The organism is Pectobacterium carotovorum, assembly GCF_900129615.1.
Lineage (GTDB): Bacteria > Pseudomonadota > Gammaproteobacteria > Enterobacterales > Enterobacteriaceae > Pectobacterium > Pectobacterium carotovorum.
In genome coordinates this window covers 1-54002 of sequence record NZ_FQWI01000015.1, presented here as the reverse complement: position 1 = coordinate 54002, position 54002 = coordinate 1, and the positions used below count along the sequence as shown (strand labels likewise).

Annotated in this window: 62 protein-coding genes, 4 tRNA genes and 2 pseudogenes (1 of these 68 running past the window's edge); 39 read left to right on the top strand and 29 right to left on the bottom strand. The window is 52.4% G+C overall.

Annotated features, from left to right (window positions below; genetic code table 11):
- The 8 genes from BUB06_RS20770 to BUB06_RS20735 form a co-directional block, all read left to right on the top strand.
- On the top strand, nt 1-19 hold the final stretch of the coding sequence (locus tag BUB06_RS20770; RefSeq protein WP_039276819.1) for a DUF2732 family protein. Its footprint begins 230 nt before the window's first position; only the last 19 of its 249 coding nucleotides appear in the window; the start codon falls outside the window, past its left edge; it ends in the stop codon at nt 17-19.
- Nucleotides 19-327, top strand: a complete 309-nt coding sequence (locus tag BUB06_RS20765) for a DUF5405 family protein (RefSeq protein ID WP_039475947.1) — start codon at nt 19-21, stop codon at nt 325-327. Before BUB06_RS20770 ends, BUB06_RS20765 begins: the two co-directional genes overlap by 1 nt.
- A complete protein-coding gene (locus BUB06_RS20760) occupies nt 327-551 on the top strand; it encodes a TraR/DksA family transcriptional regulator (protein ID WP_005967851.1) in 225 nt (74 codons plus the stop codon). The genes BUB06_RS20765 and BUB06_RS20760 overlap by 1 nt, the downstream gene beginning before the upstream one ends.
- Entirely contained in the window at nt 548-1561 is a 1014-nt protein-coding gene (locus BUB06_RS20755) for a phosphoadenosine phosphosulfate reductase domain-containing protein (protein WP_039475945.1), read from the top strand. The genes BUB06_RS20760 and BUB06_RS20755 overlap by 4 nt, the downstream gene beginning before the upstream one ends.
- Nucleotides 1558-3855, top strand: coding sequence for a replication endonuclease (locus tag BUB06_RS20750; RefSeq protein ID WP_039475942.1), 2298 nt, complete (start codon nt 1558-1560; stop codon nt 3853-3855). Before BUB06_RS20755 ends, BUB06_RS20750 begins: the two co-directional genes overlap by 4 nt.
- 2 nt (nt 3856-3857) lie before the next feature.
- Nucleotides 3858-4253, top strand: coding sequence for a hypothetical protein (locus tag BUB06_RS20745; protein WP_039475938.1), 396 nt, complete (start codon nt 3858-3860; stop codon nt 4251-4253).
- Nucleotides 4253-4591, top strand: coding sequence for a hypothetical protein (locus BUB06_RS20740; protein ID WP_039475936.1), 339 nt, complete (start codon nt 4253-4255; stop codon nt 4589-4591). Before BUB06_RS20745 ends, BUB06_RS20740 begins: the two co-directional genes overlap by 1 nt.
- Nucleotides 4592-4749: 158 nt before the next feature.
- Complete coding sequence (locus tag BUB06_RS20735; RefSeq protein WP_005967841.1) at nt 4750-4971, top strand: 3-isopropylmalate dehydratase small subunit; 222 nt, start codon at nt 4750-4752, stop codon at nt 4969-4971.
- A 321-nt stretch (nt 4972-5292) separates the two neighbouring features.
- Here the strand turns inward: BUB06_RS20735 and BUB06_RS20730 are convergent, their stop codons facing one another.
- Genes BUB06_RS20730 through BUB06_RS20720 form a run of 3 tightly spaced genes read right to left on the bottom strand, consistent with a single transcriptional unit; the run spans nt 5293 to nt 8824 of the window.
- Nucleotides 5293-6312, bottom strand: a complete 1020-nt coding sequence (locus BUB06_RS20730; protein ID WP_039475934.1) for a phage portal protein — start codon at nt 6310-6312, stop codon at nt 5293-5295.
- Complete coding sequence (locus BUB06_RS20725) at nt 6309-7052, bottom strand: terminase large subunit domain-containing protein (RefSeq protein ID WP_236689879.1); 744 nt, start codon at nt 7050-7052, stop codon at nt 6309-6311. The genes BUB06_RS20730 and BUB06_RS20725 overlap by 4 nt, the downstream gene beginning before the upstream one ends.
- Nucleotides 7053-7054: 2 nt before the next feature.
- Complete coding sequence (locus tag BUB06_RS20720; RefSeq protein ID WP_039475930.1) at nt 7055-8824, bottom strand: terminase ATPase subunit family protein; 1770 nt, start codon at nt 8822-8824, stop codon at nt 7055-7057.
- Nucleotides 8825-8963: 139 nt separating this feature from the next.
- On the opposite strand from BUB06_RS20720, the gene BUB06_RS20715 reads away from it, so the two are divergent.
- From BUB06_RS20715 to BUB06_RS20665, 12 genes are all read left to right on the top strand, one after another.
- Nucleotides 8964-9818, top strand: a complete 855-nt coding sequence (locus tag BUB06_RS20715) for a GPO family capsid scaffolding protein (protein ID WP_039475927.1) — start codon at nt 8964-8966, stop codon at nt 9816-9818.
- Nucleotides 9819-9865: 47 nt separating this feature from the next.
- A complete protein-coding gene (locus tag BUB06_RS20710; protein WP_039475924.1) occupies nt 9866-10978 on the top strand; it encodes a phage major capsid protein, P2 family in 1113 nt (370 codons plus the stop codon).
- 3 nt (nt 10979-10981) lie between these two features.
- Nucleotides 10982-11641, top strand: a complete 660-nt coding sequence (locus BUB06_RS20705; protein WP_039475921.1) for a phage terminase small subunit — start codon at nt 10982-10984, stop codon at nt 11639-11641.
- A 91-nt stretch (nt 11642-11732) separates the two neighbouring features.
- A complete protein-coding gene (locus BUB06_RS20700; protein WP_039475919.1) occupies nt 11733-12236 on the top strand; it encodes a head completion/stabilization protein in 504 nt (167 codons plus the stop codon).
- A complete protein-coding gene (locus BUB06_RS20695) occupies nt 12236-12439 on the top strand; it encodes a tail protein X (protein WP_039475917.1) in 204 nt (67 codons plus the stop codon). The genes BUB06_RS20700 and BUB06_RS20695 overlap by 1 nt, the downstream gene beginning before the upstream one ends.
- Nucleotides 12430-12651, top strand: coding sequence for an HP1 family phage holin (locus BUB06_RS20690; RefSeq protein ID WP_039475914.1), 222 nt, complete (start codon nt 12430-12432; stop codon nt 12649-12651). Before BUB06_RS20695 ends, BUB06_RS20690 begins: the two co-directional genes overlap by 10 nt.
- Nucleotides 12635-13144, top strand: coding sequence for a lysozyme (locus BUB06_RS20685; RefSeq protein ID WP_039475911.1), 510 nt, complete (start codon nt 12635-12637; stop codon nt 13142-13144). Before BUB06_RS20690 ends, BUB06_RS20685 begins: the two co-directional genes overlap by 17 nt.
- Nucleotides 13141-13584, top strand: coding sequence for an Rz-like lysis system protein LysB (gene lysB, locus BUB06_RS22345; protein WP_039475909.1), 444 nt, complete (start codon nt 13141-13143; stop codon nt 13582-13584). The genes BUB06_RS20685 and lysB overlap by 4 nt, the downstream gene beginning before the upstream one ends.
- Entirely contained in the window at nt 13469-13711 is a 243-nt protein-coding gene (gene lysC / locus BUB06_RS22215) for an Rz1-like lysis system protein LysC (RefSeq protein ID WP_236689880.1), read from the top strand. The genes lysB and lysC overlap by 116 nt, the downstream gene beginning before the upstream one ends.
- The gene (locus BUB06_RS20675; RefSeq protein WP_039475906.1) at nt 13674-14129 is read left to right on the top strand and encodes a phage tail protein; all 456 of its coding nucleotides are present in this window, start codon (nt 13674-13676) and stop codon (nt 14127-14129) included. Before lysC ends, BUB06_RS20675 begins: the two co-directional genes overlap by 38 nt.
- The gene (locus tag BUB06_RS20670) at nt 14122-14574 is read left to right on the top strand and encodes a phage virion morphogenesis protein (protein WP_039475903.1); all 453 of its coding nucleotides are present in this window, start codon (nt 14122-14124) and stop codon (nt 14572-14574) included. The genes BUB06_RS20675 and BUB06_RS20670 overlap by 8 nt, the downstream gene beginning before the upstream one ends.
- A 99-nt stretch (nt 14575-14673) precedes the next feature.
- Nucleotides 14674-15306 (top strand): hypothetical protein, encoded by a 633-nt coding sequence (locus BUB06_RS20665; protein WP_039475900.1) that lies wholly within the window; start codon nt 14674-14676, stop codon nt 15304-15306.
- 207 nt (nt 15307-15513) lie between these two features.
- On the opposite strand, the gene BUB06_RS20655 is transcribed toward BUB06_RS20665, so the two are convergent.
- A complete protein-coding gene (locus tag BUB06_RS20655) occupies nt 15514-15999 on the bottom strand; it encodes an Hcp family type VI secretion system effector (protein WP_039475895.1) in 486 nt (161 codons plus the stop codon).
- Nucleotides 16000-16115: 116 nt separating this feature from the next.
- Between BUB06_RS20655 and BUB06_RS20650 the strand changes: the two genes are divergently transcribed.
- From BUB06_RS20650 to BUB06_RS20585, 14 genes and pseudogenes are all read left to right on the top strand, one after another.
- Nucleotides 16116-16751, top strand: a complete 636-nt coding sequence (locus BUB06_RS20650; RefSeq protein WP_039475892.1) for a phage baseplate assembly protein V — start codon at nt 16116-16118, stop codon at nt 16749-16751.
- Entirely contained in the window at nt 16748-17092 is a 345-nt protein-coding gene (locus tag BUB06_RS20645; protein WP_039475889.1) for a GPW/gp25 family protein, read from the top strand. The genes BUB06_RS20650 and BUB06_RS20645 overlap by 4 nt, the downstream gene beginning before the upstream one ends.
- 4 nt (nt 17093-17096) lie before the next feature.
- A complete protein-coding gene (locus tag BUB06_RS20640; protein WP_039475887.1) occupies nt 17097-18005 on the top strand; it encodes a baseplate assembly protein in 909 nt (302 codons plus the stop codon).
- Entirely contained in the window at nt 17998-18609 is a 612-nt protein-coding gene (locus BUB06_RS20635; protein WP_039475885.1) for a phage tail protein I, read from the top strand. Before BUB06_RS20640 ends, BUB06_RS20635 begins: the two co-directional genes overlap by 8 nt.
- Nucleotides 18606-19502, top strand: a pseudogene (locus BUB06_RS22340) (phage tail protein); the annotation flags it as partial. The gene BUB06_RS20635 and the pseudogene BUB06_RS22340, both read left to right, overlap by 4 nt.
- A 498-nt stretch (nt 19503-20000) precedes the next feature.
- Nucleotides 20001-21089 (top strand): hypothetical protein, encoded by a 1089-nt coding sequence (locus BUB06_RS22385; RefSeq protein WP_269083058.1) that lies wholly within the window; start codon nt 20001-20003, stop codon nt 21087-21089.
- A gap of 287 nt (nt 21090-21376) precedes the next feature.
- Nucleotides 21377-22546, top strand: coding sequence for a phage tail sheath protein (locus BUB06_RS20620; protein WP_039475883.1), 1170 nt, complete (start codon nt 21377-21379; stop codon nt 22544-22546).
- Between the two features lie 14 nt (nt 22547-22560).
- On the top strand, nt 22561-23082 hold the full coding sequence (locus BUB06_RS20615) for a phage major tail tube protein (RefSeq protein ID WP_039475880.1): 522 nt from the start codon (nt 22561-22563) through the stop codon (nt 23080-23082).
- A 66-nt stretch (nt 23083-23148) separates the two neighbouring features.
- Nucleotides 23149-23445 (top strand): phage tail assembly protein, encoded by a 297-nt coding sequence (locus BUB06_RS20610; protein ID WP_039475878.1) that lies wholly within the window; start codon nt 23149-23151, stop codon nt 23443-23445.
- 14 nt (nt 23446-23459) lie between these two features.
- A complete protein-coding gene (locus BUB06_RS20605; protein WP_051982126.1) occupies nt 23460-23579 on the top strand; it encodes a GpE family phage tail protein in 120 nt (39 codons plus the stop codon).
- Nucleotides 23572-26400, top strand: a complete 2829-nt coding sequence (locus tag BUB06_RS20600; RefSeq protein WP_039475876.1) for a phage tail tape measure protein — start codon at nt 23572-23574, stop codon at nt 26398-26400. Before BUB06_RS20605 ends, BUB06_RS20600 begins: the two co-directional genes overlap by 8 nt.
- 1 nt (nt 26401) lies before the next feature.
- Nucleotides 26402-26887 (top strand): phage tail protein, encoded by a 486-nt coding sequence (locus BUB06_RS20595; protein WP_039475874.1) that lies wholly within the window; start codon nt 26402-26404, stop codon nt 26885-26887.
- Nucleotides 26884-28044, top strand: a complete 1161-nt coding sequence (locus BUB06_RS20590) for a phage late control D family protein (protein WP_039475872.1) — start codon at nt 26884-26886, stop codon at nt 28042-28044. The genes BUB06_RS20595 and BUB06_RS20590 overlap by 4 nt, the downstream gene beginning before the upstream one ends.
- Before the next feature lie 87 nt (nt 28045-28131).
- Nucleotides 28132-28350 carry a DNA-binding transcriptional regulator gene (locus BUB06_RS20585; RefSeq protein ID WP_015841360.1) on the top strand — a complete coding sequence of 73 codons (219 nt, stop codon included), beginning with the start codon at nt 28132-28134 and terminating at the stop codon, nt 28348-28350.
- Nucleotides 28351-28511: 161 nt separating this feature from the next.
- On the opposite strand, the gene rplS is transcribed toward BUB06_RS20585, so the two are convergent.
- From rplS to ffh, 5 genes are all read right to left on the bottom strand, one after another.
- Entirely contained in the window at nt 28512-28859 is a 348-nt protein-coding gene (gene rplS / locus BUB06_RS20580; protein ID WP_010285987.1) for a 50S ribosomal protein L19, read from the bottom strand.
- Nucleotides 28860-28922: 63 nt separating this feature from the next.
- Nucleotides 28923-29678 carry a tRNA (guanosine(37)-N1)-methyltransferase TrmD gene (gene trmD, locus BUB06_RS20575; protein WP_039360953.1) on the bottom strand — a complete coding sequence of 252 codons (756 nt, stop codon included), beginning with the start codon at nt 29676-29678 and terminating at the stop codon, nt 28923-28925.
- Nucleotides 29679-29716: 38 nt separating this feature from the next.
- Nucleotides 29717-30265 (bottom strand): ribosome maturation factor RimM, encoded by a 549-nt coding sequence (gene rimM, locus BUB06_RS20570; RefSeq protein WP_010308358.1) that lies wholly within the window; start codon nt 30263-30265, stop codon nt 29717-29719.
- An 18-nt stretch (nt 30266-30283) separates the two neighbouring features.
- Nucleotides 30284-30532 carry a 30S ribosomal protein S16 gene (gene rpsP / locus BUB06_RS20565; RefSeq protein ID WP_010285998.1) on the bottom strand — a complete coding sequence of 83 codons (249 nt, stop codon included), beginning with the start codon at nt 30530-30532 and terminating at the stop codon, nt 30284-30286.
- 157 nt (nt 30533-30689) lie between these two features.
- Nucleotides 30690-32051 carry a signal recognition particle protein gene (gene ffh / locus BUB06_RS20560; RefSeq protein WP_010308359.1) on the bottom strand — a complete coding sequence of 454 codons (1362 nt, stop codon included), beginning with the start codon at nt 32049-32051 and terminating at the stop codon, nt 30690-30692.
- A 169-nt stretch (nt 32052-32220) separates the two neighbouring features.
- Here ffh and BUB06_RS20555 point away from each other — a divergent pair, with 169 nt between their 5' ends.
- Nucleotides 32221-33015, top strand: a complete 795-nt coding sequence (locus tag BUB06_RS20555) for a cytochrome C assembly family protein (RefSeq protein ID WP_010286006.1) — start codon at nt 32221-32223, stop codon at nt 33013-33015.
- 69 nt (nt 33016-33084) lie between these two features.
- On the opposite strand, the gene luxS is transcribed toward BUB06_RS20555, so the two are convergent.
- From luxS to BUB06_RS20485, 14 genes are all read right to left on the bottom strand, one after another.
- The gene (gene luxS / locus BUB06_RS20550; RefSeq protein WP_010286009.1) at nt 33085-33600 is read right to left on the bottom strand and encodes an S-ribosylhomocysteine lyase; all 516 of its coding nucleotides are present in this window, start codon (nt 33598-33600) and stop codon (nt 33085-33087) included.
- Between the two features lie 152 nt (nt 33601-33752).
- Nucleotides 33753-35306, bottom strand: a complete 1554-nt coding sequence (gene gshA / locus BUB06_RS20545) for a glutamate--cysteine ligase (RefSeq protein WP_039475869.1) — start codon at nt 35304-35306, stop codon at nt 33753-33755.
- Between the two features lie 82 nt (nt 35307-35388).
- A complete protein-coding gene (locus BUB06_RS20540) occupies nt 35389-35817 on the bottom strand; it encodes a YqaA family protein (RefSeq protein WP_039317986.1) in 429 nt (142 codons plus the stop codon).
- Entirely contained in the window at nt 35814-36380 is a 567-nt protein-coding gene (gene yqaB / locus BUB06_RS20535; protein WP_039317983.1) for a fructose-1-phosphate/6-phosphogluconate phosphatase, read from the bottom strand. The genes BUB06_RS20540 and yqaB overlap by 4 nt, the downstream gene beginning before the upstream one ends.
- A 386-nt stretch (nt 36381-36766) precedes the next feature.
- Nucleotides 36767-36843 (bottom strand) — tRNA-Arg (locus BUB06_RS20530).
- A 52-nt stretch (nt 36844-36895) separates the two neighbouring features.
- Nucleotides 36896-36972, bottom strand: a tRNA-Arg gene (locus BUB06_RS20525).
- 71 nt (nt 36973-37043) lie between these two features.
- Nucleotides 37044-37120 (bottom strand) — tRNA-Arg (locus BUB06_RS20520).
- 8 nt (nt 37121-37128) lie between these two features.
- Nucleotides 37129-37221, bottom strand: a tRNA-Ser gene (locus tag BUB06_RS20515).
- 293 nt (nt 37222-37514) lie between these two features.
- Nucleotides 37515-37700, bottom strand: coding sequence for a carbon storage regulator CsrA (csrA, locus tag BUB06_RS20510; protein WP_005972168.1), 186 nt, complete (start codon nt 37698-37700; stop codon nt 37515-37517).
- Between the two features lie 324 nt (nt 37701-38024).
- Nucleotides 38025-40652, bottom strand: a complete 2628-nt coding sequence (gene alaS, locus BUB06_RS20505) for an alanine--tRNA ligase (RefSeq protein WP_039475863.1) — start codon at nt 40650-40652, stop codon at nt 38025-38027.
- A 138-nt stretch (nt 40653-40790) separates the two neighbouring features.
- Nucleotides 40791-41285, bottom strand: a complete 495-nt coding sequence (recX, locus tag BUB06_RS20500; RefSeq protein WP_010307191.1) for a recombination regulator RecX — start codon at nt 41283-41285, stop codon at nt 40791-40793.
- A 45-nt stretch (nt 41286-41330) separates the two neighbouring features.
- Nucleotides 41331-42404 carry a recombinase RecA gene (recA, locus tag BUB06_RS20495; RefSeq protein WP_010285348.1) on the bottom strand — a complete coding sequence of 358 codons (1074 nt, stop codon included), beginning with the start codon at nt 42402-42404 and terminating at the stop codon, nt 41331-41333.
- Nucleotides 42405-42511: 107 nt separating this feature from the next.
- On the bottom strand, nt 42512-43006 hold the full coding sequence (gene pncC / locus BUB06_RS20490; RefSeq protein ID WP_039475861.1) for a nicotinamide-nucleotide amidase: 495 nt from the start codon (nt 43004-43006) through the stop codon (nt 42512-42514).
- 236 nt (nt 43007-43242) lie between these two features.
- Nucleotides 43243-43578, bottom strand: coding sequence for a hypothetical protein (locus BUB06_RS20485; RefSeq protein ID WP_039475858.1), 336 nt, complete (start codon nt 43576-43578; stop codon nt 43243-43245).
- A 481-nt stretch (nt 43579-44059) separates the two neighbouring features.
- Here BUB06_RS20485 and BUB06_RS20480 point away from each other — a divergent pair, with 481 nt between their 5' ends.
- The 3 genes from BUB06_RS20480 (at nt 44060) to BUB06_RS20470 (ending at nt 47083) form a co-directional block, all read left to right on the top strand.
- A complete protein-coding gene (locus BUB06_RS20480) occupies nt 44060-44548 on the top strand; it encodes an SRPBCC family protein (protein WP_039475855.1) in 489 nt (162 codons plus the stop codon).
- A gap of 82 nt (nt 44549-44630) precedes the next feature.
- Nucleotides 44631-45305 carry a MarC family NAAT transporter gene (locus BUB06_RS20475; RefSeq protein WP_010307203.1) on the top strand — a complete coding sequence of 225 codons (675 nt, stop codon included), beginning with the start codon at nt 44631-44633 and terminating at the stop codon, nt 45303-45305.
- Between the two features lie 179 nt (nt 45306-45484).
- The gene (locus BUB06_RS20470; RefSeq protein ID WP_039475851.1) at nt 45485-47083 is read left to right on the top strand and encodes a sensor domain-containing diguanylate cyclase; all 1599 of its coding nucleotides are present in this window, start codon (nt 45485-45487) and stop codon (nt 47081-47083) included.
- Between the two features lie 266 nt (nt 47084-47349).
- Here the strand turns inward: BUB06_RS20470 and BUB06_RS20465 are convergent, their stop codons facing one another.
- Together BUB06_RS20465 and BUB06_RS20460 are read right to left on the bottom strand one after the other, a co-directional pair.
- Nucleotides 47350-48540, bottom strand: a complete 1191-nt coding sequence (locus tag BUB06_RS20465) for an MFS transporter (RefSeq protein ID WP_039475988.1) — start codon at nt 48538-48540, stop codon at nt 47350-47352.
- A 121-nt stretch (nt 48541-48661) separates the two neighbouring features.
- On the bottom strand, nt 48662-49543 hold the full coding sequence (locus tag BUB06_RS20460) for a LysR family transcriptional regulator (RefSeq protein ID WP_039475849.1): 882 nt from the start codon (nt 49541-49543) through the stop codon (nt 48662-48664).
- A 215-nt stretch (nt 49544-49758) separates the two neighbouring features.
- Here BUB06_RS20460 and grxB point away from each other — a divergent pair, with 215 nt between their 5' ends.
- Nucleotides 49759-50394 carry a glutaredoxin 2 gene (gene grxB / locus BUB06_RS20455; protein WP_039475846.1) on the top strand — a complete coding sequence of 212 codons (636 nt, stop codon included), beginning with the start codon at nt 49759-49761 and terminating at the stop codon, nt 50392-50394.
- A 288-nt stretch (nt 50395-50682) separates the two neighbouring features.
- Here the strand turns inward: grxB and BUB06_RS20450 are convergent, their stop codons facing one another.
- The 4 genes and pseudogenes from BUB06_RS20450 to BUB06_RS20435 all read right to left on the bottom strand — a co-directional run.
- Entirely contained in the window at nt 50683-51105 is a 423-nt protein-coding gene (locus BUB06_RS20450) for a bacteriocin immunity protein (RefSeq protein WP_039475843.1), read from the bottom strand.
- A 134-nt stretch (nt 51106-51239) separates the two neighbouring features.
- Entirely contained in the window at nt 51240-52580 is a 1341-nt protein-coding gene (locus BUB06_RS20445; RefSeq protein WP_048329364.1) for a glycosyltransferase, read from the bottom strand.
- Between the two features lie 11 nt (nt 52581-52591).
- Nucleotides 52592-53443, bottom strand: a complete 852-nt coding sequence (locus BUB06_RS20440; protein ID WP_039475840.1) for a TauD/TfdA dioxygenase family protein — start codon at nt 53441-53443, stop codon at nt 52592-52594.
- Between the two features lie 54 nt (nt 53444-53497).
- Nucleotides 53498-53911: pseudogene (locus tag BUB06_RS20435) on the bottom strand (L-tyrosine/L-tryptophan isonitrile synthase family protein); the annotation flags it as partial.
- Nucleotides 53912-54002: the final 91 nt, after the last annotated feature.

Below are 54002 nucleotides of genomic sequence, written 5' to 3'. Positions count from 1 at the left end.
TATCAAGGCGGTGATGTAATGGAAAACCCAGCTTACAACCGCGTCGATATCAACGGCAATTATGCAATAGCGAAAGTCGGCTATGACTTTGCGCTGGGCGAAATTAAATGCGGGAAAGAAGACGGCGACCAGCCTTATTTATCCACGCTGGCTGTTTATCAGAATCCCGTCAGCCTGATTAACGATTTTGTGCATCGTGCTATCGCCACCGAGATTTGGCGCGGAAACGTCACCGATGCAAAGAAGCTACTGACTGAAAGCAAACGCTTTGCGGCACTGTGCCAGTCAGCCTTTGACCAGCTCAATAACGATAAGGGGCAAGAGTAATGCCGGATGCTATGGACATGGTGCAGCAGCGCCAACAGGAAATGTTAGACCATCAGATCGCCAGCGCCCGGAACGCCCAACGCGGCGTTTCTGCGTTCGAGTGTGAAGACTGCGATCAGCCGATACCCGAAGCGCGCCGCGCTGCAATCGACGGCGTGACCCGCTGCGCGACCTGTCAGGGCATTCACGAACTTAAAGGTAAGCATTATCGGGGTGGGTTATGAATACCGTCATCGATACACGTTGCTTTTCTGCCGATGCCATCAACATTAATTCAGTCTCTGGCGGTAAAGATTCGCTGGCACAATGGCTATTAGCTATTGAGGCAGGCGTACCAACCATACGAGCCTTTGCTGACACAGGCCATGAACACCCGCAAACAATGGAATATCTGGATTATCTGGAATCCAAACTGGGGGCAATTCGCAGGGTTAAGGCGTCGTTTGATGACCGTATAGCAGGAAAGCGCAAGTTTATTGCTGAGCGCTGGCCTGTCACGCTGGTAACTGAATGCGGTATGACTGATGCACAGGCCGCCGCAACGGTTGCCAGTGCGCTTGATGTTCTCCATCCTACTGGCATTCCTTTTCTGGATTTGTGTATGTGGAAAGGCCGTTTTCCTTCCACCAAAGTACGGTTTTGTACTTTTGAGCTAAAGCACGCGCCTATCCGTGACCAGATCGTCACGCCGCTCTTGGCTGAATATGACGAGGTTATCAGTTGGCAGGGCGTACGGGCGGAAGAGTCTCCCGACCGTGCCTTGTTGCCAGAATGGGAAGAAGACGCCGACCGCACGCCGGGATTACATGTTTACCGCCCGATACTGACATGGACTCATGCCGATGTGTTTGCACTGGCACGTCGCCACGGTATTAAACCGAATCCACTCTATCAGCAGGGATGCAGCCGCGTAGGCTGTATGCCATGCATCCATGCGAGAAAATCTGAGTTAGCGGAAATATTCAGCCGCTGGCCGGAAGAAGTGGCGCGTGTAGCTGAATGGGAACGGCTGGTCGCAGCTTGTTCTCGCCGTGGTAACAGCACGTTCTTTACTTCAACTCAAGACCCACGTAAGGCCGAACGCCGTATTGAGTTCATCAGCCTTGAATCCCACGGTATTGAAACCTATAGAGACTGGGCGTTGACCACTCGCGGCGGCAACCAGTTTGATCTGTTTGCTGGCATGAATGACAAGGCCGTGTGCAGCAGCGTTTACGCTGGTATTTGTGAATGACCGTTACCCACCGGGGGCGCTCCGCTCCCACACCTCCGCCACCTTTCCCCGGCAGCACCCGCGATGCGTTCGTGGGTGCGCATTCGTGGAACGCCCCCCGCTCGGCCATCGTACCGGAAGAAAGACAGCTTACCCGTGAGGAATGGACTCAGGGGCAAGCCGTTTTATCGAAAATTAACCAGCAACCGCACTTCCTGCGCGAAATCTGCCTGAACCGTTACGCATACCTGAAAAAAAATAAAGGGATGCTGAGCGCTAATCGTTTTCTGACTAACAGCTTTATGCAGCGCATGTGGCCGCGTATTGAGGCGATCAATGTCCGGCATGCCATGAACCGCCACGCCTCCGAGCGTTTCCTGTCTGAATCTGACGCCTATCAAACACTGCCCGGCATGAATGACAAGGCGCTGGGGCGTCTGGCTGCGCGTATTTCCGGCCAGATATTTTCGGCGTATGAAGAATTGAGCGATGCCATGAAAGCGCAACACGGCGACCAGCCTGATGCGCTCTTTACCGATGCGGCACAGGCCGAGCTTTTCGGCCATGTTGCCAGCATGGCGCGTGCGTTCAATATCACCCCACTTTTCTGGAAGAACTACCGCAAAGGCACGCTAGATATACGCAAGGCAATAGCCAGCGTGTCCCGCCTGATTAATGAGGAATGGTGGACTCGCCAGCTTAAAGCCCAGCGCACCCGCTGGCGTGAAGCGCTGATGATTGCCGTCGGTCAGGTCAGTAAAAAGGCGTCACCGTATGCCAGCAAAATGGCGATCCGCGATGTACAGGCGCGTCGCCTCGCTAACATGGATTACCTGAAAAACTGCGAGCTGGAGAACGTCGCAACAGGTGAGCGTATCGACCTGATCGACAAGGTGATGGCGAGTATTTCTAACCCGGAAATCCGCCGTATGGAGCTGATGAGCACTATCGCCGGGATTGAGCGTTACGCTAGCGAACAGCGAGACGTAGGGATGTTTATCACTATCACTACCCCGTCGAAATATCACCCGACCCGCGTGATCGGCAAGGGCGAAAACGAGACAGTCCAGTTTAACCGGAGCTGGGACAACGAAGCGTTTACGCCGAAAGACGGCCAGCGATATCTGGTCAAAATTTGGAGCAAAATGCGCACGGCATTTAAAGACGCAGGCCTGAAAGTTTACGGGATGCGCGTTGTCGAACCGCATCACGACGGGACGCCACACTGGCACATGATGCTGTTTTGCAAGCGCGCACATCGCCAATCAGCCATCGATATTATGCGCCGCTACGCCCTGAAAGAAGACGGCGCCGAACGCGGCGCGGCTAAGTACCGCTTTGAATGTAAACACCTCAATAAAGGCGGCGCGGCTGGCTATATCGCTAAGTACATCGCAAAAAATATTGATGGGTACGCGCTCGACGGCCAACTGGACGACGAAACCGGAAAGCCGCTGCGTGATATGGCCGCTGCTGTCACCGCGTGGGCGTCAACGTGGCGTATCCCCCAATTTAAGCCTATCGGTATCCCCACGATGGGCGCTTACCGTGAATGCCGCAGTAGCCCATTGCGTACCGTCAATCTCACTGACCAGTTCGATGAACAAGTCGAAGCCGTTCGTTGTGCCGCCGATGCTGGCGACTTTGCCGCATACATGGCCGCACAGGGTGGCGCGAATGTTTCCCGCGAATTGCAAACGGTGCGTGTTGCGCGCCGGGTATCGGACACGCTCAACGAGTATGACGAAGAGGTGCAAAAGGTTATCGGGATTTTCGCCCCGCATTTGGGTGCCAGTCATGTTTTTGAAACCCGGACAACCGAGTGGCGCATTGTTTCTAAAGCCGTTGACCTTGAGCCTTTGACTTTAAAAAGCGCCCCCGGCGCGCCTCGGAGTCCTGTCAATAACTGTGGGTTGGGTTCTCAACGGTCGGGCGCAAATGTCAAAACGCAGGCCAAAAACAGCGGTATAGCGACGACATCAGAAACCGATAACCCACCGATTGACTGGAGTGACGACGCGGCTGTGAGGGCGCTAGGAATGCGTCTGCGTGAGCAATCCGTCAAGAAGAATCACAAGCAGCGAGATTTTGACCCCAATACCCTCCGCGATCCGTCACCGTCAGCCAGATTAACGGGCGAAGAACGGGAGCGGATACCCCGTATTCAGCGTGATTTATCCCAGCGAGGTATCACAGCTCAACGCTGGGAGCTGGAAGCGCTGGCGCGTGGGGCAAAAATGAAGATAGACGGCGAACTTATTTCATACCCGGCGGCTGATGAGTGGCCGGGGTTTAGTAATCAGATGGAGATTTAACGATGTTAACTAACGAACAATTGGAAGAAATTGGAGAATTGGCGGGAAAGGCTACATATAATCCGTTTGATTCGGAACATGAACGTAATCTGAATGATGTCTGCGATAGTGAGATTATCGAAGAAATGGCGAAAGAAATTTTATCCCTCCGCGCCGTTCTGGATGGATTACCACCTGAAGCTATCGCCGGAGGTTGGACGGCAAAAGGGATTAGCGCCTACGCTAAAAAATTGGAATTGCAACTGGCGGAGTTGGGGAAACAAGAATTTGTAGCGATCGAATGGTGTAACGAAAAAACGGGTCATTGGAAAACGCTAAAAAAATCAGAGGTCAGGCCGGGTTGTAAACAGCGTGCGCTATTCGCACAACCATTGCCGCCGCAGATGATGGTGAAATAATGCCTAAATCCCCCTCCGAACGCAAAGCCGCCCAGCGCGCACGCCAGCGTGATGCTGGCGTGGTGAAAGTCGAGATACATGTTGATGCGCAAGAGCTGGAAATGCTTAAGCGCAACTGCGCCCTGCGTCGTCCGGGGCGCGATCCATATGATATCGACGAGTACCTGACCACGTTAATTCGTCAGGATGCCGCTGCCCTACAGCAAAAAATATCGGAGTTAAGTCAGCGTAAATGCCAGAAATGCTCGGAGAAGTTACCCGTTTCTGAGTGCTGCCTGTCTGGTGCGTCTGAGTGCTGGAACACGCAAGGCTGGCATGATTTAAAGTTAATTCTGTGAATGCCTCGGCGTGAAATGTTCTAGTGACATGTCACGCCGATTTGCTAGCGATGAACACATAACCAATCAGTCACCTGTAGCACACTAAGTGATTGACGAAAATTTCAATATGTAAAATACTGTATGTGCATACAGTAAAAATAAGGAAATGGCACCCCTTGGAAAACACGGAACACATACAGGCCGTTTTGTCGCGGGTTCAGTTAATCGCCGACATATCGTTAGTGGCTCAGTGCGATGTAGACGAATTAAAAACCGCGATGTCAATCATTGCGGATTTGGCGAACGGCACGATAGAAACCAGAGAGTATCGAGAGATTAGTGACAAGTCGGAACTGGTCGAATACCTGAAAAAACGATTAGAGGATGCCGTCTTTTAGCCATGCATGCATAACCCGCATGATTTTGCATGATGATCTCAGCCCAATTTATCCCCGTTAACGCCATAGCTGGCGCGGATCGCGCTGGATCGTGCGAGTGCATGAAAAGCGACACACAAAGCGGGCAGGCGTGGCGGGGATAGCATTGCGCGCGAGGGGGTGTAGAGGCGTGATTCATCCCGCGCCGCTGCGCCCCGCTGTGAGGTGTTCTACCTTGATATCATACCGTAGGTTAGTTTTGCACTGGTGCGCGTAGAGCGCGATTGGTGAGGTCTGAGCGGGTGTAAAAAAAGCCGCTGGTTAAGCGGCTAGGTTGCTGGGTTACTCTTCTGTCAGTTTGTAGGGATTAAACGCGATCACCTCCATCCCCAACCATTTATTAACCTCTTTCATGCGTGCCTGTAGCGGCGTCAGCTCGTTCCTGACAAACACCTGACTGGCATTTACCACATCCCCAAAACCACCTGTATTATTCGGGATAATCCCCATCATCTGCGGCGGCACGCGGTGGGCGCTGAGCAAGTCATCACGGCTGGCGTTCTTAATGTTAAAGAAGTCATCTTTCGTTGCCACCTCGCTGAGCGGAACAATCTTGATGCCGTCCGGTTTGCCGTTGGGGGCGTAGAAAAACAGGTTCTTAAAATTCCCCAGCCCCTTTGTATTACTCATCGCGGCGCGTAACTTGTCTACGTCGGTGCCGCTTTGTGCTGCGTCAGTCACGTACATGATGTAACCCGCGTGCGCGCCATTCTGGTAATACTTGCGCCGGAACAGCGTCGCCGACTCATTCAGCCATGCCGAGTTCAACGAGCTGATATATTCTGGCAGGCCGTACATTTCCTGATTGATATCCGGCTCAAGCAGATGAAACACGCTCCCCGGTTCAAAGCGGTGCGGTTCTTTGAATGACTGCACGAACCAGTACACATCCTCTTCTACTCCGCGCCGGGTGTATTTTGCCGGGCTGGAATCTAAGCGCAGGATGCCGCCTGTGCGGTTCAGGCGCTTTTCCAGAAACGCATTCCCAAACACCAGATAATCCAGCACAAAGCGGCTGAAATCCTGCTGACTCAATAGCGGGTGCGGGATAAACGTGCTCACAAGAATGTTACGTTTCACATAGATGGGTGAGCTGTGGTGTACCGCAGCGCGCAGGCTTTTAGCTAACCCGCTAAAGTTGATCGGCGGCTCAATCCATCGGCCATTATGGATACACTCGGCATAGTCCAGAATGTCGCGGCGATCCAGAACGGCAGACGGTTCACCAAATGTGAATGCCTCTATCGGTTGTGCCTGGCTGACGGGTGCCGATTGTGATTTGCGGTATTTGCGCTTTTTCATGCGGCCAGCTCCTTATTGTTGATGGCCTGTGACCAGTCGCATTCAAAAAGCTGCTGGTATTCTTCCGGGGTACATTCCCGCTTGATTTCGTCGATATCGTGAAGGTTGCAGCCCTGCGCTGCTGCCTGTTCCAGCGTCAGCGACTGACGCCAGACGCCATCGGTACAAAACGAACTACCCGGCATAAAGAGGGCGGGCTGTGGATGCCTGCGCCGTGAAAAATCGCCACGCCAGACCCGGAACGCGGAATAGTTATCTGATGCGGAACCGTACAACGTCCGGCGGTGTTTTTTATGCATCGACATAGATTTGGCGATTAAAAAGGCCGCGCGCGGGTTTTTGAACCACGGAAATTCATCAACATAAACATTGCCTGAGTAGGCCGCACAGTGGCTGTCCTCCCCTAAAAATGAAATCACCGCATCTTGTAACAGCACCTGTCCGGCGCGGTTCGTTGACAGATTGACGCCAACCTGCCACGCCGCCGCCTGCATGTAATAGCGCGCCTGTTGTGCGCCCGCGGGCGTCGGGGCATAAAAAATCTGGTTACGTCCGGTAGTCAGCGCATCGAGCAGCGCTTCGCGTGCAAAAAATGCCGTCGCGCCAATCTGGCGCGCCTTGGTGATCGTGCGGTCAACGTTTAGTTTGCCGACACGCTGCCAGACGGCCTGATGCTGAAAGGTGAATCGCTCGATTGACGTGTGGAGGTCGTCTATCTGGCTGGGGGTAAATGTGGTCATTTTCATTCGTTAAAATCCAAAATGCTGACAGGGACATGACCGTTAATCGCGGTCAGGGGTTCGTTTAACAGCGCGTGCATAGTTGCCCATGCCACATCGGCGTGGCTGATTTCTTCACTGCGGCTGGCTTCATAGGTGGTGCGGTTACCGCTGGCCGTCATGGTTTTGCGTATGGCCATAAACGATTGGGTGATGTCGGTGTGGCTGGTGTCGTACTCCAGCCGCCCACTTGTGATCGTGTCTTTGGCCTTGAGCACCATCGCGGTTTTGATTTCGGGTGAGTATTTGATTTCGCGTGCTGCGGGGAAAAAGCCGCGCACAAGCTGGTAAACACCCTGACCGATGCCCGTTGCATCAATACCGATGTATTCGACGATGTATTTTTCTGTCAGCAGCTTGATAGCCTCGGCCTGTGCGGCAAAATCCATGCCTTTCCACTGAAAGCGCTCAAGAATGCGGAACTTACCGCCCGGTGCCTGCGGCGGAGCCAGTACCACACAGCCTGCGCTGTCGCCTGTGTGTGACGGGTCGTAACCAATCCAGACAGGTTTATAGGCAAACGGGCGCAGCGCGTAGGGGTTAAAATCCTCCCACTCTTCCAGCGCATCGACCATACAGCGCTGTAATTCCTCGAACGGGAACACGGACGCTTTATCATCGACAAACTCGCACATCAGCAGGTTTTGATACTCTGCCGGGCTGTATTCCAGCGTGAGTTGGTCAAGGTCGAACAGGTTACAGCCCCCGGTCAGCGCATCTTCTACCGTCACAATCTGCCGCCACTGTCCATCACCGCACAGCACACCGCCGGACAAATTCGCGTGGCTTAAATCCAGATGGAGGTGATCGGCCTTGTTACTGCGCCCCTTGTTGAACAGCTCACCCGACCAGAACGGATAGGCGCTGTGTGCCAGACTCGACGGCGTGGAAAAATAGGTTGAACGCCATTTTTTGTGCAACGACATGCCGCTGGCGACCTTGCGAAGCTCCTGAAACTTGGGGATCCAGAAATATTCATCCAGATACAGATTCCCGGTGTAGCTCTGCGCGGTGCGAATGTTGGTGCCGAGGAAGAACAGGCGCGCCCCGTTCGGCAACACCATCGGGTCACCTTTCAGGTCAACATCGACCAGCCGGGCAAAGTCGATGATGTAGTTTTTAAAGACGTGCGCCTGTGCCTTACTCGCTGACAGGAAAATCTGATTACGCCCGGTGGTCAGCGCATCAATCAGCGCCTCCCGCGCAAAATAGAACGTCGCCCCAATCTGGCGCGATTTCAGGATATTGCGGATACGGTGCTGTAGCCCGGCCTGATGCCAGCCGCGCTGGTAGTCGAAAATTTCACTCAGGAAAATGTCGTTCAGCTTCTCGATAGCCGACTCGCTGAACATATTCTTTTCTGGTGCCTTACGTTCACCCTTGTTGCGGTTGCGCACGTTGGGATTGAGATCGGCCTCGTTGCCAGTCTGGCTGTAGCGGTTTACCCGCGCCAGCCGCTCAATCTGACGGCCTAACAGGTCAATCTCTTTGTAGTCATGCCCCTCCTTTTTCGTCTTCATGATGAGCTGGATCAGCCGCGCTTCCAGACTGGCTTCAACACGCGATACCGGGGCGATAGCGTCCCAGCCGTCGCGCTGCTTCCAGCTCTGAACGGTCGGCGTTTTCTGGTTCAGCATTTCCCCAATCTGACGCACCGAAAAGCCCTGCCAGTAAAGCAAAGCCGCCTGTCGCCGTGGGTCGCTGATGATGGTGGTATCGATGGCTGTATTCATGACGGCAAGGCTACGTCAGCGCCGACCCTCGCCGCCTTAAGTGCCTGTTGTGCCAGCGGTTAGCGAACCGTGATTAATGGCACGGCAAGGTGTCACGCCGGATACTCGCACCGACTTCCCGCAAACAACGGATGAGAAAATGGCAAAGAAAGTTTCTAAGTTTTTCCGCGTCGGTGTTGAAGGTGACACCTGCGATGGTCGCGTGATTGACGCGAACGATATTCAAAACATGGCGGAGACGTTCGATCCGCGTGTTTATGGTTGCCGCATCAACCTTGAGCACCTGAAAGGCTTACTGCCTGACAGCCCGTTTCGTCGCTACGGTGATGTGGTCGAGCTGAAAGCCGAGACGATTGATGACGATTCGGCTATCAGCGGCAAGCTGGCGCTGTTCGCCAAAATCACTCCGACAGATGAACTGGTGGCAATGAATAAAGCCAGCCAGAAAATTTATACCTCAATGGAGATCCAGCCCAATTTTGCCAACACAGGCAAAGCCTATCTGGTCGGTCTGGCCGTCACCGACGATCCGGCCAGTCTCGGTACGGAAATGCTGGAATTCAGTGCAAAGGCAAAATTAAATCCGCTGGCCACCCGTAAATCCTCCCCGGAAAACCTCTTTTCTGTCGCCACCGAAGTGACGCTGGAGTTTGAAGATCTGCCGGACGTGGAGCCGACGCTGTTAACCCGCGTAAAAGCCCTGTTTGGCCGCAAGCAATCCAGTGATGACGCCCGTTTTAATGATGTGCATGAGGCGGTGGCCGAAGTGGCCGGACAGGTGCAGACCAACGCCGACAGCGTGGAGCAGCGCTTCACCCAGCTTGAGCAGCGTCAGCAGCAGGACGTTGCCGCCCTGACGCAAAAGCTGAGCGCCAGTGAGCAGCAGTTAAGCGACCTCAAAGCCACGCTGGACGGCACAGAGAGCTTGTCGCAAAAGCGCCGCCCGGCGGCAACAGGTGGCGACGGTGAAGCCACGCTGCTGACCAACTGCTAACCGGGCGTAGCCCTTAGTCCCCTTATTCAGAACCAACAGGAAAAACCATGCGTAAAGAAACCCGCTTTAAATTTAATGCTTACATGACCCAGCTTGCCGCTCTGAATGGCGTTGACGTCGAAACGCTGAGTAAAAAATTCAGCGTTGATCCGTCCGTCACGCAGTCGCTGATGGAAGTGGTGCAAGAGTCCTCCGACTTCCTGACCCGTATCAACATCGTGCCTGTTTCCGAGCTGACCGGGGAGAAAATCGGCCTCGGCGTGTCCGGGTCAGTAGCCAGTACCACGGATACGTCAAACGGCGACGAGCGTGAAACCGCTGACTTGCTGAGTCTGGAAGCGCGCCAGTACAAGTGCGAACAGATGAACTTTGATTTCCATATCCGCTACAACACGCTTGACCTGTGGGCGCGTTTTCAGGATTTCCAGTTGCGTTTGCGTAACGCCATCGCCAAACGTCAGTCGCTGGATTACATCATGGCAGGCTGGCACGGCGTGAAGCGTGCGGCGACCTCTGACCGCGCTAAATATCCGCTGTTGCAGGATGTGGCGGTGGGCTGGTTGCAAAAGTACCGCAACGAATCCCCTAAGCGTGTGATGAATGCCTACACCGCTAAAGACGGTACGGTCTCAGAAAAAATTCGCGTCGGTGAGAACGGCGATTATGTCAGCCTCGACGCACTGGTGATGGATGCGACCAACACCATGATCGACGAATGGCATCAGGAAGACCCGGATTTGGTGGTGATTTGTGGCCGTCAGTTGCTGTCTGACAAATATTTCCCCCTGGTCAACAAACAGCAGGAAAACAGCGAAATGCTGGCCGCTGACGTCATCATTAGCCAGAAGCGTATCGGCAATTTACCTGCCGTGCGCGTGCCGTACTTCCCGGCCAATGCCCTGATGATCACCCGTCTGGATAACCTGTCTATCTACTACATGGACGACAGTCACCGCCGCCACATTGAAGAAGTCGCCAAACGTGACCGTATCGAAAACTACGAATCTATTAAACAGGATTATGTCGTGGAAGATTACGGCTGCGGCTGCGTGATCGAAAACATCCAGCTCGGTGAGTTCCCGAAACCGCCGGAAGCGGAAAAAGCCGCAGAGCCTGCCACGTCAGGAACTGAAACCTCAACCGATAACGCCGGAGCTTAAGCCATGCTAAGCCCCGCCCAGCGTCACATGATGCGGGTGTCGGCTGCTGAGGCGTCGCAGCGGGAGAATGATCCGCTGCGACAGGCCACCGGGTACGAGCAAATGCTGTTCCGGCTTGCGGCTGATAAACGCACGTTAAAACAGGTGCGCTCAATGGAGCGTAAAGCCGAAATGAAAAGCGGGCTGTTGCCCAGCTATGCTCCGTGGGTGGCGGGTGTCCTCGCCAAAGGTCGCGGCGCACAGGACGCGGTGTTGATGACGGTCATGGTGTGGAAGCTCGACGCCGGGGACGTCCCCGGCGCGCTGGAGATTGCCCGTTATGCCATCGCGCACAAGCTGGTGATGCCAGAGGGGTACACCCGCCCGACGCCGTACCTGTTAGCCGAAGAGGTGGCCGACGCCGCAACCCGCGCCCATACCGCCGGGCAGGCGGTCAATATTGACCTGCTGATCGATACGCTGACCCTGACCGATGCAGAGGACATGCCCGATCAGGTGCGCGCCAAGCTGCACAAAATCATCGGCCTGATCTTGCGTAGTGGCAAGCCAGAGCAAGCCCTGTTTCACCTGAAACGCGCCTTTCAGCTTGATAGCCGAAGCGGTGTGAAAAAAGACATAGAGCGGCTGGAAACGGCGCTGCGCATCGCAGCGGCCAGCCGTTAACCCAACGCGCCCCGCGCCGGGCGGCACACAGGCCGGAACGGTGATCCGTTTTCTGAGCCTGTGTCCACCGCCCACCTATTCAGAGGTTGTCATGACGACAATGATTTTTCCCGCGAAAGCGGAGCCACGCCCGGATGCGGTGGTTATTCCGGTGCCTGCGCAACAGGATGCCGTAATCAAAAACACCTTCTTCTGGCCGGATGTGGAGCCGGGAACGTTGCGCACGCTGATGCGCCTTGAGAACACCGTCACGCCGGAGCGCCTGCGCCATGCCGCAAAAACTGCCATTTCTGAGGTTAACGCCGAGCTGTACGAGTACCGCGAGGCACAGATGGCGGCAGGGTTTAAAACGCTGGACGCCGTTCCCGCCGAGCGGCTCGACGGCCAGAGCGAAAAAGAGCACCACTATCTGTGTGCGGTCAGCGCCATTACCACGGCGACGCTGTACGAGCGTTACCGAAGCTATGACGCCAGCGCCAAAGGCGACCGCAAGGCCGATGCGCTCGACGGCACGATTGATGAGCTGTGGCGCGATGCGCGCTGGTCAATCAGCCACTTGCAGGATAAGCCCCGCTGCATCATCGGGAATATCTGATGAACGTTATCGCACAGCAGGGCGACACGCTGGACGCCCTGTGTTATCGCCACTACGGACGCACGCAGGGTGCCGTTGAGGCGGTGTTAGCGGCTAATCCGGGGTTGGCTGAATACGGGGCGATTTTGCCCCACGGCACCGCAGTAACCTTGCCGGATATTGCCAGCGCCCCTGTCGCAGAAACGGTGAGTTTATGGGATTGAATATGGAAAGAGTCACGTCGTTTATCGCGTATTGGATAAGCGTCGCGCTGGCATTTTTTGGGGCGATGACGCCGCAGGATTTCGCGGCCTATTTCGGGGCGCTGGGGGTGGTGTTCACCGTTGGCGTTAACTGGTACTACCGCCGCAAGAGTTACCAGCTATTGAAGAGCATCGATAATCCCCGCGAGGTTATTCATGAAATCACTCGTTAAACGCTGCGTTATCGCCACGGTGTTAGCGCTGGCCGCGTTAGTGCCGGATTTTTCCTTGCTGAAAACGTCACAGGAGGGGCTGGCGCTGATTGCCGACCTTGAGGGATGCCGATTAAGCCCCTATCAGTGCAGCGCGAACGTGTGGACAAACGGGATCGGACACACCGCAGGCGTGGTGCCGGGGAAAACCATTACTGAGCGTGAAGCAGCGGTCAATCTGGTTGCCGATGTGTTACGGGTAGAAAAGGCGCTGGCACGCTGTATGGCCGTGAACATGCCGCAGGCCGTCTATGACGCCATCGTGAGCTTTGCGTTTAATGTCGGTGTCGGTGCGGCGTGCCGCTCTACGCTGGCGTTTTTTATCAACAAAGGCCAGTGGCGCAACGCCTGTGACCAGTTGCTGCGCTGGGTGTATGTCAACGGCGAGGTATCACGCGGTATTGAAACCCGTCGCCAGCGTGAGCGTGCCGTCTGCCTTAAGGGGGCGGTATGAGCACATTGACCCGCGTAATCCTTGTTGTTGCTGCGCTGTTTATCGTGCTGCTGTTCGTGACTAAGCGGCAACTGTCTGACGCGAAAAAATTGATTAACGAACAGAGCGAAACGCTGGTTAAGCAGTCGCTTGAACTGCTGGTCAGAGATGGAGTGATCGACGCGTTGCAGTCCAGCGCGATACGCAACGAACAGGCACAGGCGGAACTCCGCAAGAAACTGTCACAGGCCGGGCAACTGGCCGCGTCCCGCGATAACAAAATTACGAGGCTACTGAATGAAAATGCCGATCTGCGCCGTTGGTATGGCACTGCTTTACCTGACGATATTAAGCGGCTGCACCGCCGCCCCACCTTTGACACCCCCGACGATTATTTACGTTGGCTGTCCGAAAGTGGAGAGCTGCCCGATACCGGGCAGCAGCCCGGAAACCAACGGTGATTTAAGCGCCGACAACCGCCAACTGGAAAGCGCACTGGTGAGCTGTGCGCTACAGGTTGAAACCATCAAACACTGTCAGGAACAACACGATGCTGAAACCCAACAGCCTGCGCCGCGCCCTGAGTGACGCGGTGCCGGTACTGAAAAATAACCCGGACATGCTGCGCGTCTTTATCGACAGTGGTGCGGTTGTCTCCACGCTGGCCGCGTCGCTGTCATTTGAAAACCAGTACACGCTGAATCTGGTTATTACCGATTTTACCGACGATATCGACTGGTTATTGGTGCCGATTCAGGCGTGGTTACGAGAAAATCAGCCGGATATCACTCATGACAGCAAAGGCTTTACCTATTTCGCGGATATTAACGATAACGGTAGCTGTGATATCAGCATCAGCCTGAAACTCACCGAGCGGGTGATCGTCAAAGAGGTAGACAAGGCATTGCATGTGACCCACGCGCCGGAGCCGCCGTTACCCGTTCCTGTAGAACGCCCGATGTCGCTATACATCCACGGTGAGTTAGTGAGTACATGGCATGAATGAGCTGAAACCGTTTGACGACAAGCTGGCCGCGCTGATCGCCAATCTGTCGGCGTCTGGCCGTCGTAAGCTGGCCGGAACGGTAGCGAAAGCCCTGCGCGGTAGCCAGCAACAGCACATCAAGGCGCAGACCGCCCCAGATGGCACAGCCTATGCCCCGCGTAAAGCCCAGCCGATTAAGGGAAAAAAAGGCCGGGTGAAAAGCCAGATGTTCCAGAAACTGCGTACCGCTAAATATCTGAAAGCCAAAGGCACCGCCGATGCGGCCAGCCTAGAATTTATCGGGCGGGTGCAACGCATGGCGCGGGTGCATCACTACGGTTTACGTGATCGCCCCAGCCGCAATAGTGACGATGTGCAATATGAGGCAAGGCCGCTACTGGGGTTTAGCGATCGGGAAATTGAAAAAATAGAAAATGAAATAATTAAGCACATTCAAAACAATTAGCTTGCTTTGCAATGTAGGAGTTACTGCGCATCAAGCGTGCATTTTCAACAATCTTTTCGTGTGATAGTCTCGTAACAGGAAAATGTAAAAGGATGTTTTATGAATTTAGAATCTATCGCCAAAGAAATTGCGAAGGCGCTCAGGTCGCCTGATTTTTATATGGGAATGGGAGACGGGGCTGTAGGCGTTTTTCGTGATTTAGGTTATCTGGCATATGGTTATATTGATACGGACTCACGATATGTTCGTTCTCTGGAAAAAGAACGAATGATTAGAGCACTGAGAAGAGGCGTGGCCTCAAGAGAAAAACTAAAAGCGGCTATTGTGGCAACGCTATCGTTGTTTGATAAGCATGTGCCGGAAGAAAAAAAAGACAAGATATACCATAAATCATCTGGTTCACTCGTCGGTAAATCGCTTACGGGTACGGCTATCATGGCAGTTGCACACAAAATATCAAACGCAGGCCGATTCGGTATTTTTTTATCCTATTACGCGCTTTTACTTGGTGGAATGGCTGAACGTTCGGTGTACCGTTCGCTTTATTTAAAACGAGAAAACCCAGAACTTTATCAAGATTTAAGGCGTGACGATTTAGATTTGTTGTATTTTTTATTTGAGCCGTTTGTCAAACCTTTTTCTGATGCGCTTATTGTCAGGCGTACACATGGAGACAAGGCTTTTAATGAGTTAATAGATATGGTTGGGAAAGAGGTTGAAAAATATGATTAAAGCCATTTTCTCATTTATCAGAGACTGGTTTTTTAGTTTGCTTATGGGGATTCTAATTATAGGGTGCCTATACGTTTTCTTCCATTTTGAAACATGGATGGAGAGGTTTCTTTATATGCTGTACCCTCTGTCGGGATTATATCTACTGAAAATAGTGATGGATAAAGTCGATAAAAACGGGCGCAATTAATTTCGCGCCCAATGTTGTTAATTGGTAAATTTAGACATTTCCCACAAGCTATAACCGCTTGTGCCTGATTTGTGATGTGACCACGTAATATCTTTGTACTGAATTGAAACATGCTCCAGAATCAGTGCACCGCCATCATCTATAACGTTAGGCATAACAAGGTTTATGTCGCTAATGAGTCCGTCATTAATCTGAATAGAGAAAAATTTTTCTTGTTTAGCATGTGGGCTAGTTCGATAGAAATCAATAATACACTTTATCCTTTCCTGATCGTTTAGCGCCATTGCTATTAGCGGAGTAGACTTGTCGATGGGTTTAACCAGCGTCAGCGGATTATGTACAGCATGACCCGCATTACTCATGCTGTGGTTAAATGCCAATATCATAATCTCGTCTATATGGCCCGCCTGATATCGGTTACCAATAGATTCAACGGTAGAACATCCCTCAGAAATTAACCCTTGTACTCTGCCTTCAAGTGTCATGTATGCATAATTAGCCATGTCGGAATCCCTTCTTAATTAATACCAGAGTGTCCGATTATACGACAATGTTGTGTAATCCACAGCAAAACGAGCATTCATTGCCGCCATTCTCCCCCGGCGGCAACATTTCCCCCATGAAAACACAAGCCACCCTTAATGAAATCCAGCGCCTCTTGCGCAATCTGATCCGTGTCGGCGTCGTGACCCACGTCAACACAGCGGACGCCCTGTGCCGGGTACAAACAGGCAAAATGACCACAGGCTGGTTGAACTGGTTAACCCGCCGTGCCGGACGTTCCCGCGACTGGTGGGCACCGTCCATTGATGAGCAGGTGCTGATCCTGTCCATCGGCGGCGAACTGGACACCGCCTTTGTGCTACCCGGCATCTATTCCGATAACAACCCCGCGCCGTCGGCGTCTGCCGATGCGTTACATATCAGCTTTCCCGACGGTGCGGTGATCGAGTACGAACCCGCAACCGGAGCGCTGACCGTCAGCGGGATTAAAACCGCCGATATCTCCGCGTCTGAATCCATTACTGCCACGGTGCCATTGGTCACAGTGAGAGCATCCACGCGCATCACATTCGACACACCGGAAGTGGTCTGCACCAACAAGCTGATTACCGGAACGCTGGAAGTACAACAAGGCGGGGAAATGCGCGGCAATATAGAACATTCCGGCGGGTCGCTGTCGTCCAATGGCAAGGTATTGCACACCCACAAACACCCCGGAGACAGCGGCGGGATAACGGGTGCACCACTATGACCGCACGTTACCTCGGCATGAGCCGTGACAGCGGTCAGACGCTCGGCGACCTTGAACACATTCGCCAGAGTGTGCGCGATATTCTCATCACGCCCGTCGGGTCGCGGGTGATGCGCCGGGATTATGGTTCGCTGCTGTCGGCTTTAATCGACCAGCCACAAAATCCCGCTGTGAAATTGCAGGTCATGGCGGCGTGTTACATGGCGCTGCTGCGCTGGGAGCCGCGCATCACGCTGACGGCCATCAACCTGACAAGCACATTCGACGGCAAGCTGGCCGTTGATATTACGGGCGTGCTGGCTGACAGCAACGCCGTTTCCCTTTCTGTTCCTGTGAGCTGACACGATGGCGATGATTGATTTAAGCCAGCTTCCCGCGCCTGCCGTGGTGGAAGAACTGGATTACGAAACCATTTATAACGAACGTAAGGCGATGCTGTTGTCGCTCTACCCGGAAGACCAGCGCGCAGCTGTCGCACGCACGCTGACGCTGGAATCCGATCCGATCGTCAAGCTGTTACAGGAAAACGCCTACCGTGAACTGCTGTGGCGGCAGCGCGTCAATGAAGCCGCCCGCGCCGGAATGGTGGCGTATGCAAGAGGAAGCGACCTTGACCAGCTCGGCGCAAATTTCAGCGTCTCCCGGTTGGTCATTACCCCAGCTGACGATTCAACCCTGCCGCCCACGCCTGCCCTGATGGAATCCGACAGCGATTTCCGCCTGCGCATCCAGCAGTCGTTTGAGGGGTTGAGCGTGGCCGGGTCGGTCGGTGCCTACCAGTACCACGGACGCAGCGCCGACGGGCGCGTGGCGGATGTGTCGGTTATCAGTCCCAGCCCGGCCAGCGTTACCGTGTCGGTATTGTCACGCGAGGGAAACGGCAGCGCCAGCCCGGAGCTGGTCGCCATTGTGGCCGCTGCGCTGAACGGTGAAGACGTGCGCCCGGTAGCAGACCGGGTTACGGTACAGTCTGCCGCTATTGTGCCGTATAAGATTGACGCCACGCTGTACCTGTACCGGAGTCCAGAAGCGGAGCCAGTGCGCGCCGCTGCCGAACAGAAGCTAAAAGCCTATATCAGTGCGCAGCACCGATTAGGGCGGGATATTCGTCGCTCGGCGATTTACGCTGCGCTGCACGTCGAGGGCGTGCAACGGGTCGAGCTGACGACACCCGCCGCCGATATCGTGCTGACAGACGCGCAGGCGTCCTACTGTTCCGGTTATCAATTGAGTGTAGGCAGTGCCGATGAGTGATACCCGCCTGTTGCCTGTCGGGTCGTCTGCGCTGGAAGTGGCCGCTGCCACCGCCTGCGCCGAGATTACTCGCGTACCCGTTCCCCTGCGCCTGCTGTGGAACCCGGACGCCTGCCCGGCACACCTGCTGCCGTATCTGGCGTGGGCGTTTTCCGTTGACCGCTGGGATGAGGCGTGGCCGGACAGCCTGAAACGCCGGGTTATCCGCGATGCGTTCTTTATCCATCGTCACAAAGGCACCATCGGTGCGCTGCGTCGCGTGGTCGAACCGTTCGGCTACCTTATTCGCATCATCGAATGGTGGCAGAACGGCGACAAGCCCGGCACCTTTCGTCTTGATATCGGCGTGCAGGATAGCGGCATCACCGAAGAAACTTTCTTCGAGCTGGAACGCTTGATTGCCGATGCCAAACCCGCATCCCGTCACCTGCTGGGGCTGAATATCAACCTTGACACGCAAGGAGCGGCCTATGTTGCCGCTACCGTCTACGGCGGTGATGAGCTAACCGTTTACCCCTATTTCCCTGAAATCATTTCTGTATCCGGTCTGGACGTGACCGGGGCAGGCATTCATCTAATTGACAGCATGAGCGTAACCGCATGAGTAAATATTTTGCCCTGTTAACGAACATCGGCGCGGCTAAACTGGCTAACGCTACCGCGCTGGGTAACCGCCTGAACATCACCCGGATGGCTGTCGGGGACGGCGGCGGCGTATTGCCAACCCCCAACCCGGCACAAACTAAACTGATTAACGAAAAGCGCCGGGCGGCGCTCAACACCCTGAGCGTTGACCCGAAAAACCCCAGCCAGATTATCGCCGAGCAGGTCATTCCCGAAAATGAGGGGGGCTTCTGGATACGGGAAATCGGCCTGTTTGACGACGACGGCAACCTGATTGCTATCGCCAACTGCCCGGAAACCTACAAGCCCCAATTGCAGGAGGGCAGTGGTCGCATCCAGACCGTGCGCATGATTTTGATTGTCAGCAGTACCGACGCCGTGACGCTGAAAATCGACCCGGCGGTGGTGCTGGCTACGCGGGGCTATGTGGATAGTGCTGTGATCGAAGTGAAAGCCTATGCGGATTCCCTGATGAAAACCCATCTTGCCGCCGCTGATCCGCACCCGCAATACGCACCAAAAGCCAGCCCGGCACTGACAGGTAAACCCACTGCCCCCACGGCCGCACAGGCATCGAATGACACGCAATTAGCGACCACGGCATTTGTGAAATCCGCCGTTGCCGCATTGATTAACGGGTCACCCGGCGCGCTGGATACGTTGCAGGAGCTGGCAAAGGCGCTCGGCAATGACCCGAATTTCTCCGCAACGGTATTGGCGGAACTGGCGAAAAAGCTCCCGCTGTCAGGCGGCACGATGAGCGGAACGCTGGTTTCCTCTGTAGCTGACGCATTACGCATGGTTAATGGCGGCTACGGCGTCACTCTGCGCAACGATGGCGGTGACTTTTATCTGTTACTGACAGATAAAGGCGATCCGTATGGCAAATGGAACAGTTTGCGCCCGTTCAGGATTAATCTGGCGACGGGCGATGTCGCGCTGGGGAATAAGGTTGATGCAGGCACGCTGCTGGAAAAAGGCCAGCGCGTGTACAGCCCCAACAATAAACCCACCGCCGCCGATGTGGGGGCGCTGACGGATGCACAGGCCGCGCAAAAATATGCGCGACTGGAAAGCCCGGCATTGATTGGTAAACCGACAGCACCCACGGCGGTACAGGCATCTAACGATACGCAGATAGCGACTACGGCATTTGTGAAATCAGCGGTAGCGGCGCTGGTGAGTGGTTCCCCTGCCGCGCTGGATACGTTGCAAGAGCTGGCAAAAGCACTCGGCAATGATCCGAATTTCTCGACAACGGTATTAAACGCCGTAGCAGGTAAGCTGGCAAAAGACCAGAACGGCGCGGATATCCCTAACAAAGACCTCTTTGTTAAAAATATTGGTACAGTTCGAGCATTCAGCCCCGGAATGAATATCGGTGGGGGTGATGGAGCATGGAAAACATCTGATTTTATTGCATCACTGAAAACGCTGGGGGCATTTAATCACCCGTATTGGATTTGTAAAGGGTCGTGGTATTACGCCGGAAATAAAACTATCACAGACACAGAGTGTGGAGACATTCATCTGGCGGGTGCAGTAATTGAGGTAGCGGGTACTGAGAACGCGTTTACTGTCCGAATCACTACGGCATCGTCAACAGTCGGGAAAAACGCACAGTTTATCTACGTTAACAACGGTGATAATTATTCCCCCGGTTGGCGACGCGATTACAACACCCGAAACCCGCCCACCGCCGCAGATGTACAGGCACTTCCCAATGTTGGCGGTACATTGACGGGAGGCTTGAGAATCAGCGGCGCCGCGGGAGGCGAAGCGTTAAAACTTGATACGAATTCCGATACTGGAATGTTATTCATTCGCGGACAAAAGAATGGCGTCAATTCGTGGTATGTCGGCAAAGGTGGAAGTGTCATTGATGACATAATGCTGTTTTCGTATACGCACAACACAGGGTTGACATTAAAAGCTGACAGAGTGGAAGCCAGCAAACCGCTGTATGTCGGCGCGAATAGTGTGTTAACCGATGCGGCCGCGGCACAAAAATACGCCCTGCGCTCTATCCGGGTGAATGGAAAACCCCTGTCGGCTGACGTCAATCTGCTGGCCGGAGACATCAACACATGGAATAAAACCGAAGCCGACGCCCGCTATCTGATGAAAGGGGTCACGGTTCCGGGCACGATAACGGCGACAGGCTCAGGCAGCGGCTATTACTGGCGTAAATATGCGGACGGTATGATTGAGCTGTTCGGCACGTTTGAAACCGTTATCAATGCATCCCGCGATGTGGCATTCCCGGTTAAGCTGGGCGAGGTAGTTAACATCACATGGAACGAAGTAGGTGGCTACAATGGCGCAAATGCATTCGTCGGTCGGGTGAGCAGTGTCAGTGGAAGCGGATTTACACACCATTGGGATGTATGGGATTCAAACCGATACGGTTCTGGAAATAACCAGACTATCCATTACCACGTTTTGGCGAAAGCGGCGTAAAGCATAATTGATCGCTACCACCGATCAATAACGCATAATTGATCTGTATAAACGTTTATAAAATAGTCACCTGCAATGTCATTATTTGATTGGTTTTAAAATAATAATGATACGCTGGGGAAAGCGAAGCCCACCGTCCGCCAACGGTGGGCTTTTTTCATGCCTGTTTTACGCCTCTGTGTTGTACCAGCCGCCACCATACCCGCATTACTCGCGCACATCCTCATCGCACCAGACAATAGCCGCTCCTAATGCAGCAATCGTGCTATTAGCTGGAGCATTAATTTATGAGTGATTTTCACCACGGCGTGCAGGTCGTCGAGATTAACGACGGCACGCGCGTTATTTCCACCGTTTCTACGGCCATTGTCGGCATGGTGTGTACTGCACCGGATGCCGACGCTGCCACCTTTCCCCTTAATACCCCGGTACTGATTACCAATGTGCTGTCTGCCGCTGGCAAGGCCGGGAAAAAAGGCACGCTGGCCGCTGCCCTGTTAGCCATCGCCGACCAGTCAAAGCCCGTCACCGTCGTGGTGCGCGTGGCCGAAGGTAAAGACGAGTCTGAAACCATCACCAACGTGATCGGCGGCAGTGACGAAAACGGCAAATACACAGGGATGAAAGCCCTGTTAGATGCGTTGACCGTCACAGGCGTAAAACCGCGCATCCTCGGTGCGCCGGGGCTGGACTCGCTGCCCGTTGCCACGGCGTTAGCGTCCATCTGTCAGTCGCTGCGAGCATTCGGTTACGTCAGTGCGTGGGGCTGCAAAACCCTGTCGGACGCCATCAACTACCGCGAGAATTTCAGCCAGCGTGAACTTATGGTGATCTGGCCGGACTTTATCGCGTGGGATACCACAGCCAACGCCAGCGCCACAGCGTATGCAACTGCCCGCGCTCTGGGGTTGCGTGCCAAGATTGACCAAGAGACTGGCTGGCATAAAACCTTGTCTAACGTCGGCGTGAACGGCGTGACGGGCATCAGCGCCTCGGTGTACTGGGATTTGCAGGCACCCGGCACCGATGCGGATTTACTCAATGAAGCAGGTGTCACCACGCTGGTTCGTAAAGACGGCTTCCGCTTCTGGGGCAACCGTACCTGTTCTGACGATCCGCTGTTCCTGTTTGAGAACTACACCCGCACCGCGCAGGTGCTGGCCGATACCATGGCCGAAGCGCACATGTGGGCAGTCGATAAGCCCGTTACCGCCACGCTTATCAACGACATTATCGAAGGGATTAGGGCCAAGTTTCGCGAACTGAAATCCGGCGGCTACATCATTGATGCAGATTGCTGGTTCGATGAAACCGCCAACGATAAAGACACGCTCAAGGCCGGGAAACTGTATATCGATTACGACTATACCCCCGTTCCCCCACTGGAAAATCTCACCCTGCGCCAGCGTATCACCGATAAATATCTGGTGAATCTGGCCGCATCGGTCAACAGCTAAGGAGCTAACGCGCTATGGCACTGCCTCGCAATCTGAAATTTATGAACCTGTTCAACGACGGCATGAGCTACATGGGTGTCGCCACTGCCGTTACGCTGCCGAAATTGACGCGTAAGCTGGAGAACTATCGCGGCGGTGGCATGCCCGGCAGCGCGCCCATCGACTTTGGGCTGGATGATGACGCGCTGGCGATGGAGTTTACGCTCGGCGGTTTTGCTGACGAAACCCTGTGGAGCCAGTACGCCGCACCGGGTGCCGATAAGGTGCTGCTGCGCTTTACCGGGTCATACCAGCGTGACGACACCGGAGAAATTTCTGCTGTTGAAGTGGTCATGCGTGGCCGTCACAAAGAAATCGACGGCGGCGAGAGTAAGCAAGGGGAAGCCACTGAAACCAAAGTGTCAACCCAATGCACGTATTACAAGCTGACCATCGACGGCAAAGAGATGATAGAGATTGACACCATCAACATGATTGAGCGTGTTATGGGCGTTGACCGTCTGGAGCAGCACCGCCGGGCAATTGGTCTGGCGTAATCCTGTCCGGCCAGCCCGGCGCTGGCCGTCTTCTTCTATTTTTTATCTGAGCACCGAGGCAATACCATGAACAAAGACGACAACGTTGTAACACTGGAAACCCCGATTAAACGCGGCGACACCCTGATTGATACCGTCACACTGATTAAACCGACCACCGGAACGCTGCGCGGCGTCAGTCTGGCGGCGCTGGCCGGGTCGGATGTAGACGCGATGATTAAAGTGCTGCCGCGCATGACGCTGCCAGCCCTGACCGAAGCCGAAATCACCCGCATGGAATTGCCGGATATGATTGCCATCGCTGGCAAGGTGATCGGTTTTTTGACGCCGAAATCGCAACAGGGAACCTCCCCCGAAGCCTGAGTGTTGATGAGCTGATGGCGGATATCGCGGTGATTTTTCACTGGCCACCATCTGAGCTGTACCCGATGACCCTCACCGAATTGATCCTGTGGCGCGACAAGGCGCTGAAACGCAGCGGGTATGCCAATGAGTAACAATCTACAGTTAAGCGTTTTGCTCAAGGCCGTGGATAACGCAACGCGCCCGTTTAAAGCGGTGCAAACCGCCAGTAAAAAGCTGTCGGGTGAGATCCGTGATTCAAAAGACCAGTTAAAAACGCTGGAAACACAGGCCGGGCGTATCGACGGTTTCCGCAAGGCAAAAAGCCAGCTCACCGAAACAGGCGCAGCACTCCAGCAGGCGCAGGCGAAAGCCGCCGGGCTGTCGGCAGAGTTGCGCAATAGCGAAAATCCCACCAAACGGCAGGCGCAGACGCTGGAGCGGGCGAAACGTCAGGCCGCTACGCTAAAAACGGAGTATGGCCAACTGCGCCAGTCGGTACAGCGCCAGCGTACCGAGTTAGATCAGGCAGGCATCAGCACGCGCAACCTGTCCGGCGCGGAGCGTAAATTACGCACGAATATTACTCAGACAACGACGCAGCTTGACCAGCAGCGCGCCGCGCTTTCCCGCGTCAGTCAGCAACAGGAAAAACTGAACGCCGTCAAACAGCGCTATGAGAAAGGCAAGGAAATTACCGCCGGGGTGCGTAATACCAGTGCGGCGGCGTTTGGCCTCGGTTCCGCTGCACTGTATGCCGAAAGCCGCCTGATTGCACCGTCGGTACAGGCCGACGGACACGGGGCGCGCATCGCCGCACAGACGGGCGGGAACGCCGCCGACGGCGAACAGTACACCCGCGTTATCAAAGAGGTTAACGCCTCGGGTGTGAGTAACGATCTCACTCAGATAGCGGACGCGGTGGCCGCTGTGCGTAGCACATTGGGTACGCTGGGTAATGTGGGTGAAACCGAGCTGGCGCGGATATCGCGTAAGGCGCTGGACATACAAACGGCGCTCGGCGGCGATGCAACCGAGAGCATCCAGATAGCCGCCATCATGATGAAAAACGGCCTTGCGAAGAACAGCGACGAGGCGTTTGACTTGATGGTATCCGGGATGCAGCGCGTGTCTGCGCAGATGCGCGGCGAACTGCCGGAAATCCTGCACGAATATTCGACCCACTTCCGCAACATGGGATTCAGCGGATCGGAAGCCATGACACTGTTAGTGGACATGGCGCAGCAAGGCAAGTTTGCGCTGGACAAGACAGGCGACGCGGTGAAAGAGTTCAGCATTCGCGGGTCGGACATGTCAAAGGCCAGCATTGAAGCCTATGACGCTGCCGGACTCAATGCCGCCAAAATGTCTACCGCCATCGCCAGCGGCGGCGATAAGGCGCGGGCGGCAATGCAGAAAACCGCCAACGGGCTGCTGAAAATCAAAGACCCGGCAGAGCGCGCCAATGCTGCGATAGCCCTGTTTGGTACGCCGATTGAAGACCTGTCGATTGACCAGATACCGAAATTCCTGTCAGCGCTGGCCGGAGCTGAAAACAAGCTCGGTGACGTGTCCGGGGCGGCTGACCGCATGGGCGATACCCTGCGCGATAACCTCGAAGGGGATATCGGACGGCTACAGGGGGCAATGTCCAGCCTGCGCTTTAACCTGTTCAATGACGATGACGGCGCGCTGCGTAAACTGACGCAGGCCGCGACGGAATGGCTAACCCGCGTCAATGAATGGGTCAAGGCTAATCCGGAGCTGACGCGGCAGATAGTCATGGTGGGTGGCGCTGCCACGGCGTTAATTACGGTGCTGGGCGGGCTGGGGCTGGTTGCGTGGCCTGTCATGAGCGGGATTAACGCATTAATTGGCGGAGCGGGTTTACTGAGTGCCGGATTACGGTTCGCCGGAACACGCGGCATCACTCCGCTGTCAGGGGGATTAAGCCGCCTCGGCGGCATGATCGTCTGGCTGGCAAAGTCGCCGTTGATGCTGCTACGTGCCGGAGCCTCTGCGCTGACCTCGGTATTCGGGGCGGTCAGTAATCCACTGGCTGTTATCCGGGGTGCCATGTCGGGCTTTGCACGCGTGCTGATGTGGCTGGTGACGTCACCGCTGGCGCTGCTGCGCACCGGGATTACGCTGGTTAGCAGTGCGTTAGGCGTCCTGCTGTCGACTGTCGGGATAGCCGTCGCGGCACTGGTCGGCGGCGCGCTGCTTATCTGGAAATACTGGGAGCCGATTCAGGCTTTTATCGGCGGCGTGGTGGAAGGGTTTGTTGCGGCCAGTGCGCCGATTATTGCGGCGTTTGAGCCGCTCCAGCCCGTCTTTACGTGGATAGGTGACAAAATCAAGGCGCTGTTTGGTTGGTTTGGTGACCTGCTGACGCCCGTCAAATCCACTGCCGCCGAGCTGGACTGTGCGGCCAGTATGGGGAAACGCTTTGGTGAGGCGCTGGCAAGCGGGCTTAACATCATCATGAACCCGCTGGAGTCGCTGAAATCTGGAGTGTCGTGGCTGCTTGAAAAGCTGGGGCTGGTTGACGAGAAATCGAAGAATCTGACGACTGCTGACAGTATCCTGCCGCCGGAAGAAGCTGCCGCGCTGAAAGTGGGCGTGAGCCGAGCACCGACACCACAGGGCAACGACGCAAAGGCGATTGCATCCCGATACAGCGGTGTGAGTACGCCGGACATTGCGGCGGGTTCAGCGAATGTCACCAGCCGTCAGGATACGGCCGCAATGGCATCGGCCACGATGAACATGTCAGCCTATCGCCCGATAGCGTCGACGCTTCAGACCAGTGCCGCATCGTCCCCGGTCAGCATTCACGCGCCTATCAGTATTGTTGCCCAGCCCGGACAGAGTGAGAGAGGCATCGCGCAGGAAGTCACACGCCAGCTTGAGCAGCGGGAACGAGCGGCGCGGTCACGCGCATTCAGTCAGTACAGTTATCAGGGAGGTGAATAAAATGATGCTCACGTTAGGGCTGTTTGTGTTCCAGCTCCAGACCCTGCCCTACCAGAACATGCAGCGCAACGTTGATTATCGCTGGCCGTCAAACAGCCGCGTCGGTCAGCGTCCGGCGTTGCAGTTTTTAGGCGTTGAAGATGAGAAAATCACGCTGTCGGGTGAGCTGCTGCCGGAAATCACAGGCGGCACACTGTCATTGTTGATGCTGGAGACGATGGCCGATCAGGGGCGCGCATGGCCGCTGATTGGGGGCGGTGGCACCATTTACGGCGTGTTTGTGGTGAACAGTATCAGCCAGGCGGAAAGCGACTTTTTCCCCGATGGCCGCGCCCGGCGGATTGAGTTCACCGTCACGCTGACCCGCGTAGACTCGTCGCTGTCTGCCATGCTGGGCGATTTACGCCAGCAAGCTGACAGCTTGATCGGCAACGCTGGGGAAATGGCTAACCGGGCGCAATCCGCTATCGGGGGATTATTCGCATGATTAATCCGCTGAACGTTCGTGCAGGCAGTAAGACTGCCCCGGCGTACCTGCTGCGCCTGAATGAGCAGGACATCACGACCGTTATCAGTCCGCGCCTGCTGTCACTCAGCCTGACCGATAACCGGGGCTTTGAGGCCGACCAGCTCGACATCGAGCTGGACGACAGCGACGGGCTGTTGCAGTTGCCCCGCCGGGGCGCGGTGCTGTCGGTATTTTTGGGCTGGGAAGGTGAAGCGCTGATCGGCAAAGGTGATTTTACGGTGGATGAAATAGAGCACCGTGGTACACCCGATACGCTGACCATCCGGGCGCGGAGTGCCGATTTTCGCGGGTCGCTTAACTCCCGGCGTGAACTGTCGTATCACGACACCACGCTGGGGGCGATTGTTGAACAGGTGGCGAAACGTAACAACCTTGCACCAATGCTGGCCGATGGTTTTGCCGGGATAAAAATTCCGCACATCGACCAGACGCAGGAAACCGACGCGGTATTTATTACCCGGCTGGCTGAGCGCAACGGGGCAATCGTGGCAATCAAGGCCGGGCGTTTGCTGTTTATCCGTCCCGGAACGGGGAAGACGGCCAGCGGCAAACCCATCCCGCAACAGATGATTGAACGCAGCGACGGCGATCAGCACAGTTTTAGTCTGGCTGACCGGGGCGCGTACACAGGCGTAACGGCAAGCTGGCTGCATACCAAAGAGCCGCAGCCTGAAAAGCCGAAAACGGTAAAGGTAAAACGTCAGAAAAAAGTGTTATTGCATCAGGGAGCACAACCACAGAAGCCGCATCCTAAAGCGAAAAAGGCAAAGAAGGAGCAAGAAGCCCGTGAGGGGGATTATCTGGTTGGCACCGATGAAAACGTGCTGGCGCTGACCACGGTTTTTGCGACTAAGGCACAGGCCATGCGTGCCGCACAGGCAAAGTGGAACAAACTCCAGCGTGGTGTCGCTGAATTCTCTATCACGCTGGCAATGGGGCGCGCTGACCTGTTCCCGGAAACGCCTGTTCAGGTGAGCGGATTTAAACAGGTGATCGACGAGCAGGAATGGACAATCTCAAAAGTGACGCACAGTTTGAGTAATTCAGGGTACGTTACCGCGCTGGAGCTGGAAGTGCTGCTGTCTGATGTTGAATATGAGGGAAGTGATCAGTAATTCATTTTCAAATCAATATTTGAAAAATCGAATAAAGTGATATGATTGGCAATATAAACCAGACAGGACGATAAGGCGATTTACGAAATGATGCATTGCCCACTCTGCCAAAATGCAGCACACGCGAGATCCAGTCGCTACATTACGAACAAGACAAAAGAACGTTATCACCAGTGCCAGAATATCAACTGCGGTTGCACATTCAAATCAATGGAAACCATAGCAGATATTATTATGACGCCGGGCGATGTTAAGCCCGTCCCGCCACATCCTGATCGGTCGAATCAGGGAGCACTCTGGATTTAACACAACAACCTAAAGCCCGCGAAAGCGGGTTTTCTTTTACCTATCCGTCGCCACTGCTTTTTCTCTGCCGCCACTTTGCCGCCATTTAAATAAAAAAAAGCCCAGCTATTACGCTAGGCTTTTGAAAAATAAACACTTTCGGATGTTGCGAAAGCGCTATCTTAGTTAAGACGCTCTTTGATACGAGCAGACTTACCAGTACGCTCACGCAGGTAGTACAGTTTGGCTTTACGCACGGCACCACGACGTTTAACAGCGATGCTGTCAACAACTGGAGAGTGAGTCTGGAATACACGCTCCACGCCTTCGCCGTTAGAAATTTTGCGAACAGTGAATGCAGAATGCAGACCGCGGTTACGAATAGCGATAACCACGCCCTCGAATGCCTGCAGACGTTTTTTGCTACCTTCAACAACCCATACCTTCACTTCTACGGTATCACCCGGACGAAATGCAGGTACGTCCTGCTTCATTTGTTCGTCTTCGATTTGCTTAATAATGTTGCTCATAATATGTCTCTTACCCTAGGTAAACTGATAGTTGGGTTCGCCAGGTCAAACCGGCGTAACCACCTAATACTCTTGTTGCTCAGACTGATATTCACGTTGGAACTCAGCCAGCAACCTTGTTTGCTCGTCAGTCAGAGCTAGGCTTTTCAGAAGTTCAGGTCTTCTAAGCCAGGTTCGGCCCAGCGACTGCTTCAATCGCCAGCGGCGTATTTCTGCATGGTTGCCAGACAGTAACACTGCCGGAACGTCCATGCCTTCCAGTATTTCAGGGCGAGTGAAATGAGGACAATCCAGCAATCCATCAGCAAAAGAATCTTCTTCTGCTGAAGCCTGATGCCCCAGAACGCCCGGTATAAAGCGGGCAACGGAGTCAATCAGGGTCATCGCTGGCAGTTCCCCACCGCTGAGTACGTAATCTCCTATCGACCATTCTTCATCGATTTCGGTTTTAATTACGCGCTCATCAATCCCTTCGTACCGTCCACAGACCAGAATCATCTTCTGGTTCGTAGCGAGTTGATGTACGCCTTGCTGATCTAATTTACGGCCCTGAGGTGATAAATAAATCACTTTCACGCCTTCGCCTGCCGCTGCTTTTGCTGCGTGGATCGCATCCCGTAAAGGTTGCACCATCATCAGCATTCCGGGGCCGCCGCCATAAGGCCGGTCGTCCACGGTGCGATGCCGATCGTAAGTGAAATCACGAGGACTCCAATACTGTACGTTCAGCAGGCCATTTTTAACTGCCCGGCCAGTGACTCCGTAATCAGTAATTGCCCGGAACATCTCTGGAAACAGGCTAATCACCCCAATCCACATAGTCTCGTTCCGCTGGGTACTACTGGTCGATTCAGAGTTCAAAAACCAGGATCCCAATCTACTTCAATAGTTTGAGCAGAAAGGTCGACGCGCTTAACAACCTGTTCGGTGAGGAACGGAACCAGCCGTTCCTTGACTCCGAAGGCATCTTTCAGGTTGGCCTTTATTACCATCACATCGTTCGAGCCGGTTTCCATCATGTCGATGATTTTACCTAACTCATAACCCGTTACGGTCACGACCTGACAGCCAATAAGATCCTTCCAGTAATAATCACCTTCGCCCAGATCGGGCAGTTGTGACGAATCTACGACAATTTCACAATTAGTCAGTAAATTAGCCGCATCACGGTCATCAGCACCTTTCACTTTGATGATCAGATCCTGATTGTGATACTTCCAGCCTTCAATCTCGACAAGCTGCCAACCGCTTTTACTCTGGATGAACCAAGGTTGATAATCAAAAATGCTCTCGGCATCTTCGGTGGATGAAAACACTCTGAGCCAACCTCGGATGCCATATGCCGACCCTATCTTCCCCATCACAATCGGGTTAACAGGAGGTTTTGGGCTGAGTTGATTGCTCATTATCACCACCGCAACAGGTTATGCTGCTTTTTTAGCGTCTTTGATCAGCGAAGATACGCGATCAGACACAGTTGCACCCAGACCAAGCCAATGCTCGATACGGTCCAGATCCAGACGCAGGGCTTCTGCTTGACCAGATGCGATTGGGTTGAAGAAACCTACGCGCTCGATGAAACGACCATCACGCGCATTGCGGCTATCGGTCACGACTACTTGATAGAAGGGGCGTTTTTTCGCGCCGCCACGTGCCAAACGAATTGTTACCATAACATCCTCTTTAGTGAATAAAACAACTGGGCCCCATCGAGGAACGGAGCCCAGTATGTCATATAAAAAGCCCGAAAATTTTACTCATTTTGGCGCAAAAAGCAATCTAAAGCGTATAATCACGCCAAGAGTTTCTCTACACCATCGATTTCGGTGATTAACGCCCCGGGAATCCAGGTGGCATCATCCCTTTCATACCGCGCATCATTTTCGCCAGACCGCCGTTTTTCATCTTCTTCATCATTCGTTGCATATCATCGAACTGTTTCAGAAGACGGTTCACGTCCTGTACCTGCATACCAGAACCCTGCGCGATACGACGTTTACGCGATCCTTTAATAATCTCAGGTTTGGCACGCTCCTGACGCGTCATCGAATTAATGATCGCCTCCATACGCACCAGCACCTTGTCATCCATTTGTGACTTAACATTATCAGGCAGTTGGCCCATGCCCGGCATCTTGCTCATCATGCTTGCCATGCCGCCCATATTGCGCATCTGCTTGAGCTGATCCAGGAAATCGGTCAAATCAAACCCATCGCCCTTCTTCAGCTTGTTGGCAAGCTTTTCTGCCTGTGTACGATCGACCTTGCTTTCAATATCTTCAATCAGTGAAAGCACATCGCCCATACCGAGAATTCGCGAGGCAACGCGCTCAGGGTAGAACGGCTCCAACGCTTCGGTTTTTTCGCCGACACCGAGGAATTTAATTGGCTTGCCAGTAATATGGCGGATAGACAACGCCGCACCACCGCGAGCGTCACCATCAATTTTGGTGAGGATCACACCGGTCAGCGGCAGCGCTTCATTAAAGGCTTTCGCCGTATTCGCCGCATCCTGCCCCGTCATGGCATCAACCACAAACAGCGTTTCAACTGGCTTAATCGCCGCGTGAACCTGTTTGATTTCGTCCATCATCGCATCGTCAACGTGGAGACGACCCGCGGTATCGACTAACAAGACATCGTAGAACTTCAGCTTAGCGTGCTGTAACGCACGTTGTACGATAGCAAGCGGCTTTTCCTGCACGTCTGACGGGAAGAAATCGACCCCCACCTGCTCTGCCAATGTTTCCAACTGTTTAATCGCCGCAGGGCGATAAACGTCAGCTGAAACCACCAGCACTTTTTTCTTATGCTTTTCGCGCAGGAATTTACCCAGCTTGCCCACGCTGGTCGTTTTACCCGCACCTTGCAGACCGGCCATCAGAACAACCGCAGGCGGCTGTGCGGCAAGATTCAGCTCGGCGTTAATTTCACCCATTGCGCTGACGAGTTCATTCTTAACAATCTTGACGAACTCTTGGCCCGGCGTCAGGCTTTTGTTGACCTCATGCCCAACAGCACGCTCTTTTACACGATTGATAAAATCACGCACCACGGGTAACGCGACGTCGGCTTCCAGCAATGCCATACGCACTTCACGCAGCGTTTCTTTAATGTTTTCTTCAGTCAACCGCCCGCGGCCGCTGATATTGCGCAATGTGCGCGAGAGTCGATCGGTTAAATTTTCAAACATATCTCATGCTCAACGTAAGACAGGCCGCCAGCGCGACACGAATGGAAGAGATTATACACAAAAGCGGCAACGATCTCAGCGCTGCTGATGGAGAACTGTTGGTGCCCACGGCGACTAACGCTATACTGATTCTCTATTTTACCTAGTTGATATTTAATAACCTATTTGTATGTCTGTTTTCGCTATTGTGGCGCTTGTCGCCTACACACTCAGCCTCGGACTGATTATCCCCAGTCTGCTGCGCAAGAACAGTGCATATCGTCGGCTGGCAATACTCTCGGCCAGCGCTGCGCTAATTTGTCATGCGGTGGCGCTCTATCAACGCATTTTCGATGTTCAGGTCGGCCAAAACCTTAGCTTGCTGAATATCGGTTCACTGGTCAGCCTCATCATCTGTACGGTGATGACGTTTGTCGCCACGCGCGATCGCGGCTGGTTTATTCTTCCTATCGTCTATACCTTTGCGCTGATCAATCTGGCCTTCGCCAGCTTCATGCCGAGTGAATTTATTACGCATCTGGAAGCATCACCGGGCTTGATGATCCATATCGGCCTGGCCCTTTTCTCCTATGCAACGCTGTTAATTGCAGCCCTTTATGCGCTTCAACTCGCCTGGCTTGATTATCTGCTCAAGAATAAAAAGCTGGGATTTGCCGCTGACATGCCGCCGCTGATGGGTATTGAGCGCAAGATGTTTCACATCACACAGATTGGCGTCATTCTGCTCACGCTGACGCTCTGTACTGGTTTGTTTTATATGGATGACTTGATCGATAACAAAGAGAATCTGCACAAGGCCGTGTTCTCCCTGTTTGCCTGGTTCATCTATATTCTGTTGCTCTGGGGACATTACCATGAAGGATGGCGGGGACGGCGCGTCGTCTGGTTCAGCCTGATCGGCGCACTGATGCTGACGCTGTCCTACTTCGGCAGCCGTGTTATACAGCACTTCCTCGCGGTCTGACACATTCACTAGCACAAAAAAAGAGAGCCAACGTTCGGCTCTCTTTTTTATCTGCGCCTATCCAACAAGCTAGATATGTAGCTCGGCCAGTTTATCTTTCGGCAGCGCCAGATCGTCATTTTGGTTGATACCAATATCGTGATCCACTATGTGCTGAGCAATCTCCTGCGCTTCCTTCAGTGAGTGCATCTCATAGGTGCCACACTGGAATTCGTTCAGCTCAGGAATTTTACGCTGGTCAGTCACTTTCAGAACATCCGCCATCGCCGCTTTCCAGGAATCAGCAACGCGTTGCTCGTCCGGCGTACCAATCAGGCTCATGTAGAAACCGGTACGGCATCCCATCGGAGAAATGTCGATAATTTCAACGCCATCACCGTTTAAATGATCGCGCATAAAGCCAGCAAACAGGTGCTCTAGCGTATGGATACCGCGCTCTGGCATGACTTCGATGTTCGGACGGCAGAAGCGCAGATCAAATACAGTGATATTGTCGCCATGAGGGGTTTTCATGGTTTTAGCGACCCGAACTGCGGGTGCGGCCATACGGGTATGGTCAACGGTAAAGCTGTCTAGTAACGGCATAATGCCACCTCCTCATAGAAAAAATTCATTTTTTCTCGTTTCCGAGAACTTTTCCTTTTTATGCGAGTCTGACTTACTGAAAGACGCGCATTTATTATCATCATCCCTATTAGAGATGTTTATTTGGCCACAGTTTCTGTGGCCTTTTCTTTTTAATGCGTCGCCAGATAGTCGTCAAAACTCATCGTATCTTCAGACTCAATCTGACGTTGACGCTGCCAGGAGTTCTCACTCGCAGCAGCCAATTGTTCTTCCGTCAACACCTGCAGCGGCTCACTGCTGAGCATTTTGCGGTATTCTTCCGCTAAATTCAGTCCCACGCTACCATTGCCTTCTTGCTTCATCAACGTTAATAGTCGACCAGAGAACGTCGTTTCTGGATCGTCAAAACCAACAAGCAGTTCATCACATACCTGCTGATAGTGCGGTTGATTGTTTTCAGCGTCCAGCACTTCTGCAACGCGACGTAAATCCGCAAACAGAGATTTCCCCACCTCAGCAATCGGCTGCTGGATGGTTTCACACCGCATCCCCACCGTTTGCCCAGGTTTACGCCCTTCCAGAATCACTCGGTTCCAGTTTTTACGCGTACACAGTAGCTCATCCGCGCTCATTTCCGGTGCATCTGCCAGCGCACACCAGATCAGGAATAAATCCAGGAAACGCACCTGACTTTCACTCACTCCTGTCGGAGAGAACGGGTTGATATCCAGTGAGCGCACTTCGATATATTCAATTCCGCCACGCAGCAACGCATCAGATGGCGTTTCACCCGCACGCGTCACACGTTTCGGACGAATCGGCGCATAGAGCTCATTCTCAATCTGCAAGACGTTCGTATTCAATTGTAGATAACGACCATCCTTCTTCATACCAACCTGGGCATATTCCTCAGACGGCGTTTTTATCGCGCGCTTTAATGCGGCGACATAAGTATCAAGATCGTTAAACGTAATTCCCAGATTACTCTGTGATTTATTGGTGTAGCCTAGGTCACTAAGCCGTAGAGAGGTTGCATAAGGCAGATAAAGCATGCCTTTTTCCGTACGCTCAAACGGCAGTGCGGTTTCCCGCCCTTTTAGGAAAGAAGAACAGATCGCCGGAGAAGCACCGAACAGATAAGGGATCACCCAGCCAAAGCGGTAATAGTTGCGGATCAGCCTGAAGTATCCCGCAGAAATGGCTTTTTTCCCGCTTTCTGCATCAGCGACACCCTCTCGCGCCTGCCAGAATGACAGCGGAAGAGAGAAGTTATAATGCACGCCAGAAATAGTCTGCATCAACGCGCCATAGCGGTTTTTCAGCCCTTCGCGATAAAGCGTTTTGAAGCGCCCAACATTTGATGAACCATACTGCGCCAGCTCGATATTTTGCTCGCTGTCGATAAAGCACGGCATGCTCAATGGCCACATCCGCTCATCACCCAGATTACGGGAAACGTGACGATGAATATCGCGCAGAAACGTCAGCAGGTGATCGACATCTTTGTCGACTGGCGTAATGAACTCCAACAGCGCTTCAGCAAAGTCTGTCGTGATCCACGGGTGTGCCAACGCCGAGCCCAATATTTCCGGGTGCCCTGTTGTAGCAAGATGTCCGTTTGCTGTTACGCGCAATGTTTCGCGTTCAATTCCACGCTGAATACCCTTCACTGCCAGTGGGTGTTTTTCCAGCCAAGAAAGTGCTTCTGAAATGTCCGGGATCAAATCGACCTCCCGTTGTTAAAATGTAATGGTTGTAAGCATAATTGAAACTCAGCAGCACTCACCAGTTCGCATTGCAATCTGGTTAAGACCACCACGCCATCCCCTGCAACGTTATACCCGTCAATACGATATACCGCAGCGCTTTTCCAATACCGATGAAAACCGCCGATTGCATCCAGGGCATGCGTAGCCAACCCGCTAACACGCACAATAAATCGCCTACTACCGGCACCCAGCTAAATAACAACGCAGCACAGCCATAGCGCTGTAACCAGCGCATGGCCACCGAATACCCAGCTTGTTGTTTTGGCTGAGGGAGTAAGCGCCCTATAAAAATATTTGTTAACCCGCCCAGCGTATTTCCTACCGTTGCCACAGCAATCAACAGGTAGGGCTTTGCGCTGTCAGCAAGCAATAACGTTACCAGCAGCACTTCCGAACTGCCAGGCAGCAGTGTTGCACTGAGCAGGCTACTCCAGAAAAGAGAAAAAACAGCCCAGAACTCACTCACAATGTACGGACGTCAACCACGGCCATGTTAGCGCGTTTAGCGGCTTCAATGCCGTAGTCAGCATCTTCAAACACGATACAGTGTTCTGGTGCGACAGAAATCAATGTAGCGCAACGCAGAAAGGTATCGGGGAAAGGCTTATGTTGCATAACATCATCAGCCCCAACGATTGCATCAAAATAATCATGCAGCCCTAAATGCGTTAGCAATCTATCAGCCATGCCATGCGTGCTACCTGTGCCAACTGCCATCGGACGCCGTCCGCGATAGTGCTTAACAACATCAATCAGCGGCAGTGGTTTTACGGTATCCAGCAGCATTTCTTCAACAACAGCGGTTTTTTCCGCCGCGAGTTGGTGAGCATCAATATCAGCCTGATGACTGTCGATAATACGCTGTGCAATACGCCAGGTGGGCGAGCCGTTTAATGCAGTCATGGCACTGGCATCATATCTCATGCCATATCGGGCAAGAACCTGATCCCACGCTTTATGGTGCGTTGGTTCGGTATCAAGCAGGGTGCCATCCATATCAAAGATCAGCCCTTGATAGCGATCGTACATCATGACTCCATGATCACTGAAAAGAGAGCTTACTTTATCGTAAAGTGAAAACGTTGTCGCTTATTCAATAACCTTATAAAAAACAGGTTATTACCTCCATAGTAGTAGGCAGCCTTCATTTACTCGTCGGCTCAATATCAATATAGGCAAGAGAGAGGTAAGGATTAATACACGGGAGTAATGAGAAAAATATCATTCTGATATCAGCAGAACAGAAGGCTGTGCCACCAGAGCGCGAAAATAGGGTAGAGAGCGGTTGCTAAAACAGAAATGGGGCATCAGAGAAAATTATCTGGCTTGCTTAGTACTTCAGGACGTTGCTAAAACAAGGTTACTCTACGCTTATCGATTAACACTAAGGTAAGAGTTTTATTTACATCGAAATATGGTGCATCCGGGAGGATTCGAACCTCCGACCGCTCGGTTCGTAGCCGAGTACTCTATCCAGCTGAGCTACGGATGCAGAGTGTGGTGCAGAAATAATGGGGTGAGCAATTAAACGAGATACTTAAGAATGGTGCATCCGGGAGGATTCGAACCTCCGACCGCTCGGTTCGTAGCCGAGTACTCTATCCAGCTGAGCTACGGATGCATTGATAATTCTTCATCTGCGACAAAACTTGCTTTCACTAATACTACTTCCCTTGCAAAGGCAGTGTTTAATGGTGCATCCGGGAGGATTCGAACCTCCGACCGCTCGGTTCGTAGCCGAGTACTCTATCCAGCTGAGCTACGGATGCATATTAAATGGCGGTGAGGGAGGGATTCGAACCCTCGATGCAGCTTTTGACCGCATACTCCCTTAGCAGGGGAGCGCCTTCAGCCTCTCGGCCACCTCACCTTACATTACCTGATTCGCTACTAAGAACTTCTTGTTAGTGCTCACCGGTACTGCGTGGCGCACATATTACTTTCCCAGACTTATAAGTCAAACAATTTTTCCCACCTTGTGTTCGTTTGAACAATTCGCATCCAAGACGAGCACTTTCACAACAAAAAGTCTATTTTATCGACAGAAAAACAGGCGGTTACCTTGCCAAAGGAAGTGCACAATAAAAATGGATATATCGATAAATGTGTGGGGAAAAGCGGGAAATAACAAGTGCGTCCCGCGAACACGAGACGCATTGTCAATCAATATGACGTTGGTTGAGATTTTTCGGCCTGAATACGCTGATAGATCTCTTCACGGTGGACAGAAACCTCTTTAGGTGCATTAACACCAATACGCACCTGGTTGCCTTTCACTCCTAATACGGTAACCGTTACCTCATCGCCGATCATGAGGGTTTCGCCAACTCGACGAGTCAAAATAAGCATTCTTTGCTCCTTGAAAGATTATAAAGAGTCGGGTCTCTCTGTCTCCCCGCCATTATCCATCATGTGCCGTGAAAACGTAAACCTAGACGATGGTATAACCACACCATCACACCCCGGTTTGTCACTACTTGTTAGTTTAGTCGATATCAGTAGCTTGTGCTTTTGTTATCACAACAACAGGACTGAGCATGTAAAGCTTCAGAATATCTGAAGGTAACACACTTTCTATCCTGCTTGCCGGATCCTTTTCCGCAGACAAAAACGCCACAACCAGAAAGTTATGGCGTTCTTGTTGGATAACGCGAATAAAACGTTATCTGTCGTTTATAGCTTAGCAGCAACCCAAGATTCAACGCTTGCCAGCGCAGCAGGCAGTGCAGACACGTCTGAACCACCAGCCTGAGCCATATCTGGGCGACCACCGCCTTTACCGCCAACCTGCTGGGCAACAAACCCAATCAGTTCACCGGCTTTTACGCGGTCAGTCAGATCTTTCGTTACACCAGAAATCAAGCTGACCCGGCCTTCTGCCGCCGTTCCGAGAACGATAACAGCAGAGCCAAGCTGATTCTTCAAGTCGTCAACCATCGTGCGCAGCAGCTTAGGATCCACGTTGTCCAGTTGCGTGACCAGCAACTTCACACCGTTAACCTCTTTTGCTTTGCCAGACAGCGACGAGCTTTCCTGCGCCGCTTGTTGAGCCTTCAACTGCTGAAGCTCTTTCTCCAACGCGCGGGCACGATCCAGAACAGAGCGTACCTTATCCGTCAGGTTGTGACTATCCCCTTTCAGCAGTTGCGCAATGTCTTGCAAAACGTCGCTCTGGCGATGCAACGCAGACAACGCATTCTCACCCGTGGTCGCTTCAATACGACGCACGCCGGCAGCAGTGCCTGATTCAGAAATGATCTGGAACAAGCCAATATCACCGGTACGGCTTGCGTGCGTGCCCCCACAAAGCTCAATGGAGAAATCACCCATCGTCAGAACACGGACATGGTCATCGTACTTCTCACCGAACAGCGCCATCGCGCCCTTCGCTCTCGCATCATCCAGCGCCATGACATCCGTTTGCACGGTAAGGTTACGGCGGATTTGCGCGTTGACGATGTCTTCAACCTGACGAATCTGCTCAGGCTTCATCGCTTCCGTATGTGAGAAGTCAAAACGCAGATAGCTATCGTTAACCAGAGAGCCTTTCTGCGCGACATGATCGCCCAGAACCTGACGCAGCGCAGCATGCAGCAGGTGCGTCGCGGAGTGGTTCAGACGAATGCGATCGCGGCGTTGGCTATCAACGTTTGCCTCGACACTGTCGTTAACACGCAGCGTACCCTGAGTCAGTTTACCGACGTGACCAATTGCCTGACCGTATTTCTGAGTATCCTGAACAGCAAAGCTGACACCCGCATTTTTCAGTTCACCCTGGTCGCCAACCTGGCCACCGGATTCACCATAAAATGGCGTTTCGTTCAGAATCACAACCGCTTCATCACCAGCCGCAATCTGATCAACCGCGTTTCCATTGTGATAAATCGCAATAACCTTCGCTTGCTGCTGCGTTTTTTCATAACCGCAGAATGGCGTGTTCTCATCCACACGGATAAGACTGTTGTAATCTACGCCAAATCCGCTGGCTCCACGCGCGCGCTGGCGCTGCGCCGTCATTGCGGCTTCAAAGCCTTCTTCATCGACTTTCAGGCCGCGCTCGCGGCACACATCTGCCGTGAGGTCGACAGGGAAACCATAGGTGTCATACAGGCGGAAGGCGGTTTCACCGTCCAGCGTATCCCCTTTCAGGTTTTTAATTTCTTCGTCCAGCAGAGACAAGCCGCGTTCCAGCGTGCGGGCAAACTGTTCTTCTTCCGTCTTCAGCGCCTGCTCAACCACAGACTGCTGTTTTTTCAATTCTTCAGCCGCTGGCCCCATGACTTGAATCAGCGGCGCAACCAGTTTGTAGAAGAAAGCATCCGTAGCGCCCAGCATATTACCGTGGCGCGCAGCGCGGCGGATAATACGGCGCAGAACATAACCACGGTTTTCATTAGATGGCATCACGCCATCGGCAATCAGGAACGCACAAGAGCGGATATGGTCAGCGATAACACGCAGCGATTTGTTGGTTAAATCCGTCGTTCCGACGGCTTTCGCTACCGCATCAATCAGCGTTTTGAACAAATCAATGTCATAGTTTGAATTGACGTGCTGCAAGACGGCAGAAACGCGCTCTAACCCCATGCCGGTATCGACGGAAGGTTTAGGCAGTGGCAGCATGGTGCCGTCAACCTGACGGTTGAACTGCATGAACACCAGGTTCCAGATTTCGATATAGCGATCGCCGTCTTCATCAGGGCTTCCCGGCGGTCCACCTGCGATGTGCTCACCGTGATCGTAGAAAATCTCGGTACATGGACCACACGGCCCCGTTTCCCCCATCTGCCAGAAGTTATCAGAGGCGTAAGGTCCGCCTTTGTTATCACCAATACGAATAATTCTTTCGCGCGGCACGCCAACTTCATCAGCCCAAATGTCATAGGCTTCATCATCCGTTGCGTACACAGTTACCCACAGTTTTTCTTTCGGCAGATTGAACCACTGAGGAGACGTCAGCAGTTCCCACGCATAGCGAATCGCATCATGCTTGAAATAGTCACCGAAGCTGAAGTTACCCAGCATTTCAAAGAAGGTATGGTGGCGTGCGGTATAACCTACGTTTTCCAGGTCATTATGTTTACCACCGGCACGTACGCAGCGCTGCGAGGTCGTCGCTCGGGCATAGCTGCGTTTATCCAGACCGAGGAACACATCTTTGAACTGGTTCATACCCGCATTGGTGAATAACAATGTCGGATCGTTGTTCGGCACCAGAGAGCTGCTATCAACAACCTGGTGTCCCTTACTGTGGAAAAAATCGAGAAACGCTTGACGGATCTCAGCGGTGCTCTTGCTCATAATTGTCCTGGAATCAAGCTAGAAGAACAGATCGCGGGCAAGGTTAGTCCAGCATGCTGACGTTACCGAGCAACTCACGAACAAAAAAGTGGGAATAAGATAAATTTTCTTCGATGGGAAGTAAAATCCCGTGTGCGTTCAATCTGAAAAATTCGTATAAATTGACTGGATTTCTTCATGAAAGAAGCCACGATAAAGCAGATATCGCTGATGTTTGACTTTGTCTTTCCATTCATCGGACAGAGGATGCCCGAATTTTCGTTCCACAACCGATTTCGCCAGTGCACACCAATCGATATCACTCTCGTTTAATGCTGTGGCTAACGTTGTCTTATCGATTCCTTTCTGGCTTAGCTCCATTTTGATCCGCTGGGCACCATAGCCTTTGCGGCTCCGGCTGCTGATATAGCGGCGAGCATAGCGCTCGTCATCCAGCCAACCGTGTTCCTTGCAGTAAGCAATAGCCGCTTCCACATCTTCTGCCGCAGCTCGGGCTGTGGCTTCGTCTGCCTCATCTTCTGCTTTTGCGCTTTCTGACTTATATAAATACGCCGCACATTTGCGGCGTATTTCGGTTTCACTATAATCGCGAACAGAAAGCACATTCATCGCATAGCGTAATGGTTTATTCATCCATCTATCCGCTGAAGTGCCCTGTCACAATCCATTCAGCCACCATTAAAACTCTTCGTTGCCTTCACCAGCGAATTCATCTTCGTCATGGCTATTTCCAGCGGCGGCTGGCGTCAGTTCATTGCCTTTGTGCAGCAACATTTCACGCAATTTCTTGTCCAGTTCCGCAGCAATCGCCGGGTTCTCTTTCAGGAAATTACAGGCATTCGCTTTACCCTGACCGATCTTGTCGCCGTTATAGCTATACCAGGCACCGGCTTTTTCGATCAGCTTGTGTTTCACACCCAGATCAACCAGTTCACCGTGGATATTGATGCCTTCGCCGTACAGAATTTGGAATTCAGCCTGTTTGAACGGTGCTGCTACTTTATTCTTAACGACTTTCACGCGGGTTTCGCTGCCGACCACTTCTTCGCCTTCCTTGATAGCGCCAGTACGACGAATATCCAGACGAACAGAGGCGTAAAACTTCAGTGCGTTACCACCGGTAGTCGTTTCAGGGTTACCGAACATCACACCGATTTTCATACGAATCTGGTTAATGAAGATCAGCAGCGTATTGGCTTGCTTCAGGTTACCCGCCAGTTTACGCATAGCCTGGCTCATCATACGAGCAGCCAGCCCCATGTGGGAGTCGCCGATTTCACCTTCAATTTCGGCTTTCGGCGTCAGTGCCGCAACGGAGTCAACGATGATAACGTCAACAGCACCGGAGCGCGTTAGTGCATCACAGATCTCCAACGCTTGCTCGCCGGTATCCGGCTGAGAACACAGCAGGTTATCGATATCTACGCCAAGCTTTTTCGCATAAATCGGGTCCAGCGCATGCTCAGCATCGATAAACGCACACGTTTTGCCTTCGCGCTGAGCGGCAGCAATAACCTGTAAGGTCAGCGTTGTTTTACCGGAAGATTCTGGGCCATAAATCTCAACGATACGCCCCATCGGTAAACCACCAGCCCCCAAAGCGATATCCAGGGACAAAGAGCCTGTAGAAATGGTTTCAACATCCATTGAGCGATCCTCGCCCAACCGCATGATAGAACCTTTACCAAATTGCTTTTCGATTTGACCCAGTGCTGCCGCAAGTGCCTTTTGTTTGTTCTCATCAATAGCCATTTCTGCTCCTGTCATGCGGCGTAAAGCTGCTGTCTCTACGCGGCTGCTTAATCATGAATTGCCGAATAATTACTGACATTATACTGTATGCGCATACAGCATCAAGGTTATTTTTTCAGAAACGTGTCGAGCAACGTTTGCAGCGCAAAATGAACCGATTGCAGACGCACCGCGTTTCTGTCTCCGCTGAACCGCATTGTCCGGGCGAATGCCCCACCCTGTTTGTCAGTGAAACCAAACCATACCGTGCCGACAGGTTTCTCTTCGGTTCCCCCGTCTGGCCCGGCGACGCCGCTTACCGATATGGCAAAATCTGCATCGGCGGCCTGCAAAGCCCCTGCGGCCATCTCATTGACGACGGCTTCACTCACCGCACCATGCTGTTCAAGTGTCTCTGCGTTCACATTCACTAGACGCTGCTTGGCCAGATTGCTGTATGTCACAAAGCCGTAGTCAAACCAGCCAGAACTACCCGCGATATCGGTAATAGACTTAGCCAACCAGCCTCCGGTGCAGGATTCCGCACATGTCAGCGTGGCACCACGCGCCTTTAGTTTTTCGCCCACCAAAGCACTTAACCGCAGAATGTCAGCTTCCGTCATTGCCGCCTCATCTTAATCAAGGATTGTTGGGTCAGGGTAACACTTTTCCCTGAAAAAGACGCTCCGCTACGCGGTATGCGAAGCGCATAGCAAAGAAGATGAAAAAGGAATGAAAACCGAAGAAGAGCGAATAAAACGCTGCCGAATAATCAGAGAGAAAATAGCACGACGCTAATAGAGTAGTCGGCTGGCAGGAATACAGAGGGTATAGGTGTAATTAATAATGATGGAGCAATTTACATACAGCCAGCGCAACTGGTGCATCGCCAGTCCTGCTTATTTATAGCCTGAAAGAAATATCTGAAATAACACTCTTCAATAGGGACATTATTTTCTTCAAAGCTATCGGCCAGCCAGTCGATATTTTCCAGAATCCAATCATCTTCATCGAGTCCGTCCCGGTACATTTCATCATCAGGATCGATGATAGAGTAGATCCCCATCGTTCCCATATGATTTTCTTTATATTTTTCCGGTAACCTGAAATCGTTTTCTTTATAAGATATTAACCAGTGGCCGTGGCAAAGCAGGTTGCCATTACGACTCCACCTAGCAACAAATGGATTACTCATATTTATTCCTACCAGCATAAAAGCTGGTTATAAACGTATCACGACATGCCTATAAAGTAAATTACCACACAACTAGCGCGCCATTTTAAAAATAGAATATAGGGATACAGATTCATTACATCTTAATAGGTACAAAACCATTAACCATAAATTGATAAATATCAATTTACATAGCAATAAAATATCTAAACAAGGAAGTATAAATAAAAAAAAGCCCACTAAAAATAGTGGGCGGGGTACGGCTATTATCGTTATGTAAAAACCCTGGTGTTTTGCGGCACGTCATTCGGCTTCTGTCTGACTCTTACAGTACCGAACGAAGATTAATGCAACATTAGGCGTGGAAAAATTCTGACGATTGCTGTGATAGCCTGCACCAACACTATCGCCACCGTCTCCGCTTTGCTTCGTTGGTCGAGATCGGTCAGAATGGCCTGCATATGCCCATAAAGGGGTAATAATCCATTAGGGAGGATGACGGGTGTTTCCCTCTTTCTTAAGAAAAACCGCAGCGAAAAACGGCAGTTATGCCAATGAAATCAGCAGCAGTATCACGATCAATCGCCCGGCAGAACGCTTGTTTGATCTCTGGCGCAAACCGGAAACGTTGCCGATCCTGATGGGCCATTTCGCCAGTATCGAGATACTGAACTATACCGACTCTAACTGGCGGATTAACACGCCGATTGGCGCGCTCATTGAGTGGCAGGCTCGTATTATTGATGAAAAACCGGGGGAGTATATCCACTGGCGTTCGCTGGAAGGGGCACGGGTTCCCAATGAAGGCAGGCTTTCTTTTCAACCGGCCACATCGGAAGCGGGTACAACCGTAACGCTGACAATTCGCTACAACCCACCGGGGGGCTTGATTGGGAAAAAGATCGGCCAAATGTTTGATATGTTTTCTCGCGATATGCTGACGAAAACGCTCTATCGTTTCAAAAAATTAGCGGAGGATGAACTGGCCTAAGCCACATCAGACACCATAGCAGCAGGTCATCATTGGCCATTTTCCTGAACTGACGAAAGCGCCCCACTAAAAGGAACGTAGAATGCTGGAATTGATTCAAACCATTGGTCTTGGTCTGGTGTTAATCCTGCCACTCGCGAACCCACTGACAACGGTAGCGGTATTTTTAGCGATGTCCGGCAACATGAGCCAAGGGGAACGAAATCGCCAGATCTTTCAGGCCTCGCTCTACGTCTTCATTATTATGACCGTCGCGTACTACGCGGGTCAGGTCGTAATGAATACCTTCGGAATTTCCATTCCTGGGTTGCGCATTGCTGGCGGGCTCATCGTCGCATTTATCGGTTTTCGCATGCTTTTTCCTCAGCAGAAGCCAGAACATGCGCCTGAAGTCAAAAGCAAAAAAGAAGAAATTAACGACAGTTTCTCCGCCAATGAGGTCAATATCGCCTTCGTTCCATTGGCGATGCCCAGCACCGCGGGGCCAGGAACCATTGCCCTCATCATTAGTTCTGCCTCACAAATCAAGAGCGGTGTCGATATCACGCCATGGGTGATTACCGTTGCCCCCGTACTCACGTTTATGTTGATCAGCCTGATCGTCTGGCTCAGTCTGAAAAGCTCTGGCCTGATTATGCGTCTGATCGGGAAAAGCGGCATTGAAGCCATTTCACGGCTGATGGGGTTTCTGCTGGTTTGCATGGGCGTGCAGTTCATCATTAACGGTACGCTGGAGATCGTACATTCCCTGCATTAAATTGAAGATGCGGGAGAGATATCAATACGTTGCCAGATAGCCCAATTAGCGTCTATAACTTTGAATGGCGGGTTATTCATTGGTCGCAAGCGAATACCCCGCCAGTTTGCCATTGATGATGACATAACAAAAAGAAAGCGTGATTTTGCTTACCTAGCGGAAAATAGGTGCGGCCAACAATGAAAATAAAAAAACGATTCCCAATCAATTTACGTTCACTCATTTTATCCCTCGCCATTATCAGCATGATCATCACGCTGACCAACGCCTATGTTGCCGTTTATAACGTACAGAAGAAGCTCATTACCGATCAGATACTGAGTTCAAACCTTAACTATTCGTCCAAATTAGCGGCTACCACAGAAAGTTTTTTATCTTCGGCACAGCAGGAGCTGGCTTACAGCGCGACATCAGTCGCCGAGAGTTTTAGTGACGATGCCGCGCTACTGGGGAAAAGTGAACAGACATACCGCATGAGCCAAAGTTTTAATTCTATTTTCATTGCGGATACCCAGAATAAGATACAAGCGGTTTACCCAACCTCGCTGAACCTGAAAGGAAATACACTGACTTCAGAGGCCAGCAAGCTGGCGTTGGTGGAACAGAAACCGTTAATCAGTCAGCCTTATGTCTCTATGTCCGGGAATTTAATCGTACTGGTGTCTTCCCCGATAAAAGACAAACAGGGAAATTATCTCGGTTACATCGGCGGGACGATTTATTTAAAGAGTGAAAGCGTCTTAAACGAATTCATGAATACCCATTTCTATAACGATTACTCCAGCGTTTACGTGATCGATAAAAATGGGGTTGTCCTCTACCATCAGGATAAGCAGTGGGTCGGTAAGCCCGTCAGCGACGAAAGAATCAAAGAGGTGTTTCGGGACAAGAAAAGTGGCACCGCCGCCATGCCCGATATGCAGGGCATGCCGTCTCTGGCGGGTTTCGATACGGTCAATTCATCCGGCTGGATCATCATTACCTTACACCCTTCTCAAACCGTTATCGATTTGCTCGACAGCGTAATGCGTTCCGTCTTATATGAAGGTGCGCCAGTGATGATATTAACGCTTATTGCCCTCACTCTACTCGCGTTCTCTATTGCCAACCCTCTGCGCTTACTGGCCGTTTCTGCCAGTAAAATGGAGGAACCCGATGTCATTGAAAAAATTAAGAAAGTTCCCTCTTGGTACTTTGAAGTTGACCAGCTAAAACGCGTCATTCTTTTCGGTACTCTGCTGCTGCACAAACGAATTGGCAAACTGAGTTTGCAAGCCCATACCGATCCGCTCACTGGGTTGCTCAATCGCCGTGGCATCTATGAAAGCATTGAACTCATTCTCTCAAAGAGCAATCAGGTTGCCGCCATCGTGATTGATATCGACCACTTCAAACGCGTGAATGATACCTATGGGCACAATGTTGGTGACGATGTCATCAGGCTGTTGGCGAAAAACATAAAACAGGGAGCTCGCGAATCCGATCTGATTTGCCGCACTGGCGGAGAGGAATTCCTCGCACTTCTACCCGATACGGACATGACGCAGGCCGCTGATATTGCTGAACGGCTGCGTAAAAAAGTCGAAAAAATGCCGCTACCGATTCCTGAAAACATCACGATTTCATTAGGCGTCACCTGTTTTATTCCTGGAATGGAGCAGATCGATAGCGTTTTGAAAATCGCGGACGACGCCCTCTATCAGGCCAAGCATGAAGGAAGGAACCGAGTCGTTATCAAAGTCGCTTCCGATCATTCAGTTAATCACGACACGGAATAGACACGTTCAACACGAATCCCGCGAACGGGAAAGCAGGAAAAAAAAACCCGCACAAGGCGGGTAAGGTCATTCTAATGACAGGGATGGTTAACTACACAACACTCACAGAGATGTGGGGTACTGACAAGGGATGGAAGGACTATAGCAAGCCAAATGTATAGTATTGTCATCAGCAAGTAAGGTTAATCTACTGGTTGTAAAACAACATTGGTGAGACTTCCCAGCCGCCATATCTGGCTATTTCAACCTGCTTTCCCCGATCGTAATTACGCTTTTGGGGTTTTCATCAGCGCAACCAGCAGCGCCATAATTGCCAGAACACTGGCAAGCGCTCCGACCATCAACCATCCTCCCTGATGCCATGCGGCCATCGCAACCGAGGAACCCGCCGCACCGCCCAGAAACATACCGCCCATGAATACGGTATTAATCCGGCCTCTGACCGCTTCACCGAGCCCGTAAATCACATGTTGATTGGCAATTAACGCACTTTGTACACCGAGATCGAGCAGGACAACACCGATAATCAGGCCAATAACGGAATCGAAACCGATGAATATTGCCCATGAGAGCAGCGTCAACAGCGCGCCGGCAATCACAACCGGGCGGCTGCCGATTCTATCGGCCAGTCTTCCCGCCAGCGGAGCCGCAAAAATTCCCGCTACACCAATCACGCCGAACAGGCCCGCAGCGGCAGCGCCCATTTGAAAACGTCCGCTTGCCAGATACAGCGCAAGCACACTCCAGAACGCGCTGAACGATGCAAACAACAGCGCCTGAATCAGCGTGGCTTTACGCAATGCGCGTTCATCCCGCCACAGCGTCACCAGCGAACGCATCAACTCACGGTAACGAACGGTTTGATTCGATGGTGAAGCCGGTAACATTCTTCCCATTGCCCACGCGCCCGCTAGCGCCAGCGGCACGCTCAGCCAAAACATCGCCCGCCAGCCTGCGCTTTCCGCCACCAGGCCCGCAATCGTACGGCTAAGCAGAATGCCGCTTAATAGTCCGCTCATCACCGTTCCAACAATCGCACCACGCTGTTTCGCATCAGCAAGCGCCGCCGCAGCCGGAACAATCTGCTGTGCGGCGGTCGCCCCAAAACCGATGAGCAGCGAAGTACCTAATAACGCGACAGCCGATGTCGACAAGGCCGCAAACGCAGAAGCCAACGCCAGCAGCAAAAATTGCCACACGATCAGCCGACGCCGATCGAACTTATCGCCGAGCGGAACCAGCAGTAGCAGCCCCAAGGCGTAGCCCAACTGCGTCACGGTCGGGATCAGCGAAACCGCCCCGCTTGACGTAAAGCTTTCGCCGATCACGCCCAGCATCGGTTGGTTGTAATAGATATTGGCAACAGAAATACCGCTGGCTGCCGCCATTGAGAAAATCAATACTTTGCCGGGAGCCTGCTGCGTTCTGATATCGGCTTCGCTGGATAATGTACTCATCATCATACCTGTCTGTGTGTTTCCTGCCGGAAGTCGGCAGGTGATGAGCAGAGCATAAGGTGCCCTACTCATTCCCAGTAGAGAGGTAAAATGGATATCAGCTATTCCAAAGAGGAATACGTCAGGAGAAAAGATGCTGAACGAAATCGGTAAAAATTCTGGCGCGAGCTGATGTCATGCGGCCTCCAGGGTAGACAGCCCACAGATCCATCTTACCCAGCGACCATGAATCCAGCGCGGTGACGACCTGCCCGCTTTCAAGCTCTGGTGCAAACATCCATTCCGACGCCACAATCAGTCCTACACCGGATAGCACCGCTGCACGCACGCCTTCCGCCGCAGAAACACGGATACGCCCATTGGGGAATACCGTGGTCTGTGTTCCATTCCGAGAAAAAATCCAACGATCGGTTCTCTCTCCCTGCAAATAGATGACAGCAGGATGCGCGGCCAGTACGTCAGGAGAAGCTGGCACACCATGACGCGCGAAATAGTCAGGGGTCGCCAGCAGGCGCATAGAACACGATGCTAACCGCTGGGCAATCAGGCTTGAATCCTTCATTTCGCCCAAACGCAATGCCACATCAATTCCTTCAGCAATCAGATCGATCGGGCGATCGTCCAGAATAACATCAATATTTAGCTGGGGATGCTCGGCCATGAATTCATGGAGCCGCGGTATGATGAGTTGTCTGGCGAAAGTTACGGGTGCACCGATACGTAACCGTCCAGACAGCGCAGTGCTCCCGCTAACCACATGCTCTTGAGCATCCCCCAGTACCTTTAACGCAGGGGCGATTTGCTCATAAAAATTCTGTCCAGCTTCTGTCGGCGTCAGCCCTCGGGTAGAGCGGAGCAGCAACGGCGTTGCCAGCTGATTTTCAAGCTGCATGATCGCTTTGGACACCGCAGGCTGCCCAATACCGAGCCTGCGAGACGCAGCGGAAAACGACCCCGTTTCAAAAACGCAGATAAATGTTTCCAGCGCGCTCAGGCGATCCATGATTTCTCTTCCGCAAAAGGGGGGTCACTGCATCATACAGGAATCCTACGAGGATAAAGCGGATCCACACCGCACCCTTCTTTTCCCTGCCATCGCCATCTTCAGGCACATTCGCTTTACGGCCAACCGTATCAGGTATTACTCTGATGGAATAACTTGTCATGACAGGGCTAGCAAATTTTTGCTGACTTTTTCAAAATCTTACGAGGCGATGCATGAAACTTTTCATTTACGAACACTGCCCATTCTGTGTCAGAGCCAGAATGATTTTTGGCCTGAAAGATCTGCCTGTTGAGCAATCCGTCATTATGGAAGGCGACATCGACACGCCAACGCGCATGGTGGGCCGCAAAGTGGTGCCGATCCTGCAAAAAGAAGATGGCAGCTTCATGCCGGAAAGCATGGATATCGTCCACTATGTCGACAGCAAGCAAGCACCATTAATCGCCGACAAACCGGTTGATGCTGAGATTGAAGCCTGGTGTAAATCTGTTTCCAGCGCGGTGTTTAACCTTGCGATCCCTCGCTTCACAAAAGCCGATTTCAAAGAGCTTTCCACGCCAGAGGCGCGTCATGCCTACATTCTGCGTGAAGAGAAAGCCTTCGGTGACCTGGATGCACTGCTCGCAAAAACGCCGGAACTGATTGCGGAAGTGGAGCAGAAACTCAAGGCGCTGGAGCCACGTCTGGCAAACGTCAGCACCATTTCCACCACCGATTTTATTCTGTTCCCGATCTTACTGTCGCTCACGATCGTGAAAGGCGTGCAGTTTGGCCCTAACGTCCACGCCTACCTTGAGCGTGTCTCAACAGCCAGCAAGGTCGACTTGTTGACCGATAAGGCGCTGTAAAATAAAAATATATACCCTAAATAATTCGAGTTTCAGGACAAAACGTTAGCGTTTTGAACAACGCAAAGCGTTGGCCCTTTAGGGCGAGGCTCATTTACGCGCCTCGTAACGCGGTAAGGGAAGGAATCCCGATGAGCTTACTCAAGTAAGTGATTCGGGTGACTGAACGCAGCCGACGCACATGCAACTTGAAGTATAACGGGTATAGAAACAACAAAGGAGCGGCTTATGGCGGCTCCTTATTTTTAGCAACGTTCGGATAACGTGGTTCATTTACCGAGATCAGGATTATTGATCCTTGGGATTGAGCTCACATCCTTCTACGTCGTGTTCAAGCTCGATCACGGAATACGCCTGAGCATTTTTCGTTTTCTTTATCAGGAAAGGACTTGTCGCAAAGTAACTCCCAATGTGGGCATCATCCACGAAACAGGCAATGATCTCCTTTTCATTTTCCGAGATAATACGTAGTGAATACGTCCAACTACCATCTTTTCGCGCTGCGTCTGCCCAGTCGTTTTCCTGGCTAAACACATAGTCATCGGTATCCTTCAGCAGCGTCCCCTTGGGGAAATGTTTCGGCCCAAAAGAACTGCGGAAAGTGGTCACATCCAAATGCTTCAGCACCGTCAGCGCATCCGTTTGTGTTGCCGAAAAACCGGTCTGGGGAATCATCAATACTGAAAAAATCACGGCCAACAATAGCTTCATTTACTGCAACCCTGCGATAGAACATCCGTGCGCGTATTCTATTTTAAAAACACAATTCACAATAGCGTTATGGGGCACTGTTTCACCCCATAACGCGTGACCGATTTCAGCAGGTTACTACGATGAAATAATGGCTAAACACGAAGCAGAGAAACATCCTTACCTGATGTTATACCGCCCTCTTTTAGTGGACATTCATTTGGAAGGCATAGCGCATTCACTTCGGCCTTAATCAGAGCAAGCGCATCATGGCTTGCATAATCTGCCTGAATCCATCTTGCACGCTGTAAATAACCAGGATCCTCCAATATCTCAATAACAGACCGCTTAATCTGCTGTTCACTCGGCGTACTGGTTTGCAGGTTAATCCCACATTTGGCAAATACCACACGCGCAGCACCTTCCTGCTTATCTTCCCCAACACCGGCCACAATTAAGGGAACGCCATCTTTCAGCGCAGCATTAATCGAACCGTATCCGCCATTGCTGATGACAATCGACGCCCTTGGCAGCCAATCGTCATAAGAGAGGAAGCTCACCACTCTGGCATTTTCAGGCAAGGAGGCTTGCAGCGAATCAACCGAACGCCCCCCGGTGGTCGCCAGCACTCTGACAGGTAAGTCAGCTAATGCGCGCAGCGCTGGCCCAATGAGCTGCTGGAGATCGACATTCGCCAGTGTGCCTTGTGAAACGATAATAAGTGGCCGCTTGTCGTCCGGTGCCCACCATTGCGGAACACGTTCTGCTGCTGCGTGGTGGGATAAGGGCCCAATAAATCGCACGCTTGGTGGCAAATCATCACGCTGATACTCAAGTTCAGTGGTGGATAACTGTAAGAAACGATCGCAACGGCCAATCAGCGTATCCATAAAAGGCTGTTCGAGAGGCTTTCCTCCCGACTGCACCATCGCATGATTAAACGTGTGCTGAACCTCGCTCATCAATCCCCGCGTTTCTTCATCGACCAGTTGTTCATGGCTCAGGTCAGGCGGCAGCAATTTGGGAGGAATGCGAGGCCCATAGAAAACAGAATCTCGTGTCGAATAGGACAGCGGCGTAACGCCTATTACGATGACGGGCGGCCGTTGCCCGGAGAACAGCAAAGGCAAGACACCATAAAAACAGTTTTCAACGATGAGCAAATCGGCGTGGGTCTTTGCCAACGCGTCACGCAGTTGCCGATCCAGCAGTGGAATCGGTGCCGCAAAGAAATCTTTTAGAGCCAGAGCCATCTGCGCATTACCCGGCGGCAACATCGCGCGTTGGGGGAAATGCTGCTCAAGGTGCCGGTAGTCGAAATCAATGTCATCGCTAAAAGGGATAAAACCGACGCCAGCGGCCTCCGCCTGCTCACGGAACAACGCACCGCTAAACAACGTGACATCGTTCCCCTGCGCAACCAGATAGCGAGCGATAGTCAGTAGCGGGTAAACGTGCCCCGGCGTCGCCATCGCTGCCATAAGAATATGTGCCATGATGCTTTTCCTTATGCCGCGTTATCAATGCAGGTATTCACACAAATCGGGGTGCCCTGAATATGCACGCGCTGGAGGTGGCGTGCAGAATGCGCCGTAAAGGCTTCACGACCATGCAGCAGCGAGAAGTTGTCGGCTATGACAACATCGCCCTGTAGCCATTGATGCGCATAGTAATAGCGGGGATCGTACAAATGCTGCCGTAACGTCTGGCTAAATGCGTTTTGCGTTTCCGGCGTAACATTGTGGTATTCCAGCGCATGCTGATTAAGGAAACGCTCCCCTTCGGTTGGCGGCTCGTTATAACGCATAATCTCACCCGTGCCGTTGGGATGCGGGATGACCAATGGAGATGTGACTTCACCACCGTAATGCACAACGGCTTTAATACGGTAAGTGATTGAAACACGTCGCCACTCATCGACTAACTGTGCGTCTGTCTCTGCCAACAAACGCGTGGTATCGACAAACGTGGTACGTCCGCCTTGATCCTGCCCCGGCGCAGAAACGCAGTGGAACAGTTGAAATTCGGGGATGGTTGGTTTGTACATACCATCCCAGTGCAACGGCACATAGCTGTTATCAAAGATGTGATCCTTGGTATCCGCATGCTCCTTGACGTCCAGCACAGCCCCGAAAGGCCACATCATGATTTCCCCCCAGTGACCGGCATACTCGGTCAACGTTTCAGGATCGGAAAACCTAGAAGAAAACCCACGCAGTACCAGAAGATGATGTTCGCGGGCGAGCTCACGCAATGTATCAATCGGTAGTGTGGCAATGCTCTGCCCCGTTTCAACAGGTGTCAATAACGCGCCAAAAGGGGAAAGCGATTCGATGCGACAGTTCATGTTATTTTCCATCGTGTATATTCCTTTATAAGATGACAATCTTGATGTCTCAGTGAACGATAACGCTTATGCCATATCAGGCTGTTTAACTAAGTAATGGCTAGGCGTACCGCGGATCTCCACAACCTCACCGTCCAACTGCTGTGCATCCGTATTTTTCATAAGCACAAACTGCCCATTAACATTGGCAGCCACACCATGCCAGGGCGTCAACCAATCGTCCTTAGTTGGCATCATATGAATACCCAGCTTCAGGCTGTCCGAAGGCTGGGGGTGAATAGACAGTCGGATGGCATCTGGGAATTGTTCAGCAAGCAGGTTGCCCCACGCCCAGCTGCGTTGAATAACGCCACACGCGCGTTTTTTGGCATCCTTCTGTAAGGCCGCATTAGAGCCGGTATAGTCAGGCCGCAGGCTATCCTCATAAAGAAAGCGGGTTATTGAACGATAAAGCTGCAAGCCTTCTTCGCTCTGCATGAGTAACCGTGTTGCCAGTCAAGCACTTCAATCGGTTACGACGCCGTAATTTTTGTCATAGGGCTGTTGAGTATGAAGTACGCCATAGCATAGA

Excerpts from the sequence above, each read along its gene's own strand:
- BUB06_RS20765 (WP_039475947.1), top strand. The coding sequence starts at position 19 with ATGGAAAACCCAGCTTACAACCGCGTCGATATCAACGGCAATTATGCA.
- BUB06_RS20760 (WP_005967851.1), top strand. The coding sequence starts at position 327 with ATGCCGGATGCTATGGACATGGTGCAGCAGCGCCAACAGGAAATGTTA.
- BUB06_RS20755 (WP_039475945.1), top strand. The coding sequence starts at position 548 with ATGAATACCGTCATCGATACACGTTGCTTTTCTGCCGATGCCATCAAC.
- BUB06_RS20750 (WP_039475942.1), top strand. The coding sequence starts at position 1,558 with ATGACCGTTACCCACCGGGGGCGCTCCGCTCCCACACCTCCGCCACCT.
- BUB06_RS20745 (WP_039475938.1), top strand. The coding sequence starts at position 3,858 with ATGTTAACTAACGAACAATTGGAAGAAATTGGAGAATTGGCGGGAAAG.
- BUB06_RS20740 (WP_039475936.1), top strand. The coding sequence starts at position 4,253 with ATGCCTAAATCCCCCTCCGAACGCAAAGCCGCCCAGCGCGCACGCCAG.
- BUB06_RS20730 (WP_039475934.1), bottom strand. The coding sequence starts at position 6,312 with ATGAAAAAGCGCAAATACCGCAAATCACAATCGGCACCCGTCAGCCAG.
- BUB06_RS20725 (WP_236689879.1), bottom strand. The coding sequence starts at position 7,052 with ATGACCACATTTACCCCCAGCCAGATAGACGACCTCCACACGTCAATC.
- BUB06_RS20720 (WP_039475930.1), bottom strand. The coding sequence starts at position 8,824 with ATGAATACAGCCATCGATACCACCATCATCAGCGACCCACGGCGACAG.
- BUB06_RS20715 (WP_039475927.1), top strand. The coding sequence starts at position 8,964 with ATGGCAAAGAAAGTTTCTAAGTTTTTCCGCGTCGGTGTTGAAGGTGAC.
- BUB06_RS20710 (WP_039475924.1), top strand. The coding sequence starts at position 9,866 with ATGCGTAAAGAAACCCGCTTTAAATTTAATGCTTACATGACCCAGCTT.
- BUB06_RS20705 (WP_039475921.1), top strand. The coding sequence starts at position 10,982 with ATGCTAAGCCCCGCCCAGCGTCACATGATGCGGGTGTCGGCTGCTGAG.
- BUB06_RS20700 (WP_039475919.1), top strand. The coding sequence starts at position 11,733 with ATGACGACAATGATTTTTCCCGCGAAAGCGGAGCCACGCCCGGATGCG.
- BUB06_RS20695 (WP_039475917.1), top strand. The coding sequence starts at position 12,236 with ATGAACGTTATCGCACAGCAGGGCGACACGCTGGACGCCCTGTGTTAT.
- BUB06_RS20690 (WP_039475914.1), top strand. The coding sequence starts at position 12,430 with ATGGGATTGAATATGGAAAGAGTCACGTCGTTTATCGCGTATTGGATA.
- BUB06_RS20685 (WP_039475911.1), top strand. The coding sequence starts at position 12,635 with ATGAAATCACTCGTTAAACGCTGCGTTATCGCCACGGTGTTAGCGCTG.
- lysB (WP_039475909.1), top strand. The coding sequence starts at position 13,141 with ATGAGCACATTGACCCGCGTAATCCTTGTTGTTGCTGCGCTGTTTATC.
- BUB06_RS20675 (WP_039475906.1), top strand. The coding sequence starts at position 13,674 with ATGCTGAAACCCAACAGCCTGCGCCGCGCCCTGAGTGACGCGGTGCCG.
- BUB06_RS20670 (WP_039475903.1), top strand. The coding sequence starts at position 14,122 with ATGAATGAGCTGAAACCGTTTGACGACAAGCTGGCCGCGCTGATCGCC.
- BUB06_RS20665 (WP_039475900.1), top strand. The coding sequence starts at position 14,674 with ATGAATTTAGAATCTATCGCCAAAGAAATTGCGAAGGCGCTCAGGTCG.
- BUB06_RS20655 (WP_039475895.1), bottom strand. The coding sequence starts at position 15,999 with ATGGCTAATTATGCATACATGACACTTGAAGGCAGAGTACAAGGGTTA.
- BUB06_RS20650 (WP_039475892.1), top strand. The coding sequence starts at position 16,116 with ATGAAAACACAAGCCACCCTTAATGAAATCCAGCGCCTCTTGCGCAAT.
- BUB06_RS20645 (WP_039475889.1), top strand. The coding sequence starts at position 16,748 with ATGACCGCACGTTACCTCGGCATGAGCCGTGACAGCGGTCAGACGCTC.
- BUB06_RS20640 (WP_039475887.1), top strand. The coding sequence starts at position 17,097 with ATGGCGATGATTGATTTAAGCCAGCTTCCCGCGCCTGCCGTGGTGGAA.
- BUB06_RS20635 (WP_039475885.1), top strand. The coding sequence starts at position 17,998 with ATGAGTGATACCCGCCTGTTGCCTGTCGGGTCGTCTGCGCTGGAAGTG.
- BUB06_RS22385 (WP_269083058.1), top strand. The coding sequence starts at position 20,001 with ATGAATATCGGTGGGGGTGATGGAGCATGGAAAACATCTGATTTTATT.
- BUB06_RS20620 (WP_039475883.1), top strand. The coding sequence starts at position 21,377 with ATGAGTGATTTTCACCACGGCGTGCAGGTCGTCGAGATTAACGACGGC.
- BUB06_RS20615 (WP_039475880.1), top strand. The coding sequence starts at position 22,561 with ATGGCACTGCCTCGCAATCTGAAATTTATGAACCTGTTCAACGACGGC.
- BUB06_RS20610 (WP_039475878.1), top strand. The coding sequence starts at position 23,149 with ATGAACAAAGACGACAACGTTGTAACACTGGAAACCCCGATTAAACGC.
- BUB06_RS20605 (WP_051982126.1), top strand. The coding sequence starts at position 23,460 with ATGGCGGATATCGCGGTGATTTTTCACTGGCCACCATCTGAGCTGTAC.
- BUB06_RS20600 (WP_039475876.1), top strand. The coding sequence starts at position 23,572 with ATGAGTAACAATCTACAGTTAAGCGTTTTGCTCAAGGCCGTGGATAAC.
- BUB06_RS20595 (WP_039475874.1), top strand. The coding sequence starts at position 26,402 with ATGATGCTCACGTTAGGGCTGTTTGTGTTCCAGCTCCAGACCCTGCCC.
- BUB06_RS20590 (WP_039475872.1), top strand. The coding sequence starts at position 26,884 with ATGATTAATCCGCTGAACGTTCGTGCAGGCAGTAAGACTGCCCCGGCG.
- BUB06_RS20585 (WP_015841360.1), top strand. The coding sequence starts at position 28,132 with ATGATGCATTGCCCACTCTGCCAAAATGCAGCACACGCGAGATCCAGT.
- rplS (WP_010285987.1), bottom strand. The coding sequence starts at position 28,859 with ATGAGCAACATTATTAAGCAAATCGAAGACGAACAAATGAAGCAGGAC.
- trmD (WP_039360953.1), bottom strand. The coding sequence starts at position 29,678 with ATGTGGATTGGGGTGATTAGCCTGTTTCCAGAGATGTTCCGGGCAATT.
- rimM (WP_010308358.1), bottom strand. The coding sequence starts at position 30,265 with ATGAGCAATCAACTCAGCCCAAAACCTCCTGTTAACCCGATTGTGATG.
- rpsP (WP_010285998.1), bottom strand. The coding sequence starts at position 30,532 with ATGGTAACAATTCGTTTGGCACGTGGCGGCGCGAAAAAACGCCCCTTC.
- ffh (WP_010308359.1), bottom strand. The coding sequence starts at position 32,051 with ATGTTTGAAAATTTAACCGATCGACTCTCGCGCACATTGCGCAATATC.
- BUB06_RS20555 (WP_010286006.1), top strand. The coding sequence starts at position 32,221 with ATGTCTGTTTTCGCTATTGTGGCGCTTGTCGCCTACACACTCAGCCTC.
- luxS (WP_010286009.1), bottom strand. The coding sequence starts at position 33,600 with ATGCCGTTACTAGACAGCTTTACCGTTGACCATACCCGTATGGCCGCA.
- yqaB (WP_039317983.1), bottom strand. The coding sequence starts at position 36,380 with ATGTACGATCGCTATCAAGGGCTGATCTTTGATATGGATGGCACCCTG.
- csrA (WP_005972168.1), bottom strand. The coding sequence starts at position 37,700 with ATGCTTATTTTGACTCGTCGAGTTGGCGAAACCCTCATGATCGGCGAT.
- alaS (WP_039475863.1), bottom strand. The coding sequence starts at position 40,652 with ATGAGCAAGAGCACCGCTGAGATCCGTCAAGCGTTTCTCGATTTTTTC.
- recX (WP_010307191.1), bottom strand. The coding sequence starts at position 41,285 with ATGAATAAACCATTACGCTATGCGATGAATGTGCTTTCTGTTCGCGAT.
- recA (WP_010285348.1), bottom strand. The coding sequence starts at position 42,404 with ATGGCTATTGATGAGAACAAACAAAAGGCACTTGCGGCAGCACTGGGT.
- pncC (WP_039475861.1), bottom strand. The coding sequence starts at position 43,006 with ATGACGGAAGCTGACATTCTGCGGTTAAGTGCTTTGGTGGGCGAAAAA.
- BUB06_RS20485 (WP_039475858.1), bottom strand. The coding sequence starts at position 43,578 with ATGAGTAATCCATTTGTTGCTAGGTGGAGTCGTAATGGCAACCTGCTT.
- BUB06_RS20475 (WP_010307203.1), top strand. The coding sequence starts at position 44,631 with ATGCTGGAATTGATTCAAACCATTGGTCTTGGTCTGGTGTTAATCCTG.
- BUB06_RS20470 (WP_039475851.1), top strand. The coding sequence starts at position 45,485 with ATGAAAATAAAAAAACGATTCCCAATCAATTTACGTTCACTCATTTTA.
- BUB06_RS20465 (WP_039475988.1), bottom strand. The coding sequence starts at position 48,540 with ATGAGTACATTATCCAGCGAAGCCGATATCAGAACGCAGCAGGCTCCC.
- BUB06_RS20460 (WP_039475849.1), bottom strand. The coding sequence starts at position 49,543 with ATGGATCGCCTGAGCGCGCTGGAAACATTTATCTGCGTTTTTGAAACG.
- grxB (WP_039475846.1), top strand. The coding sequence starts at position 49,759 with ATGAAACTTTTCATTTACGAACACTGCCCATTCTGTGTCAGAGCCAGA.
- BUB06_RS20450 (WP_039475843.1), bottom strand. The coding sequence starts at position 51,105 with ATGAAGCTATTGTTGGCCGTGATTTTTTCAGTATTGATGATTCCCCAG.
- BUB06_RS20445 (WP_048329364.1), bottom strand. The coding sequence starts at position 52,580 with ATGGCACATATTCTTATGGCAGCGATGGCGACGCCGGGGCACGTTTAC.
- BUB06_RS20440 (WP_039475840.1), bottom strand. The coding sequence starts at position 53,443 with ATGGAAAATAACATGAACTGTCGCATCGAATCGCTTTCCCCTTTTGGC.